The organism is Sinorhizobium terangae (assembly GCF_029714365.1).
Taxonomy (GTDB): Bacteria; Pseudomonadota; Alphaproteobacteria; order Rhizobiales; family Rhizobiaceae; genus Sinorhizobium; species Sinorhizobium terangae.
In genome coordinates this window covers 1,777,932-1,832,529 of the sequence record NZ_CP121660.1, presented here as the reverse complement: position 1 = coordinate 1,832,529, position 54,598 = coordinate 1,777,932, and the positions used below count along the sequence as shown (strand labels likewise).

Annotated in this window: 61 protein-coding genes and 1 pseudogene (2 of these 62 only partly in view); 32 read left to right on the top strand and 30 right to left on the bottom strand. The window is 62.1% G+C overall.

The genetic code is table 11. The features are described 5' to 3' along the window. Window positions 1-215, top strand: the 3' portion of a protein-coding gene (locus QA637_RS27255) for a DNA topoisomerase IB (RefSeq protein ID WP_283065878.1). The gene continues 835 nt to the left of window position 1, outside the view; the window shows 215 of its 1,050 coding nt (coding positions 836-1,050); its start codon lies off the left edge, out of view; its stop codon occupies window positions 213-215. A 66-nt stretch (window positions 216-281) separates the two neighbouring features. Here the strand turns inward: QA637_RS27255 and QA637_RS27250 are convergent, their stop codons facing one another. Continuing rightward, a complete protein-coding gene (locus QA637_RS27250; RefSeq protein WP_153440300.1) occupies window positions 282-974 on the bottom strand; it encodes a BON domain-containing protein in 693 nt (230 codons plus the stop codon). Between the two features lie 448 nt (window positions 975-1,422). Between QA637_RS27250 and QA637_RS27245 the strand changes: the two genes are divergently transcribed. The 6 genes from QA637_RS27245 to QA637_RS27220 all read left to right on the top strand — a co-directional run bounded on the left by QA637_RS27245 (window position 1,423) and on the right by QA637_RS27220 (window position 4,268). After that, entirely contained in the window at window positions 1,423-1,671 is a 249-nt protein-coding gene (locus QA637_RS27245) for a DUF2934 domain-containing protein (RefSeq protein ID WP_153440299.1), read from the top strand. 68 nt (window positions 1,672-1,739) lie between these two features. After that, a complete protein-coding gene (locus QA637_RS27240) occupies window positions 1,740-2,180 on the top strand; it encodes a CBS domain-containing protein (RefSeq protein ID WP_153440298.1) in 441 nt (146 codons plus the stop codon). Window positions 2,181-2,375: 195 nt separating this feature from the next. Beyond that, window positions 2,376-2,783, top strand: coding sequence for a hypothetical protein (locus QA637_RS27235; RefSeq protein ID WP_283065876.1), 408 nt, complete (start codon window positions 2,376-2,378; stop codon window positions 2,781-2,783). Window positions 2,784-2,930: 147 nt separating this feature from the next. After that, complete coding sequence (locus QA637_RS27230) at window positions 2,931-3,587, top strand: DUF6766 family protein (protein WP_283067365.1); 657 nt, start codon at window positions 2,931-2,933, stop codon at window positions 3,585-3,587. Between the two features lie 126 nt (window positions 3,588-3,713). Then, window positions 3,714-3,902: a DUF3008 family protein gene (locus tag QA637_RS27225; protein ID WP_153440430.1), complete on the top strand. Its 189-nt coding sequence runs from the start codon at window positions 3,714-3,716 to the stop codon at window positions 3,900-3,902. 21 nt (window positions 3,903-3,923) lie between these two features. Then, entirely contained in the window at window positions 3,924-4,268 is a 345-nt protein-coding gene (locus QA637_RS27220; RefSeq protein WP_283065874.1) for a hypothetical protein, read from the top strand. A 23-nt stretch (window positions 4,269-4,291) separates the two neighbouring features. On the opposite strand, the gene QA637_RS27215 is transcribed toward QA637_RS27220, so the two are convergent. After that, window positions 4,292-4,816 (bottom strand): sigma-70 family RNA polymerase sigma factor, encoded by a 525-nt coding sequence (locus QA637_RS27215; RefSeq protein ID WP_346283790.1) that lies wholly within the window; start codon window positions 4,814-4,816, stop codon window positions 4,292-4,294. 409 nt (window positions 4,817-5,225) lie between these two features. On the opposite strand from QA637_RS27215, the gene QA637_RS27210 reads away from it, so the two are divergent. From QA637_RS27210 to QA637_RS27190, 5 genes are all read left to right on the top strand, one after another. Then, window positions 5,226-5,564, top strand: coding sequence for a hypothetical protein (locus QA637_RS27210; RefSeq protein WP_153440294.1), 339 nt, complete (start codon window positions 5,226-5,228; stop codon window positions 5,562-5,564). A gap of 380 nt (window positions 5,565-5,944) precedes the next feature. After that, window positions 5,945-6,229: a DUF1236 domain-containing protein gene (locus tag QA637_RS27205; protein ID WP_153440293.1), complete on the top strand. Its 285-nt coding sequence runs from the start codon at window positions 5,945-5,947 to the stop codon at window positions 6,227-6,229. A 150-nt stretch (window positions 6,230-6,379) separates the two neighbouring features. Beyond that, window positions 6,380-6,655 (top strand): hypothetical protein, encoded by a 276-nt coding sequence (locus QA637_RS27200; protein ID WP_428843150.1) that lies wholly within the window; start codon window positions 6,380-6,382, stop codon window positions 6,653-6,655. A gap of 410 nt (window positions 6,656-7,065) precedes the next feature. Then, window positions 7,066-7,548 (top strand): CBS domain-containing protein, encoded by a 483-nt coding sequence (locus tag QA637_RS27195; RefSeq protein ID WP_283065871.1) that lies wholly within the window; start codon window positions 7,066-7,068, stop codon window positions 7,546-7,548. After that, a complete protein-coding gene (locus QA637_RS27190) occupies window positions 7,536-7,802 on the top strand; it encodes a DUF982 domain-containing protein (RefSeq protein ID WP_153440291.1) in 267 nt (88 codons plus the stop codon). The genes QA637_RS27195 and QA637_RS27190 overlap by 13 nt, the downstream gene beginning before the upstream one ends. 121 nt (window positions 7,803-7,923) lie before the next feature. Here QA637_RS27190 and QA637_RS27185 read toward each other — a convergent pair whose 3' ends face one another. Continuing rightward, window positions 7,924-8,781, bottom strand: coding sequence for an SDR family oxidoreductase (locus QA637_RS27185; protein WP_283065869.1), 858 nt, complete (start codon window positions 8,779-8,781; stop codon window positions 7,924-7,926). 370 nt (window positions 8,782-9,151) lie between these two features. On the opposite strand from QA637_RS27185, the gene QA637_RS27180 reads away from it, so the two are divergent. From QA637_RS27180 to QA637_RS27170, 3 genes are all read left to right on the top strand, one after another. After that, the gene (locus QA637_RS27180; RefSeq protein ID WP_184108470.1) at window positions 9,152-9,403 is read left to right on the top strand and encodes a hypothetical protein; all 252 of its coding nucleotides are present in this window, start codon (window positions 9,152-9,154) and stop codon (window positions 9,401-9,403) included. A gap of 8 nt (window positions 9,404-9,411) precedes the next feature. Continuing rightward, a complete protein-coding gene (locus QA637_RS27175; protein WP_283065866.1) occupies window positions 9,412-9,663 on the top strand; it encodes a hypothetical protein in 252 nt (83 codons plus the stop codon). Window positions 9,664-9,907: 244 nt separating this feature from the next. Further along, on the top strand, window positions 9,908-10,102 hold the full coding sequence (locus tag QA637_RS27170; protein WP_153440288.1) for a hypothetical protein: 195 nt from the start codon (window positions 9,908-9,910) through the stop codon (window positions 10,100-10,102). Window positions 10,103-10,104: 2 nt separating this feature from the next. Here the strand turns inward: QA637_RS27170 and QA637_RS27165 are convergent, their stop codons facing one another. From QA637_RS27165 to QA637_RS27135, 7 genes are all read right to left on the bottom strand, one after another. Then, window positions 10,105-10,887 carry an SDR family oxidoreductase gene (locus QA637_RS27165; RefSeq protein WP_283065865.1) on the bottom strand — a complete coding sequence of 261 codons (783 nt, stop codon included), beginning with the start codon at window positions 10,885-10,887 and terminating at the stop codon, window positions 10,105-10,107. A 3-nt stretch (window positions 10,888-10,890) separates the two neighbouring features. Beyond that, window positions 10,891-11,262 (bottom strand): hypothetical protein, encoded by a 372-nt coding sequence (locus QA637_RS27160; protein ID WP_153440286.1) that lies wholly within the window; start codon window positions 11,260-11,262, stop codon window positions 10,891-10,893. 100 nt (window positions 11,263-11,362) lie between these two features. Continuing rightward, complete coding sequence (locus tag QA637_RS27155; protein WP_153440427.1) at window positions 11,363-11,788, bottom strand: low affinity iron permease family protein; 426 nt, start codon at window positions 11,786-11,788, stop codon at window positions 11,363-11,365. 146 nt (window positions 11,789-11,934) lie between these two features. Next, a complete protein-coding gene (locus QA637_RS27150) occupies window positions 11,935-12,705 on the bottom strand; it encodes a sugar phosphate isomerase/epimerase family protein (protein ID WP_283065862.1) in 771 nt (256 codons plus the stop codon). After that, window positions 12,702-13,712 carry a hydroxyacid dehydrogenase gene (locus QA637_RS27145; RefSeq protein ID WP_283065860.1) on the bottom strand — a complete coding sequence of 337 codons (1,011 nt, stop codon included), beginning with the start codon at window positions 13,710-13,712 and terminating at the stop codon, window positions 12,702-12,704. The genes QA637_RS27150 and QA637_RS27145 overlap by 4 nt, the downstream gene beginning before the upstream one ends. After that, the gene (locus QA637_RS27140; protein WP_283065859.1) at window positions 13,709-15,562 is read right to left on the bottom strand and encodes a DUF2264 domain-containing protein; all 1,854 of its coding nucleotides are present in this window, start codon (window positions 15,560-15,562) and stop codon (window positions 13,709-13,711) included. The genes QA637_RS27145 and QA637_RS27140 overlap by 4 nt, the downstream gene beginning before the upstream one ends. Beyond that, window positions 15,559-16,584 (bottom strand): LacI family DNA-binding transcriptional regulator, encoded by a 1,026-nt coding sequence (locus QA637_RS27135; protein ID WP_283065857.1) that lies wholly within the window; start codon window positions 16,582-16,584, stop codon window positions 15,559-15,561. Before QA637_RS27135 ends, QA637_RS27140 begins: the two co-directional genes overlap by 4 nt. 147 nt (window positions 16,585-16,731) lie before the next feature. Here QA637_RS27135 and QA637_RS27130 point away from each other — a divergent pair, with 147 nt between their 5' ends. After that, the gene (locus QA637_RS27130) at window positions 16,732-18,018 is read left to right on the top strand and encodes an ABC transporter substrate-binding protein (RefSeq protein WP_283065855.1); all 1,287 of its coding nucleotides are present in this window, start codon (window positions 16,732-16,734) and stop codon (window positions 18,016-18,018) included. Between the two features lie 97 nt (window positions 18,019-18,115). Here the strand turns inward: QA637_RS27130 and QA637_RS27125 are convergent. Next, window positions 18,116-18,926, bottom strand: a pseudogene (locus tag QA637_RS27125) (NAD-dependent epimerase/dehydratase family protein). A gap of 15 nt (window positions 18,927-18,941) precedes the next feature. Then, window positions 18,942-20,666 carry an L-arabinonate dehydratase gene (araD, locus tag QA637_RS27120; protein ID WP_283065853.1) on the bottom strand — a complete coding sequence of 575 codons (1,725 nt, stop codon included), beginning with the start codon at window positions 20,664-20,666 and terminating at the stop codon, window positions 18,942-18,944. Window positions 20,667-20,743: 77 nt separating this feature from the next. Here araD and QA637_RS27115 point away from each other — a divergent pair, with 77 nt between their 5' ends. After that, complete coding sequence (locus QA637_RS27115) at window positions 20,744-21,466, top strand: FadR/GntR family transcriptional regulator (protein ID WP_283065852.1); 723 nt, start codon at window positions 20,744-20,746, stop codon at window positions 21,464-21,466. A 154-nt stretch (window positions 21,467-21,620) separates the two neighbouring features. On the opposite strand, the gene QA637_RS27110 is transcribed toward QA637_RS27115, so the two are convergent. After that, on the bottom strand, window positions 21,621-22,577 hold the full coding sequence (locus tag QA637_RS27110) for a dihydrodipicolinate synthase family protein (protein WP_153440278.1): 957 nt from the start codon (window positions 22,575-22,577) through the stop codon (window positions 21,621-21,623). A 165-nt stretch (window positions 22,578-22,742) separates the two neighbouring features. Between QA637_RS27110 and QA637_RS27105 the strand changes: the two genes are divergently transcribed. After that, window positions 22,743-23,627, top strand: coding sequence for an SMP-30/gluconolactonase/LRE family protein (locus QA637_RS27105; protein ID WP_283065850.1), 885 nt, complete (start codon window positions 22,743-22,745; stop codon window positions 23,625-23,627). Window positions 23,628-23,646: 19 nt separating this feature from the next. Here QA637_RS27105 and QA637_RS27100 read toward each other — a convergent pair whose 3' ends face one another. From QA637_RS27100 to QA637_RS27055, 10 genes are all read right to left on the bottom strand, one after another. Next, window positions 23,647-24,447, bottom strand: a complete 801-nt coding sequence (locus tag QA637_RS27100) for a class I SAM-dependent methyltransferase (protein ID WP_283065848.1) — start codon at window positions 24,445-24,447, stop codon at window positions 23,647-23,649. A gap of 103 nt (window positions 24,448-24,550) precedes the next feature. Further along, window positions 24,551-25,408, bottom strand: coding sequence for a sigma-70 family RNA polymerase sigma factor (locus QA637_RS27095; protein ID WP_283065846.1), 858 nt, complete (start codon window positions 25,406-25,408; stop codon window positions 24,551-24,553). Further along, on the bottom strand, window positions 25,408-25,878 hold the full coding sequence (locus tag QA637_RS27090) for a carboxymuconolactone decarboxylase family protein (protein WP_283065844.1): 471 nt from the start codon (window positions 25,876-25,878) through the stop codon (window positions 25,408-25,410). Before QA637_RS27090 ends, QA637_RS27095 begins: the two co-directional genes overlap by 1 nt. Before the next feature lie 178 nt (window positions 25,879-26,056). After that, window positions 26,057-26,737 carry a redoxin family protein gene (locus tag QA637_RS27085; protein ID WP_283065842.1) on the bottom strand — a complete coding sequence of 227 codons (681 nt, stop codon included), beginning with the start codon at window positions 26,735-26,737 and terminating at the stop codon, window positions 26,057-26,059. A 204-nt stretch (window positions 26,738-26,941) separates the two neighbouring features. Next, on the bottom strand, window positions 26,942-28,021 hold the full coding sequence (locus QA637_RS27080) for an ABC transporter ATP-binding protein (protein ID WP_283065841.1): 1,080 nt from the start codon (window positions 28,019-28,021) through the stop codon (window positions 26,942-26,944). A gap of 28 nt (window positions 28,022-28,049) precedes the next feature. Next, the gene (locus QA637_RS27075) at window positions 28,050-29,123 is read right to left on the bottom strand and encodes a Gfo/Idh/MocA family protein (RefSeq protein WP_283065839.1); all 1,074 of its coding nucleotides are present in this window, start codon (window positions 29,121-29,123) and stop codon (window positions 28,050-28,052) included. A 1-nt stretch (window position 29,124) separates the two neighbouring features. Continuing rightward, a complete protein-coding gene (locus tag QA637_RS27070; protein ID WP_283065837.1) occupies window positions 29,125-30,141 on the bottom strand; it encodes a Gfo/Idh/MocA family protein in 1,017 nt (338 codons plus the stop codon). A 22-nt stretch (window positions 30,142-30,163) separates the two neighbouring features. After that, the gene (locus QA637_RS27065; RefSeq protein ID WP_153440269.1) at window positions 30,164-31,051 is read right to left on the bottom strand and encodes a carbohydrate ABC transporter permease; all 888 of its coding nucleotides are present in this window, start codon (window positions 31,049-31,051) and stop codon (window positions 30,164-30,166) included. Next, a complete protein-coding gene (locus QA637_RS27060; protein ID WP_283065834.1) occupies window positions 31,044-32,000 on the bottom strand; it encodes a carbohydrate ABC transporter permease in 957 nt (318 codons plus the stop codon). The genes QA637_RS27065 and QA637_RS27060 overlap by 8 nt, the downstream gene beginning before the upstream one ends. A 4-nt stretch (window positions 32,001-32,004) precedes the next feature. Then, entirely contained in the window at window positions 32,005-33,291 is a 1,287-nt protein-coding gene (locus QA637_RS27055) for an ABC transporter substrate-binding protein (RefSeq protein ID WP_283065832.1), read from the bottom strand. Between the two features lie 212 nt (window positions 33,292-33,503). Between QA637_RS27055 and QA637_RS27050 the strand changes: the two genes are divergently transcribed. The 7 genes from QA637_RS27050 to QA637_RS27020 all read left to right on the top strand — a co-directional run bounded on the left by QA637_RS27050 (window position 33,504) and on the right by QA637_RS27020 (window position 40,755). After that, window positions 33,504-34,181, top strand: a complete 678-nt coding sequence (locus QA637_RS27050) for a TetR/AcrR family transcriptional regulator (protein WP_283065830.1) — start codon at window positions 33,504-33,506, stop codon at window positions 34,179-34,181. 122 nt (window positions 34,182-34,303) lie between these two features. Continuing rightward, a complete protein-coding gene (locus QA637_RS27045; protein ID WP_283065828.1) occupies window positions 34,304-35,452 on the top strand; it encodes a Gfo/Idh/MocA family protein in 1,149 nt (382 codons plus the stop codon). A gap of 3 nt (window positions 35,453-35,455) precedes the next feature. After that, window positions 35,456-36,619, top strand: a complete 1,164-nt coding sequence (locus QA637_RS27040) for a dihydrodipicolinate synthase family protein (RefSeq protein ID WP_283065826.1) — start codon at window positions 35,456-35,458, stop codon at window positions 36,617-36,619. A gap of 7 nt (window positions 36,620-36,626) precedes the next feature. Beyond that, window positions 36,627-38,045, top strand: coding sequence for an enolase C-terminal domain-like protein (locus tag QA637_RS27035; RefSeq protein WP_283065824.1), 1,419 nt, complete (start codon window positions 36,627-36,629; stop codon window positions 38,043-38,045). A gap of 44 nt (window positions 38,046-38,089) precedes the next feature. Continuing rightward, window positions 38,090-38,914: a sugar phosphate isomerase/epimerase family protein gene (locus tag QA637_RS27030; RefSeq protein WP_283065822.1), complete on the top strand. Its 825-nt coding sequence runs from the start codon at window positions 38,090-38,092 to the stop codon at window positions 38,912-38,914. Window positions 38,915-39,080: 166 nt separating this feature from the next. Then, window positions 39,081-40,388, top strand: a complete 1,308-nt coding sequence (locus QA637_RS27025; protein WP_283065820.1) for a Gfo/Idh/MocA family protein — start codon at window positions 39,081-39,083, stop codon at window positions 40,386-40,388. Between the two features lie 220 nt (window positions 40,389-40,608). Then, window positions 40,609-40,755, top strand: a complete 147-nt coding sequence (locus QA637_RS27020) for a DUF1127 domain-containing protein (protein ID WP_153440260.1) — start codon at window positions 40,609-40,611, stop codon at window positions 40,753-40,755. A 225-nt stretch (window positions 40,756-40,980) separates the two neighbouring features. Here QA637_RS27020 and QA637_RS27015 read toward each other — a convergent pair whose 3' ends face one another. The 4 genes from QA637_RS27015 to QA637_RS27000 form a co-directional block, all read right to left on the bottom strand. Continuing rightward, window positions 40,981-41,874, bottom strand: coding sequence for an aldose 1-epimerase (locus tag QA637_RS27015; RefSeq protein WP_153440259.1), 894 nt, complete (start codon window positions 41,872-41,874; stop codon window positions 40,981-40,983). 6 nt (window positions 41,875-41,880) lie between these two features. Continuing rightward, entirely contained in the window at window positions 41,881-42,831 is a 951-nt protein-coding gene (araH, locus tag QA637_RS27010) for an L-arabinose ABC transporter permease AraH (RefSeq protein ID WP_283065818.1), read from the bottom strand. A 2-nt stretch (window positions 42,832-42,833) separates the two neighbouring features. Further along, the gene (gene araG, locus QA637_RS27005) at window positions 42,834-44,360 is read right to left on the bottom strand and encodes an L-arabinose ABC transporter ATP-binding protein AraG (RefSeq protein WP_283065817.1); all 1,527 of its coding nucleotides are present in this window, start codon (window positions 44,358-44,360) and stop codon (window positions 42,834-42,836) included. 67 nt (window positions 44,361-44,427) lie between these two features. Continuing rightward, the gene (locus QA637_RS27000) at window positions 44,428-45,411 is read right to left on the bottom strand and encodes an arabinose ABC transporter substrate-binding protein (protein ID WP_153440256.1); all 984 of its coding nucleotides are present in this window, start codon (window positions 45,409-45,411) and stop codon (window positions 44,428-44,430) included. A 183-nt stretch (window positions 45,412-45,594) separates the two neighbouring features. Between QA637_RS27000 and QA637_RS26995 the strand changes: the two genes are divergently transcribed. From QA637_RS26995 to QA637_RS26985, 3 genes are read left to right on the top strand one after another with little or no spacing between them, the layout of a single operon-like run. After that, complete coding sequence (locus tag QA637_RS26995) at window positions 45,595-46,368, top strand: FadR/GntR family transcriptional regulator (RefSeq protein ID WP_153440255.1); 774 nt, start codon at window positions 45,595-45,597, stop codon at window positions 46,366-46,368. A 57-nt stretch (window positions 46,369-46,425) separates the two neighbouring features. Next, on the top strand, window positions 46,426-47,574 hold the full coding sequence (gene dgoD / locus QA637_RS26990; RefSeq protein WP_153440254.1) for a galactonate dehydratase: 1,149 nt from the start codon (window positions 46,426-46,428) through the stop codon (window positions 47,572-47,574). A 38-nt stretch (window positions 47,575-47,612) separates the two neighbouring features. Next, window positions 47,613-48,392, top strand: coding sequence for an SDR family oxidoreductase (locus tag QA637_RS26985; RefSeq protein ID WP_153440253.1), 780 nt, complete (start codon window positions 47,613-47,615; stop codon window positions 48,390-48,392). Between the two features lie 102 nt (window positions 48,393-48,494). On the opposite strand, the gene QA637_RS26980 is transcribed toward QA637_RS26985, so the two are convergent. Further along, window positions 48,495-48,785, bottom strand: coding sequence for a DUF982 domain-containing protein (locus QA637_RS26980; RefSeq protein ID WP_153440252.1), 291 nt, complete (start codon window positions 48,783-48,785; stop codon window positions 48,495-48,497). A gap of 247 nt (window positions 48,786-49,032) precedes the next feature. Continuing rightward, on the bottom strand, window positions 49,033-49,284 hold the full coding sequence (locus QA637_RS26975; protein WP_153440251.1) for a DUF982 domain-containing protein: 252 nt from the start codon (window positions 49,282-49,284) through the stop codon (window positions 49,033-49,035). A gap of 431 nt (window positions 49,285-49,715) precedes the next feature. Between QA637_RS26975 and QA637_RS26970 the strand changes: the two genes are divergently transcribed. From QA637_RS26970 to QA637_RS26960, 3 genes are all read left to right on the top strand, one after another. Beyond that, window positions 49,716-50,813, top strand: a complete 1,098-nt coding sequence (locus tag QA637_RS26970) for a DUF475 domain-containing protein (protein ID WP_283065814.1) — start codon at window positions 49,716-49,718, stop codon at window positions 50,811-50,813. Window positions 50,814-50,980: 167 nt separating this feature from the next. Then, window positions 50,981-51,424, top strand: coding sequence for a universal stress protein (locus QA637_RS26965; protein ID WP_153440249.1), 444 nt, complete (start codon window positions 50,981-50,983; stop codon window positions 51,422-51,424). Window positions 51,425-51,706: 282 nt separating this feature from the next. Beyond that, a complete protein-coding gene (locus tag QA637_RS26960) occupies window positions 51,707-52,042 on the top strand; it encodes a hypothetical protein (protein ID WP_283065812.1) in 336 nt (111 codons plus the stop codon). Window positions 52,043-52,084: 42 nt separating this feature from the next. On the opposite strand, the gene QA637_RS26955 is transcribed toward QA637_RS26960, so the two are convergent. Then, on the bottom strand, window positions 52,085-52,828 hold the full coding sequence (locus QA637_RS26955) for a YoaK family protein (protein WP_153440247.1): 744 nt from the start codon (window positions 52,826-52,828) through the stop codon (window positions 52,085-52,087). A gap of 414 nt (window positions 52,829-53,242) precedes the next feature. Between QA637_RS26955 and QA637_RS26950 the strand changes: the two genes are divergently transcribed. After that, window positions 53,243-54,598, top strand: the 5' portion of a protein-coding gene (locus QA637_RS26950) for a type I secretion system permease/ATPase (protein ID WP_283065810.1). It continues 414 nt past the right edge of the window; the window shows 1,356 of its 1,770 coding nt (coding positions 1-1,356); its start codon is at window positions 53,243-53,245; its stop codon lies off the right edge, out of view.

The following is a 54,598-nucleotide window of genomic DNA, read 5'->3' as shown; positions in this document are numbered from 1 at the left end:
CAGCCGCATCCGTTCTGCACAACACCCCGGCGATCGCGCGCACAAGCTATATCCATCCGGAGATCATTGCACTCGCTCGCGACACCTCCGTTTCGGCCAGAACGCTCGACGCGCGCGGCCGCGCGAACAAAGAATTGCGCGCCGAAGAGGCGCGCATGCTCAGTTTTCTGGTGCGCGCCGAACGAATGAGGCGTCGGAAGCTCTCCGAAGACTGAACGGCGAGTTCTGCGGCAAACTGGACCTCCGCAGAGCCATTTGGCCGTAATCAGTCTGCCGGTCGGCTAAGTTATCGTCCCTGTCGATGTCCCAGCCGACGGCTGCACCCGAATATTGTTTTGCACGTGCGTGACGCCCGAGACGTCGTCGGCGCAATCTTCAGCGCGGCGTTTGGCCCACTTCGAGTCGACGAAACCGCTGAGTTGCACCTCTCCATTCAAGACGGAGACCTCAATGTTGGAGGCATCAAGAGCGCCATCGTCGCTCAGCCGGTCGCTCACGTCCTCTTGGATACGGGTGTCAGGGCGGGTGTATCCCTTGGGGCCCTTGCCGCGATGCTGATCCATCTCGCGTCGCCGCTCCGCCTCCTCGTCGCCGAACCAGGAGGCGACTTCGTCGCTTGCTCGATCGATAAAACCGCGTTGCCGCCTGCCTTCCCACGGCGCCTCGTGGCTACGGTACGGGCGTTGACCGCGATAACCATAGCCGGAGCCGTAGTAGTCGCCGAATGCCCTTTCGCGATTCCACCGATCATAGTCTTCTTCCATACCGCGATAGCGGCCCGCGTAGCGCGTTTCGGGGTTCGGGAAATACATGGAATTTTCGTAGTCAGCGCCTCGCGGGGCCTCGCCAAAGCGTTCACGTGCACGCCGCCACTCCCGTTCGTAGTCATAGGGTGCGCCATAGCGATCCCGCTCGCTTTCGCGGAACCGGCTAAAATCTTCACGGGACCGGTCAGATTCCCTTTTTCTCGCCATTGGCTCCTCCTTGCATTCCATTCTTGTGTCAACGCCATTCCAACCGCCCAGCCGCGGATCGGTTCCGGCGGACGAAGGCCTGTCAGCCTGCGGCACGCACTGTGTCTGGAACATTCGTGGGCGAGCGGGATTTCAAATGGAACCCGGGAACGCGCAACGCACCACGCACTCGGGACCGTATTGCATTCAGGAGTGGAGAGAAAAATGCCGAACCCGCGCGAACCAGAGCCAAAACCGCCTACACCCAAGCCACCGCCACCCTGGGACCCCGAGCCGCCGATCGAAGAGCCGGATCCCGAGCGACTTCCGGATGAAGTGCCAGTCCCCAATCCGGACGAAAGTCCGGAGCCTCCCAGACACTTTTGACCGCGTTTCAGCCGGCGGAACAATTGAGCGGTCGCGCCGTTTGGATTTTGCCATCGAAGGAATTCATCGGTGAGGAAGGGACATGGACAACGACACGGAAGAGCTTATCCGGCGCAGAGCCTATGCGATCTGGGAGCAGGAAGGTCGCCCTGAAGGCCAGGATCGCAGGCACTGGGAGCAGGCATCACGAGAGATGCAGAGGGAAGAAAACCAGTCGAGGAGCGGCGAGAAGGAGGATCTCGAAACGGAAGGAACGACGCACGCAACTTCAACGCCGACGTCACCACCCTCCGAGAGCAAATCCCCAAAGGCCGGCTCGGCGGGGCAGTGAGACTTGTGAGAGCGGCTGGCGGATGCCGGTCGGTCACAGTTTCGCATCAAAAACTAAGGAGCAAGATCATGCACGTATCGGAAATCATGACCAGGGACGTTCACCTCGTCAGCCCGAACGACACCATCACTGACGTCGCAAGGCAAATGGCGGAAAACGACATCGGCTTCCTGCCGGTGGGAGACCACGACCGGCTGGTCGGCATGATAACGGACAGGGACATCGTCGTTCGCGGTGTCGCAGACGGCCTCGACCTTCAATCGAAGGTTGGTGACATCATGACGACCGATGTCAAGTACTGCTTCGAAGACGAAGAAGTGGATGAGGTCGCGCGCAATATGGGCGACGTCCAGGTTCGGCGCCTGCCCGTGGTCAACCGCGACAAGCGATTGGTCGGCATCGTATCGCTTGCCGACGCTGCCCGCGAGCAGCCCGCGACGGCCGGTACTGGCCTTAAGGGCGTCACTGTTCCCGGCGGATCCCACAACCAGGCCGGACGAAGCGGCTAAACGTACCCACTAGGCTCCGGCCGATCCTTGGGTATGGCGCAGGCGAGCGCGAGGCGGAACAAAAGTCCTGCCTCGCGCTTTTCTTGCAACAAAGGAGTCCCGGAGATGCCAGGGAAGCAATACGGCAGCGATAGCGGTGCAGTTCCGCGTCGCGCACAATCGGGCTCGCGTGAACAAGGTCATGCGGGCAGATCATTGAACACGGGAAGACCGCAAGAGGCATGGAAGGCGGCGGAAAAGGGCCTGCCCGAGGCGGAGGACAGGGCCCCGTCCGGCGGACACATTGCCGATGCCGGGGACGCCGCGGGATGGATGCCAAGCACGACCGATCAAGAGGCGACCCCGGCAGACCCGCCGAAGCCGCGCCCCCGTGATTACGGTGAGAACATACGCAGCTCGGTGAGGGATGTTTCTGGATCCGAGTCCGGTGGTGGCCACGTGATGCTTGGGGGTGACGCCGAGCAGAGCGATGATGGCACCGGGGGAAAGACGTGGAATCAGGCCCTCGGCGAAAACACGAATGCCGGAATGGCCCGCTTTTTCGGTGCGATCGCGCTCTTCATCTTGATTTCTGCGTCCCTGTTCTGGCTCATCGGTGGCTGATCGACACCATTACAGGAATGCCCTAGCCCTCTTGGTACAGGGAACCAGCATGATTTCAGCGTTTACGGCGCCTGAGGGCGCGAAGGGTGCGAGACCAAGCCACCCGATGGCGACTGGCCCATCACCCAAGGTGGAGTGAGTGAACTGATGTCGTTTCTGCGTAACAACGGATTGACGATCGCGCTGTGCGCACTGACCTCTGCGACCATCGCCGGCATGGTGGTCAGCGGCTTGTATGCTTACAACCACGATGCGGCCTTGCACGATGGCACGACACTAACCGTCGCCTCGTACATCTTGTCGGGTCATTTTCTCTCAGCTCTCTTCGAGAACTGGGAAAGCGAATTTCTGCAGATGTCCGCTTACGTTTGCCTCACGGCGTTCCTCTTTCAACGCGGCTCGGCAGAATCGAAGGACCCGGATGCCGGATCGAACGATGATGATCCGATCTGCAAAAAAAGTAATCCGGCGGCACCATGGCCGGTTCGGCGTGGTGGTGTGCTTAAGGCGCTCTATTCCTATTCGCTTGGCGTTGCCCTCGGCGGCCTCTTCGTGCTGTCCTTTGTACTGCACCTGCGCGCAAGCGCGGCCGCGGCAAATCTCAATGCTTCTGCCCATGGCGAAGCAGCTTCGGACCTCTGGAATCACCTTTTCAGTTCTGAATTCTGGTTCGAATGCTTCCAGAACTGGCAATCGGAATTTCTTTCCACTTTGGTCCTCGTGGTCCTTTCCATCTTTCTCCGCTTTCGCGGATCGCCGGAATCCAAGGGCGTCGCCGCTCCCACGTGGCAAACCGGCAAGTAGGAGGAGAGCGCCTCCCCACCGGTGGCGTCCGTTAGCCTTTCCACATAGGGAACATAATTGACTATCGCCGGTTCCGGGAGTGTCGGAATCGATGCGGCGCCATCTGTCGTCCGAAGGAGAAAAGAGATGCCTGCAAAATCGAAAGCACAGCAAAAGGCCGCAGGTGCCGCGCTTGCCGCCAAGCGAGGAGAACAGAAGAAGAGCGAACTCAAGGGTCCTTCGAGGAGCATGGAAAAATCCATGACCGAAAAGGAGCTTGAGGAAATGGCCTCGACAAAGCGCAAAGGCAAGAAGGAGCACGTGTCCAAGTCATAGGCTTTCAGTGGGCGGCTTCCTGTGGATGCCGTCCGCCTGGCCGACACGACCGTCGCGGCGCTGATGCCCGAACGTTTGGTAGTCTTCTCCGACGTCGGGCGCGTCCGCCGGCGCTCGCACTTTTCCTTGTCCCGTTCTGGCGATTTACATGAAGAACCCGGCGCAATACGTTATCGTGAGATCCTCGCCATGACGAAGGATAAACGGATGGAAGAAACCAAGGCACGCGCTGGGCCGGACGTCGACAAGGCCGTCGATGAGCGGATCGCCGCTCTCATGGACAAGATACAGAAGGAAGCCGTGCCGGAGCGGCTCCTGGAACTGGCTCGGCAACTGCAGGATGCGCTCAATGCACGCAAGCGCTGAGGGAATGCTCCTCCCCGCTGCGGCTAGTTCAAAGGATTTCCATGCATCTGGACTATTAATTCTTCGCGTGCGCGGCTGAGGCGGCTCTTGATGGTGCCGATAGCGCAATCGCAGATGTCGGCCGCTTCCTTGTAACTCATGCCGAAACCGGCGACGAGGACGAGAACCTCCCGATGCTCGGGGGTCAGTGACGCCAAAGCATCACGAAGTTCGCCATTCAGAACCGACCACTCCTGCGGAGGTGCCATGGGAATTGGCAGCTCGGCGCAATTGGTGTTTCCAGGGCTCTCGCGCGTCCGGATCTTGTACTGCGTCCGAAACGTGTTTCGCATGATGGTAAACAGCCAGGACTTCAGGCTGGTACCCGGTTCAAATTGACCGATGCTTCTTAGCGCCCGATACAGGGTTTCCTGCAGGAGGTCGTCCGCCTCGAAGGGTACCGAGGTGAAAGTCCGGGCAAACGCCCGCAGAGCAGGCATCAGGTCGACGACCTGCTCTTCTATGTGATGATGCGATTTGTGAAGCGCATGAATGCCGGTGGCAGGCATATCGAATACTGCCCTTTGCACGAACAGAAGATTGGTAATGTCGAACAATGCCTAGCTGGCCTTTTGGTTCCATCGACGATATTTGCTGAGCGAAGGGACGTCCCGTTACTAGGTCCGGGTGATCCCCCTGGAGAGGCGGCCCTTTTTCGACCGACGCTGCCGGATGGCGACTTGGCTCCCTTCGGTTTCAATGCGCGAAATGCGATTGCGCGTCGAGGCGCCGGTCACGCCGCGCGCAGCTCGCTAGCTGCCGCTAACCGGGCAAATGCCATCGCAAATCTCCAACCATCGCAATCTCTAAAATGCCTCGGTCTGATGCGATCCTTGAACATGGTTGGGGCCAGGCGCCTACTTTCTTTTCGTGAAGGTTGGCCGGAGGCAGGTGTTTGCCCGCCAAAGGAGGTACGCAATGAAAAAGCTTCCCAGAATGATCGCTTTGTCGCTGTTTGGGCTCGCGTCCGGGACGGCAATGCCGCTCATTCCCCTGAGTGGCGATAGCGGTTCGTCAAGCAATGCCTACGCAGACAACGCTGTGATTATCATACCAGGAACTGGAAGTGACGACAGCGGCCGCAGCGGCGGCAGCGGTGCGCAGGATAGCGTGGGTTCCGGCAGTGGTCCCGAGGATACCGGTAATGGCGGAACAGGCGGCGATGGTGCAGGCACCGGCGGCGGGGACAGTTCCGCCAGCAGCGGCGGTGAGGGCACCGGCACCGGTGGCGGCGCGTCGGGCGGTGGCGGCGATTGAGGGCGGCAAATCTGACCTGAACGACGTGCATAAAATCAATGAGCTAAAGCGCGTCGCATCAGTCCGGTTGAACGCGACGCGCTTTATGTAACCCCCGACTGGGGTCTGAAGAGGTTCTTCTTGTTGAAGGACCTCTTTTTTGTGCCGTTCGTCAAAACGTGATTCCGTCTGCAATCGGCCGTTGCGACGAAAGCGCACGTGCCGCTTTCGTGCGGACACCTTAGACCCGAGAGAGATCGAAGCCAGAGAGATCACAGCCTAGAGAGATCACAGCCAAGAGCCAAGCCAGGCCTGCGAGTGCCTGGGAACCAATTGCGTTACCGCTGGTTGGGTCTCTCAAGGAACTGGTTGTGGAGGTGTCTCAAGAAAGGAGCATATCAATGAAGAAATTTGCCATGACGATTGCGGCGCTGCTGACGGCTGTGGGTTCCTCGGCGATTGCCCAGGATACTGTCGTATTGCCCGGCGAAGTCAGAACCTATGTGCTCGAACAGAATACGCCATCCGTTCAATATGAGGGCGATATTGTCGTCGGCCAGCCGGTGCCTGACGTGGTGCAAGTCTACCCCATTCCGGAACAGCCTGATTTCGCCTACGCGGTCGTCAACGAAAAGCGGGTCATAGTGAACCCGAAGACGCATACGGTCGTGCAGGTTCTTGAATAGCTGCGCCACTGCATGGTTCCTTGAACCGAGATCGATTTAGGGACGAAATCATGCAGAAAATCAAAGTGCTACAGCGTCCTTTGCGCGTATGATTGGACGCCCGGCGCTGTAGTCCCGATGAATGTTCGGGGACGCAAGATGGGAAAACGCGTGGAAAGCACCGAATTTCGATTGGCTGCGCAGCGCGAAATTCTCGTGGCCGTTCTTTCCGCGCTTGCAAAAAATGACGACGCCTGGCGGGAGATCAACCGTATCCTGGAAGAAGAACTGATCGTGCAGGATCACGAGGAAGATCCGGGCATCGTTCCGTCCGAGGCCTTTGCCCGGCAGAACGCGGTGACGGCGGAAATCTCATCCATTCTTCAGGACGCAAGCGCACGTGCAGCCCGCGGCGCCAGCCCTGCCGCGCCCAAAAGCGATCGTTGAGATCGTTCAGAAATACGAAATAGCCTGCTGCACGGGGGAACCGCTCCCCTGCTGGTGCGTTAAGGAAGCATTGCGGCCTACAGCGCCGCGCGTCAACGCATGCGCAACGATCGCTGTAGAGCTTTGAGTTTCTGCCTGATTTTGTCCTTAAATCGGTTCCGATTTTAGGGGGATCATGCAGCATCCGGTGCATGTCCACACGAGCAGAAGGGAGCATATCGTGCGGCAAAGATCGAAGCAAAAGCGACCGAGATTCCTTCGGCCGCCTGAAAATCCGAGTCTCAAAAAGACGCAGCGAAACACGTGGCAGCCCCAGGTGATTGTTCCATACCGCGTCGATCTTACACTCAAGAAACCGCTAGATGAGGAAGTCAGGGTGCCTGCATCCATCAATGGCAGGAGTCTCGTCAATGGCCGCCCATGAGGACAGATCGATACGCGTCCGGGACGTGATGTCCAAACAGGTCTTTACAGTTTCACCCAGCGATACGGCGCAATCGGTTGCGCGACTGATGGAGGAGGCAGAGGTGGGCGCGTTGCCGGTCGAGGCTCCGGGCGTCGGAACGATCCTCGGGATCGTCACGGAACGCGACATCCTCGCTTCGGTGGTCGCGCAGGGACTATCGACATCGACGGCTGTGTTCGAATTCATGACGGTTTCAGCCGAGTACTGCGAGGAGGAAGACAGCATCCTGCTGGCCGCGCAAAAGATGCATGAGTTCAAGATACGCCGCCTCGTCGTCCTTGACGAAAAAAAGCATGCGGCCGGCATCATTTCCCTGGCCGACATCACGCGCGCCAGCCCGGAACTCGGGGGGCTCGTGTTGGAGGGAATGAGCCGTCAGGAGCCCCAATCCCATGCGCTTGAAGGAGCCTCGATATGCCAAGCCTGATGCAGGATCGCCTGTGGAGCGAGGTGGTCATCCTGGAGGCGCCAAGGCGGGTGCTGCGGGTGCAGAGCACGCGCGACGCCTTTCTATGTCTCAAGAACCACTGGCCGCTCGCCGATGGAAAGGCAAAAAGCGAAGCATTGGCTGCATGCGATCGCGTGATCGAGGGAAATGACGAACCCGACGCCGCGCGTTCCGCCTTCATCAAGGCGGCCGAGGAAGCGCAATTCCGCGTCAACAGCTGGACCGGTGCCTGATTGGCGCGAGCGTTCCGGCGAGGCAGGGCCTGCGGGCCGATAGCATAGGCGACCGGATCATGTCGGATCGCCGGGCCGTCGCGGCTGCTTCCAGCTTATTTCACGCTTCTCTCATCCGTTGTCAGAGGAACGGCTTGCCTCCGGTCACGGCGACCGTCGCGCCCGATACGTAGCTCGACATCGGGTCCGCCAGCATGACAAAGGTCGAAGCCAGTTCCACCGGCTGGCCCGGACGCTTCATAGGCACCTGCTTGCCGAAATCGACGACGGAATCCTCCGGGAGGGTCGAGGGGATCAATGGCGTCCAGATCGGGCCCGGAGCCACGACATTCGCCCGGATTCCGCGGTCAGCCAATAGCTGCGCAAGGCCGGCCGTGAAGTTATGGATTGCACCCTTCGTGGCGGCATAGGCGAGCAGGGTCGGGTTGGGACTGTCGGCATTGATGGAAGCGGTGTTGATGATGGCACTGCCTTCACGCATATGCGGCACCGCTGCCTTGGTCAGATAGAAGATGGCATGAATGTTGACCCGGAAGGTCAATTCCCATTCCTCGTCCGTTATGTCCTCGATCGCCCGGAAGGACGCCTGGTGAGCCGCATTGTTGACGAGAATGTCTATGCCGCCAAGCTCTTCGATGGCCGTGTCGACGATCCGCCGGCAGTGATCGGGGGACTGGATGTCTCCCGCCACGAGTACGGCCTTGCGCCCGGCTTCCTCGACGAGCGCCTTCGTCGCGCGGGCATCCTCGTGCTCGCTGAGGTAGGCGATGAGGACGTCAGCGCCCTCTCTGGCGTAGGCGATCGCCACAGCCCGGCCGATGCCGCTATCGCCCCCGGTTATGATCGCCTTCTTTCCTTCCAGCCGGCCCGAACCCTTATAGGAATTCTCACCGTGATCCGGCATTGGCTCCATTCGTTCCGTCGTTCCGGGCATGGCTTGAGGCTGCCGCGCAAAGGGAGGGCGAGGGAAGGTATCCATTTCCAAAAACTCCGTGTTGGATCAGGCAGCCGTTCGCAGAGTCCGTCGCGTATCGACTACAGTGCCGCGCGTCGTTGTGGACGTGCGAAGGTCGCTGAATCATGCAGCAGACGTAACCCGAGCCACACATGCTTTGTTCCGGAGGTATTTCGTCGAACGTGCCGATTTGAGCAGAACATGCCCGGGCGGCGTTTCCTCGTTTTCGGGATAGGCGTAACGAAACCACGCGCCATGGCGGCAACGCTCTCCGCGCCGATCCACGAGGGCACCTTCCTGCCCTGGGGATGACTCAGGGTTGTTGGAAAGGATTTCGGTCGGAACTTCTCATCCGGCATGGCGTTGACTCACCAGCAACGCTCAGGAGGAAGAGGTGAAAACGACGGAAAAGCAGCGCAAGGACGCCAAGGGCGCCCAGCGCGGCGCGGCCGGACAGAGACCGGCCGAGAAGGATAGCGACCTGCATCCGCGCTCGAAAACGCAACCTGTCGAGCCGGACGATCTGCCAAACCATCGCGCGATGCGCGAGGCCGCGCGGCAAAAGCGGGACGACTATCTCGTGGAGTCCGATCTCGAGGATGCGGATCAACGCTATCCGACGCCGGGCATGAAAGACCAGGAATGAGGAGCGGAATGATGGCACTGAAAACGCCGAGAGCCGGCTTCACCGGCAAACCAGCAGAACCCGATCTGAAAACGAAAACACAGGATGTTGCGCGCTACGTCCGCGACGAGGCGGCGGTGGTTGCCGGGACGGCCCGCGATCATCCGGCGGCGCTGAGCGGCACTGTGCTCATGGTCGCCGCCCTGGCGTTCGTCGCCGGGTATGTCATGGGCGGCACGCCGGCCACTCCCGCGCGCAGCCAGAGGTTCTGGTCGCTTTGATATAGCGCCGCGCGAGCTTTTCTCAGGCCGATCGGGAACAAATCGCCGCCCATCCAGTTTATGTGTCGGACCGCGTGGAACAAGTCCCCTCTCCGCAAGCCCCTACGGATCCGCGCGTTCCCAAACAACAGTGCAGATCGGGCTCCACCAATCGGTGGGGCCCTTTTCTTGGGCGCGATACTCGAAAGTCAGGAACGATTTTCCCCCGCTCAGGTTTTTCCATTGAACATTCTGGAGAGCAATGATGAAAAAGCCAAAATCAGGTGCACCCGGCACGACAGAACAATCGCCGCGCTGGGAAGGACCGGAGGAGACGAGGCCGCGGGGTTACCTTCCCGCCAAGGATGATCCCAAGCGGGGCAGGGATGCGGCTGGGGAAAATCTGAAAGATCCGCACCGCGGCAAGCTGTCGGACGCGGGTAAGACCAAGGGCGACTAGCTTTACCTGAGCAGGCCCTGACCACCGTCTATCCAGATGGGGCTGCCAGTGACGTGTCGCGCGTCATCCGAAACCAGGAATCGAATCACCTCCGCAACGTCTTCGCTGCGGCCGGGTTTGCCGCCGGTGATCGGGATTTGGCCGTCCGGCCATTCTACCGGTATTGCGGTTTCGTCCGCATTGCGCAGGTTGGTGTTCTCGTCGATCCGCGTCTCGATCTCTCCCGGGCACACGGCATTCACCCGAATGCGGTGCCTGGCCAATTCAAGGGCGAGTTGCTGGACCATCGCCACCTGCGCCGCCTTGGTAGCGGCGTATGCGGTTGCTCCAGGTGTGGTGAAGGTCCTGGTGCCGTTTATCGACGATACGATGACAATTGCACCGCCGCCGTTTTGCTTGAGATAGGGAACCGTCGTGTGCAGCGTCAGAAACGTCCCGCGCAGATTGACGGCAATGGTCTTGTCCCATTCAGACGGCTTCAAGTCGTCGATCGGCGCCCAGACGCCGTTGATGCCGGCATTGGCGACGACGACATCGAGATGCTCGAATTCACGGACGAGTGTCTTCACCGCGTTTCGCATCGCAAGCTCATCCGCGACATCGGCTTCGAGCACCAATGCTTGGCCCCCGGCAGCACCGATCGCCGAGGCGCAATCTTCGAGCTCCGCGCGGGTGCGACCGAGCAGGCCGACCTTCACTCGGTCGGCGACAAGAGCAAGGGCGGTGGCGCGGCCGATGCCGGATCCCGCTCCAGTGACCAGGGCGACGGACGACCGATCCGCCATGGCCTAATGCTTCTTCCTATGGTCGCTGGCGATGGTTGAACCCGTGACGGAAACGGGGTCACTGGCAGGAAAGGTATCTTCCAGGCCCTGGTCGAGCTGGCGCTCCATCTCGGCCGCGTCCTTGGCTGCCCTTGCGGTCCGTGCAGCCTTCACGTTACGCTCTACGTCGGCATCGCTGCTGTCCGGCGCATCGGCGTGTGCAAGCTCCAGCATAACCGCCTTGGCCCGTTCGACGGCGTTTAGCCGGTTAATGCTCCGCGATGCGTCGTTGCGCATCGAAACGGAAACGATCTCTCCACCTTCACCGACGAATTCGACCGTGAAACCTGATCGGCCGCCCTGTTCGGGGATGACCTGTGTTCCAACGAGATGCATGCGTGACCTCCTGGCAACTTGGGTTTGTTACGCAAACGGGCCTCAGTGGCGTTTGGTTCCAGCGACGCCACGGCTGTGCTTACGATCGCCGCCGTTGTCGTTATGCTTTTCCTGTGGGCTGGCGCTCGACTGCGCGCGACACCTTCTCGTGCAGGGCGCGATCGTCCTCGTTTTGACCGTGCTCCTTGAGGATCTCGGTAATGCGCTTCAGTTCTGCCTCTTCGAGCTCCTCGATGCCGATATATTCGTTCTCTGCCGAGCTCGTCAGGATGAGCTCGTCAAGCTTCGCCTGGACCGCTTTGGCGTCGCGGTTCTGGGAGTTTTGCAGCACGAAAACCATGAGGAATGTCACGATCGTGGTACCGGTGTTGACGACCAGCTGCCACGCTTCGGAAAAACCGAACAGCGGCCCGGTGATGCCCCAGACGACGATCGTGGCGACGGCCAATGCAAAGGTAACGGGACGCCCGGAATATTCCGCAACAGCGGTCGAGAATTTGGTGAACGCATTGATCTTTTTGGACATTCGAGATACCCCGGCGGTCATTCGATTCCGATAACACTCCAGCGCGGGAAAGAGTTCCACGAGCCCGACCCCATGTGGCGGAACGAGGCGCCGAGCCTGCGAGTCGTGTCAGGAAAGCAGCTTCCGCGCCGTTGCCTCGGATGCCCTTACCTTTTCAGGAATTGCCTGAGCGTTGCGACGTCTTCGAAGAACGCCGCCGGGTCGTCGTTTGCCACGAATTCCAGCATGGCGTATCGCCGCCCGGTCCAGCGCGACGGGGGCATGGCGGCAAGAACCGTCCGCCAGTAATCGGACGCCGATTTCAGGGGGAGGCGCTTGCGATGGGCATCCCAGGCGAAGACATGAAGATGCGAGACATGCTGGCCGATTTGAGCGATCTCGGCCAGAGCTTCTGCAAGAGGGAGCCCCGGCCGTGGCTGCCAATAGAGATAGACATTGTCGTGCGCAATCGCATCGATCAGGCGCCGCGCCGAATCCGTCTCATCCGTCAAGGATTGTGGGTGATATTCCAGCGACACGGTGACCCCATGCCGCGCGGCTTCCGCACCCATGTCGCGAATTGCAGCCGCTGCAGCGAGTCGCTCACTGGCGCTGTAGTCCTTGGAATCGCGCTGCCGCGTACCGGGCCAGATACGGATATTCGAGGCTCCAAGCGCAAGCGCACAGTCGAGGGCACGCCGGAACGCGGCAAGGTCATCGGTGGGCGGCGCGACGTAGGAACCATAAGACGTCGCCAGGCCCGCCTCTTCCGAGAGGCGCCCGACGTCCCGGGCGACCGGCCCGTTCCCCGGAGGGACATGGGCGTCGCCCGCCCATTCGATCGCCGCAAGCCCGGCTTCCGCCGCCAGCTCGACGATCCTGCTTGCGGGAAGGCTGCGGAACGTGACCGTGCAGAGCCCGGGTTCGAAGGTGCTCATGCCATGCGCTCCAGATCGGCCTTGCGAATCTCGTAACGCAGCGGCCTGCCTTCGATGAACCGTGCGATCTCATCGGCTGCCATCTCGCCGAGGCGCGTCCGTTCAAGACCGACAGCGCCGGCAATGTGCGGGGTCAGGAACACGTTCGGGAGGTCATAGAAGGGAGAGCCTCTTTCCGGCACCTCGGGATGGGTGACGTCGATGACGGCATTGATCGTGCCGGTCTTCAGCTTGTCGATCAGCGCGGCTTCGTTGACGAGCGCACCGCGCGCCGTGTTGATCAGCGTCGCGCCGTCCTTCATCAGAGACAGGCGCCGCGCGTCGATCATGTGCTCGGTCTCGGGTAGCGATGGCGCGTGCAGCGACACGATGTCCGCACGTGCCATCAGGGTATCGAGATCGACCTTTTCGGCATGGAGGGCGGACGCCGAATCCTGCCCGACGAGCGGGTCATAGAGCAGCACCTGATAGTCGAACGGACGAAGAAGCTCGATCACCCGCCTGCCGATCCGTGACGCGCCGACAATCCCGATCGTGCGGCGATAGTTTCCAATCGGCTGCCCCTGAAGGAGATAAGTGCGGGTGCGGTCACGGTCGGTGACGTAGAGGTCGCGGAACTGGAACACCTGCTTGCCGGCAAAAATAATCGCCGCAAGTGTGAACTCGGCGACCGGCACGGCATTGGCTTCGGCCGCATGGCTGACGGCCACGCCTGCGTCGAAGACGCATTCGTCAATCACGCCCTTGATTGTCCCGGCCGCGTGCACGACGAGGCGAAGGCGCGGTGCCGCTGCGAGCGCCGCTCTGTCGAACAGGGGCGCACCCCAGCCGGTGACCAGGATTTCCGTTTCAGCCAGCAGCCGCTTTGCCCGGCCATCGCCGAACTCCGTCATCGGCCGTTGATCGAGAACACGCCCGAGACTGTCGAACTTGAGCAGAAGCTCCGGTGTGAGGACGTACCGCGTCCTTTCGGGCTGCATCGCAAAGGCAATTGGTGGGCGCGTCATGGCATTCGTCCGGGCGCGTCCATCGCGCTCACGCTCTCGCCCTGCTTCGCGAGGGCACGCAGCGCGTCAATGTCCGGGGCGGCCGGCGGCCTCGTCCAATCACCCGACACGGCGGAGGTGTGGCGAACGGCCAATACGGCACAGCGCAGAATGGTCTCGCCGGCCGGTATGGTGGCGCGCAGTTGTGGCACCAGCGTCTTTGCGAAGATCAGGTTCGTATTGGGCGGAGCCTTCTGAGCGAGGCCCTCGCGCGCAACGGACGAGCCGAGATCGCGGATCCCGCTGAAATCCTCGGCACCAATCGCATGGGCCGAACCGGATGCTGCCAACAGCGTGTCGGCCTCGAAGTCGCGTCTGGCGATCGCGAAGCCGCCTTCGGCTGTCTCGAGCTCCCTCGGTGTCGTGATCCGATGCACCCGCACATGCCAGGGCGCCGACGGCAGCAGCCATGTTTCGACGACGACGTCCGGCCAGAGCGACCATTTCGCGTAGAGTACATTGCCGGCGAGGCGGGCCTCGTCATTGCTCTCGCGCACCCGGTAGTGAATGCCGTCGTCGCTGAAGGCCAGCATGGAATCGAAGGCACCGCCGGCAAAAGCCCGTTCGTCGCTCTCGACGCTGAAGCCGTAGCGTGTCGAATAGGCGAACTTCGCGTATTTCTCCGAACCGAACCGCATCTGCCGGTTTTCCTGACCGGAGGAAAGTGCGACCACGTCCCCTTTGCAAGGCATCATCACCATGCCCGGATGACGAAGCGGGACCGTCTTGTCGAGCGGCGCCGGAGGTGCTTCGGGACTTGTCCAGAACGGGTGGTCTTCGCCGACCGCGAGCGGCAGGAAGGCCTTGAACGCCCAATAGGGCGAGCCCGCCGAATTGTAGCTTTCCGACATCAGGAGGTTCGGATAGCCGTAGCCGATCGACAGCACGCCGTCGCGGTGGGTCATCGGCTTGTCAGCCCACCATCTGAGGTGGCGCAGGCAAAGGCCCTTGATCTCACCCCAGGGCAGCGCCTCGAGATCGGCAAAGGCGAGCGCCGACCAGAAGCCCGCGCAGGCGAAACGGTAGGTGAGGCTGCGGCCGAAGGGAAGCGTCGCGCCGTCCTGTGCGAACCAGTGGCGAAAGTCCTGCGCAAAGGCGAGGGCCCGCTCGCGGTAGCGCTTGGCATAGTCGTCGTCGACGAGCCGCGAATAGATCAGGCCGTAGAAGTGCATGGCAAAGGGGATGTAATGGTCGATACGCCGGACGTTGCCGTCGCGATACCAGCCATCCGCAATGTAGAAACCTTCAAGTTCGGTGAGATATTGCTCGGTCAGGCTCCGGTCGTATTCGACGCCGAGACGATCGAGGGCGACGTCGACGAAGATGCGGAAGAATTTCCAGTTGTTGTCGGCATAGTCAAACTGCCGGGCGTGGATGAGATAGGCGATGAGGTTGTCTTTCGCCCGCGAGTTCAGCGGATCCCAGATTTTTTCCGGCACCAGGGCAAGCGCGAAGCCGAGCGCGGCGAGCTCGACCATGCGCTGGTCGCGACCGTTGACGGCGCCCCAGTATTCGGGATGGTTCGGGTCGGTGCCGTTGGCGATCCCGTCCGCATAACGGTCCCAGTGCGCGAAATGGCCGCCGCCGGCGCCGAAAGGCGCGAGCCCCCAAAGGGGCCTTGCCAAACCCTCGAGATCGGCGGCGGCGCGGTCGAAGTGGGCAGCGGCCGCGTCGAGGCGAACGCGGGCGTTTCCTTCCGAAAAATATGGCAGCAGCGGATTGAAGAGGTCGGTCAGGGCGCGCTGCATGTCATTGCGCGTTGCCAGCGGATTGGAGCCAAGCGGATTGGCACTGGCAGGATCATAGGTCATGAGCGCTGTCCTTCGTCTAGCGTGCCGCCACGGACCGGGATGACGGAATGGGACACATGCCGGGCGGGGGCTTCCGGGTGACGGAAGCGGAAATGCATCATGCCGACAGCCTCGCGGCCGAGGGCTAAGCGATCGACGCGCATCGTCGCCAGACGTGGGCTTGACATCTCGGCGCACGGCAGGTCGTCGAAGCCGACGATGGCAAAATCCTTGGGCACCCTGAGGCCGAGCTCGGTCACCGCTTCAAGCACGCCGACGGCGACAAAGTCGTTCATGCAGAAGGCAGCCGAGAAACCGGGGTCCTGCTTGAGTGAGGCGAGTGTCGCCGCATGCGCCTCGACGCTCGCATTGGTCTCGAACGGTAGGCGGATAACACGCGCATCGCCTCCGACCGAAGCGACTGCCGTTTCGAAACCGCGTATGCGCTCGCGGATGGTCTGGCGATGCGATCCGGTCAGGTGGAGGATGCGGCGGTGGCCGGCATCGATGAGCCGCTGCGTTGCGGCATAGGCGCCGAAGAAGTTCGACGGCGAGACGCCGTCGAAGCGCAGGTGAGGGTCGGTACCGTTGACGAGGATCACGGGCGTGCGGCTTTCGATCAGCCATTCGCTGAGTGCTTGACCGGGATCGATGCCGACCAGGAACAGCCCGTGCGCGCCGACGGAGTTCATCAGATCCCGGACAGTCTCGGGCGTCGCCTTCGCCTCGCTGACGAGGCGGATGTCAAAGGGAATGCCCTTGAGGGCCGCCTCTGAACGCAAGCCCTCGACAATACCCTCGTAGAAAATGCTCAACACCCCGGTGACGCCATTGCTCGCGATCAGCGCCAAGGTCCCGGGGTTCGTCTTCGGGCCAGCCTTCAGGGGATAGCCGAGGTCGCTCGCAACCTTGAGAATCTGTCGGCGGACGTCTTCGCTGATGCCGGGTTCGTTCGCGAGAACGCGCGAGACGGTGGAAACCGAAACTCCGGCGCGGGCGGCGATGTCGGATTGGCGGAATCGTTTTGCGGGCGTGTCACTCATATCGCAAATATTACGCAAATTATGCAAATTTGCAAGACGGAAAACAATTTCTTGCACGATTTTGATTTTTGCATAATGCTGTTGCGGAACTTTGGTCCGCCGGACGCTGGAGGAGAGCGCGAGGCAGATAACGAGAGGAGGACTCGCATGCTGATCAATCGACGCACATTCATGCTCGGCGCAGCCGGCGCGACTGCTGGCATTGCGCTTGGCCCCGGCGGCCTCCGGCCGACCTTTGCGGCAGAAGACGTCAATCTGCGCGCCATGTGGTGGGGCTCCAATGATCGCTCGAAGCGGACATTGAGCGTTGCCAAGCTCTTCCAGGAGAAGAACCCCGGCATCACCGTTGTCGGCGAGAGCCTGAGTGGCGACGGTTACTGGACAAAGCTCGCGACACAGATGGCCGGTCGCTCCATCGCCGACATTTTCCAGCTCGAGCCCAACACGATTTCGGACTACTCGAAGCGCGGCGCCTGCCTCGCCCTCGATCCGTTCCTCGCTTCGGTGCTGGACGTGAAAGGCTTTGGCGAGGATGTGCTGAAGCTGACCACCGTGGACGGCAAGCTTTGGGGTATTGGCCTCGGCCTCAACTCCTTTGCACTGTTTTACGATGCCGACGCCTTCGCAAAGGCAGGCATTACCCCTCCCGGGCTTGACACCGCCTGGTCGGAATACGCCGACATCGCTGTCGAGATGGCGAAGGCCACCGGCAAGGGCGGCGGGCCGTATGCTGCTCGTTACACCTATGTCTTCGACGCCTGGCTCAGGCAACGCGGCAGCAGCCTTTTCAACGAAAGCGGATTGGGCTTCGGCGTCGAAGAGGCGAAGGACTGGTATGCCTACTGGGAGGATCTGCGCAAGCGGGGCGGCACTGTGGGAGCCGACATCCAGACCCTTGACCAGAATACCATCGACACCAACTGCCTGGCGCTCGGCTATTCGGCGATCGGCATGGCCTATTCGAACCAGATGATCGGCTACCAGCTCATCATGAAGAGCAAGCTTGGCATCGGCATGCTGCCGCGGGGCGAGAAGGGCGGCCCTTCCGGCCACTACTATCGTCCCGCTCTGATCTGGAGCGTCGGCGCCACCACGGAGCATGGCGAAGAAGCCGCCAGGTTCATCAGCTTCTTCGTCAACGACGTCGAAGCCGGCAAGATCCTCGGGGTCGAACGCGGCGTGCCGATGTCACCGAAAGTTCGCGAAGCGATACTGCCACAGCTTAACCCGACGGAAGCCGAAACGGTCAAATACATCAACGCGCTGAAGAACCAGGTCGGCAGCTATCCACCCCCTGCACCGCTCGGAGCGACGGAGTTCGACCATCGGGTATTTCGCCCGATTGCCGACGAGCTCGCCTTCGACCGCCTATCAATCGCGGATGCTGCGACACGTCTCGTCGAGGAGGGGAAAGCGACCGTCCGCGCCGGCTGAGCGCATGCTTATTGGATCGTTGCGCTCAGCGCCGGAGTCCACCTGCGAGTTGGTTGCCGTGGTACCCCCCTCTGCCCTGCCGGGCAGAGGGGGGTGTTTACGCAGTCCGATCTGCCTCTAATCGCCGGCACGCCTTGACCGTCGCGAGGCGACCGCCCTGGTACATGCCGCGATCCGCGGGTCCGGGCTCGTGTCGCTCGATTGCCTCGCGGAAACGCTCGCTGCTGTCCACCGGTTGCCAGCCGAGGAAATCGGCGTGCGTGTTCGACCACCAGGCATCCCGGTTCGCCGAGGCGCCGTAGAGCACCAGGTAGCCGATGGTCTGGAGCCTCGAGCAGCCTGCGCACCAGCGACAGGAAATCGCGCGGGCTGAGCCAGGTGGAAAGCATGCGCCGGTTCTTCGGCTCCGGGAAGCAACTGCCTATTCTGAGACAAGCCGTCTCCAGGCCGAATTTGTCGAAGTAAAGCCGGGCAAGATCCTCGCCGAAGCACTTGCTGACGCCGTACAGGCTGTCCGGCCGACGGGGAGCCATGTGGTCAAGCGTCTCGCCGATGCGGTGGAATCCGGTCACATGATTGGTGCTTGCGAAGATGATGCGGCTGACGCCCGCCTTTCGTGCCCCCTCGTACAGATTGTAGGTGCCGAGGATGTTGGCCTGAGGCAGCCCGTCGAAATCGGCTTCGACGGGGATCGCGCCAAGGTGCAGGATCGCATCGCAGCCACGCGCAAGTTCCTCGACGGCCTGCCGGTCAGCGAGGTCGCACCGGACCACTTCCTCGCCATCCTCGGCCGGGCCAAGATCGGCGATATCCGATAGCCGCAGAACCTTCGCACTGCCTTTCAAGCCGTGCCGGACATGGCGGCCGAGCGCACCGCCCGCTCCCGTCACCAACAGTCGCGTCGTCATCCGGTTCACCTGTCCTCAATGGATTTCCGGTTCGGGCAGCTTATGGGGCGATTGCAGGAAGGTGAAGTCGCAGCCTTCGGGGGCCTGCTGGATATGCTCGGCATGCATCTTCAGAAAGCCTCTCGAATAATCGCGCTCCGGCGGTCGCCATTCGGAAAGCCGGTGCTCGATTTCCGCCGAGCCGACCTCCAGCGTGAGCGTCCGACAGGCGACGTCGAGGGCGATGATGTCGCCATCGCGGACGGCTGCCAGCGGCCCGCCGACGTAAGCTTCAGGCGCGACGTGCAGGATGCAGGCGCCGTAGCTGGTACCGCTCATGCGAGCGTCCGAGATGCGCACCATATCGCGCACGCCCTGTTTCAGAAGCTTCTTCGGGATGGGCAGCATTCCCCATTCCGGCATGCCCGGCCCGCCGACGGGACCGGCATTGCGCAGGATCAGGACCGTGTCGGCGGTGACGTCGAGATCCTCGTCGTTCACCGCCTCCATCATTGTCTCGTAATCGTCGAAGACGAGCGCCGGCCCGCGATGCTTGAGAAGGGCGGGGTCAGCCGCCGCAGGCTTCATGACGCAACCCTGCGGCGCGAGATTTCCTTTCAGGATCGCCGTGCCGCCGCGCGCGGCAACAGGATTGTCGAGCGGCCGGATCACGTCCGGCAAATGAACCTCGACCTCGCGGATGGCTTCACCGATGCTGCCGACGACATTGCGCTCTTCGAGATGCAGCAAGGGCTTGAGCTGCTTCCACAGCGCCGGCAGCCCGCCGGCATAATAGAAGTCCTCCATCAGGAATTCGCCGGTCGGACGGATATTGCAGAGGACCGGGACCTTTTCCGACATGCGATCGAAATCATCCAAGTTCAGCTTGACGCCGCATCGCCGCGCCATGGCAATCAGATGAATCATCGCATTGGTCGAGCCGGCCATCGCCATATGCACAGTCAATGCGTTTTCAAACGCCTTGACCGTCAGGATGTCCGAAGGTTTCAGATCCTCGAAGGTCATCTCGACGATGCGCGCGCCGGAAAGCGCCGCAATCCGCGAATGGCCGGCATCGGCGGCCGGGATGCCCGAGGCGCCGGGCAGTGAGAGACCAAGCGTGTCGGCAAGCGCCGTCATCGTCGAAGCGGTGCCCATGGTCATGCAGGTGCCGAAGGAACGGGCGATGCCTCGCTCCATCACGCCCCATTCGTGCTCGGTGATGCGCCCCGCCTCCTTTTCCGCCCAGTATTTCCAGACATCGGAGCCCGAACCGAGAGCCTGGCCGCGATAGTTGCCGCGCAGCATCGGCCCAGCCGGCACGAAGATCGTTGGAAGGTCGACCTGGATCGCGCCCATGATCGTCGCCGGCGTGGTCTTGTCGCAGCCGGCAAGCAGCACGACGCCGTCGACCGGATGCGACCGGATGAGTTCCTCCACCTCCATCGCAAGGAAGTTGCGGTAGAGCATGGTCGTCGGCTTCACGTAGGTTTCCGCGAGCGACATCGCCGGCAGCTCGATCGGGAAGCCGCCCGCCTGCCACACGCCGCGTTTCACCTCCTCGGCCCGGGTGCGCAGATGCGCGTGGCACGGATTGATGTCGCTCCAGGTGTTGATGATCGCGATCACCGGCTTGCCGGCGATTTCCGCATTGTCATAACCCATCTGGTAAAGCCGGGACCTGTGGCCGAAGGAGCGCAGGTCCCTGACGCCGAACCAGCGAAAGCTTCGAAATTCTTCCGGTTTCTTGCGTCCGGTCATCGGTCACCTCCTTTGCATTCCCGGGCAGGTCGGCTAGATTGCACCTGTTCAGAAAAATGACAGGTGAAGGCGGACCCTTGGACGACGTGATGTTGAAACTGAAACCGGCGCGGCGGGAGCGGCTCGCCGATGTTCTCTACGGCCAGATCCTCGAGCAGATCGCGAGCGGCCAGATGGCCGAGGGGGCGAAATTGCCGTCGGAAGCCCGGATCTGCCGCGACTTCCAGGTTTCCAGGCCGGTCGTTCGCGAGGCGCTGATGCGGCTGCAGGCGGATGGCCTGGTGGTTTCGCGGCAGGGCATCGGCACCTTCGTCAAGTCGCGCCCTTCCAACAAGCTGACCGATTTTGCAGCCTCGGCTGAGATCGCCAGCTATCTCAGGGCCTTCGAGCCGCGGCTGGCACTCGAAACCGAGTGTGCGGGACTGGCCGCGATGCGCCGGACCAGGGCCCAACTCAACCAGATCGGTGAGGCGCTCGCGGCGCTCGAGGGCGCCTTTGCCCGCGGCGAGACGGGCTGGGAGGAGGATTTCGCCTTCCATCTTGCCGTTGCCGCGGCAGCGGGCAATGAGCTTTTCCCGCGCCTCCTGGAAGAGCTTGGCGATATTCTGCGCGGCTCGATGCGCATGGCGCTCAGCCTGACACGGCAAGGCTCGGAGGACCGGCGGCGCCGCGTTCTCGAGGAGCACCGCAAGATATTCACGGCGATTTCCGGCCAGAACCGCGAGCTCGCGCGGCTCTACATGCGCTACCACCTGACGGAATCCAGGGCGCGCATCACCGGATCCCACGGGGATCTCTAGGGCGATACGCCGTCTGATCAAGTCGTTACTGCGGTCGGCGGGGGGTATCGACACCAATGTCTTCGCTTTTCGCCACTGCAGGCTGTTCGGATCCCGCTCCAGGGACAGTTGCCGAAGAGCGCGGCGCCTTACTCGCGCCATCTCCGGTACCATGTCAGGCGCTCGCCGAAAGTGGCCGGGCCCCGCGGGCCGCGGCTTCGCTCTTCGCCTTGAGCGCGCGCGCTGCCGCGGCGATGGCATCGAGCCGTTCGGCGCCGTCGAGATTCGACAGGAATTCCCCGATCGGACCGGTATCGCAGATACCGGCGAGTCTCACCGCTTCGTGCAGGACGCGGATCGGCGAATGGGCGTCGCGCAGATCCTCAAGCGGAAGGAAGCTTTCGCGAAGCGTCCTTGCGGCAGCGAACTCACCGGATTGGCACGCCTTCAGGATCGCGGTCGAGAGGTGCGGAGCGATGCATACCGACCCGGAGGTGAAGGCGGTGAGCCCCATTTCGACGTGATCGATCGCCGGACGCTCGCCGATACCGCTGACGATCCGCTCGCCCGAGCCGACGGCATCGAGGATGGCGGAAAGATAGGCATCGTTTTTGGGTTCGGGCCGCACGACGGCGTACTTCAAGGCAGCGATCGCGCCATCGCGGAAGAGACGCGCGACATCGCCGGCATTAAGGAAACCGTCATTCTTGACATAGGCGATCAACGGCCGGCCGGCGGCATCCGCCAGCTTGGCGAATCCCGAGACCAGGCCCGCCGAAGTCGTCGGGAAGGTGAGGGGGAGCACCATGGCGGTCGGAAAATTTCGCCCCCGCAGGATCGTCGCCTGGTCCATCGCCTTGCCGAAGTCGGCGCCAATCGAGGGGATCATCCAGCCGTCCGGCGGGGCAATGTCCTCGAGCATATCGAGAAGGCTGCCGAATCCCGTCACGCCGAAATTGTAGAGATTGGCGTTGCCGCCATAGAGATAGGTGGTTACCCCGCCCGAGAGCAGCCAATCGACTTGTCTGCGATTTTCCGTCGTGCTCGGCTCGCCATTCGCCTGACGGGCCAGCGGCGGCACGGAAAGGACCGAAGACCTGAGGGCGCCGACATCAACGGGGGTTGTTTTCATGGAAATCTCCTTGCCAGGTTTCCTGTATTTTTAATTTACAAGTTGAGCAAGGGCAATAGCAATGTTAGAGAAAACATCAGCTGATAATGCTCGAAAAACTGTGGCCTGCGAGAGACGCCCGTTCCCTCGGCCAATCCGACAACCTGTCAGACGATGGTTCCAGACATGTCTTTCGACTTGACATTTGACTGCGTGCTGGATTTGCGCTGCACGGTGGCTGAGAGCCCGGTCTACGACGACCGTCGAAACTGCCTGTTTTTCGTCGATATCGGCAAGGGCGCCCTCCATCGTGCAGATCTTACCGGGGCGGGCCACATCGCATGGACCTTCGACCACGGGGCCTGCTGCGTCGGGCTTGCCCACTCCGGAAGGCTCGTGTTCGCGCAACGGGATCGCGTGGTTCTGTTCGACCCCGAAAGCGGCGCTATCGTCAGGCAGATCGCCTCGATCCAAGCGGAAAGGCCGGACACACGCCTGAACGACGGCAAGGTTGGGCCCGACGGAGCGTTCTGGGTGGGGACGATGCATGAGGCGGCCAAACGGCAGCCGGTCGCTTCGCTATACCGCGTTATACCGGACGGCACGGTGGAGCGTAGGGTCGGCGAGATCATCTGTTCCAATGGTCTCGCCTGGAGCGCGGACGGCTCGGTTCTCTTTCATTCGGATTCGCGCGGGCCCTGGATCGACCGTTGGCAATTCGACCCCGCGACGGGTGCGATTTCCGAACGGCGCAGGCTCGCCGTTCTCGACGAGGCAAGCGGCCGTCCCGATGGAGCGGCAACCGACGTCGCGGGCAATTACTGGAGCGCCGGCGTTTCGGCCGGCGTCCTCAACTGCTTCTCAAGCGAAGGCGAGTTGATCAGGACGCATCGCTTCCCGGTGCCGGCACCTACGATGCCCTGCTTCGCCGGACCGGATCGCAAGACGCTGCTCGTCACGTCCCTGCGTCACGCCGATTCGTCTGAGGACAGTCGGGCCGGCGGCATTTTCGCTGCCCGAAGCCCGGTCGCGGGCGTCGCCGTGCACCGCTTCGATGACCGCCGGCTTTGAGGTCTCTTTGGCCGCAAGTTCAGGGAACGATGCCGCGGCAGGCCCAGGCAACGTTCGCAAACGACCTCGGACCATCCGGCCGGCCGGCCTCGTAGGCGTCGCGCAGGGCGGCATCGGTGCGTGCCCGTTCTGTGGGCCCGAGCGCCGCTACATATTTACCGAGCGGTCCTTCGCCTGCGGCAATCGGCGCCCAGTAGTCGTCGAAGTTCTGGTAGTCCATGCGGATCATGAGCTGGGTTTCCGAAACGTCGACGAGACCCTGCTCCACAAAAGTCCTTTTCATTTCGCCCGGCTGCATCATCGGCTGAAAGCAATAGCGCGCGCGGAGCTGGCGACCGCCTTCGCCGAGTGCCGCCACCGTGTCGACCATCATCCGCATGCCGGGCATGCCGCCGAGATGGTCCCACACAGCCGCCGCGACGACGCCGCCCGGCCGCACGACGCGGCGCATCTCGGCGACCGCCTTGTCGGCGTCGGGCACGAAATGGAGCACGAGCAGCGCCAGGGCGCGGTCGAAGGTCCCATCTGCGAAGGGCAGGGCGCAGGCATCCGCCTGCTGGATCTTTATACGCGGATCGGTGTTGCGCCGGCTCGCCTCCGCGACGAAGACCGGCGAATAGTCGATCGCTGCGATCTGTGCGAGATCCGCGGTCCTTGCGAGCGCAAAAGTGAGGCTGCCGGTGCCGCAGCCGACGTCGACAATCTTTTCGCCGTCGGCAAGCCCGGAGAACTCGATAAATAGCGGCGCAAGTCGCTGACTCCAGCGTCCCATAAGCTGTTCGTAGCCGGCCGCGTCATGGACATTGAAGCTGGAGGTCATCGAAGTCTCCATAGGTTGCGCGCATGGTAGACCTCGACCTGCCGTTTGCCAAGCGCGAGCAGACAGCGTCAATGCAGCAGTTCGCGTCCGATTCGCGACTTGCCTAGTGCAAGTGTTTCAGCTTGTCGGGGTTCCGCACGACATAGATCGCGGTAACCTTTCCGTCTTCGATATCGAGTGCAGTCGTCTGAAGTTCGCCATCGCCTTCCAGCGTGACGAAACCGGGCAGTCCGTTGATGAAGCCGGCATGCACGAGTTTCGAGCCGTGCTTCTGAAACAGGACCGCCAAACTCTGGTGAACCTTCATCACGGCATCGAATCCGAAGATCGGCTTCATCGCTGCCGGACGCTTGCCGCCGCCGTCGGCATGGACGCTGACGTCGGCCGCCAACATCGCACCGAGCGCCTTCATGTCGCCGCTGCGCGAGGCCGTGAAGAAGGCTTCAGCGATCTCGAGGCTTTTCTGTTTCTCGATCTGGAAGCGAGGCCGCGCCTCGCGGACATGGGTGCGCGCGCGGCTGGCGAGCTGGCGACAGGCAGCCGGGTCGCGCTGGATGGTCGCCGCGACTTCCTCGAATCCCAGCCCAAAAACGTCGTGCAGCAGGAAGGCCGCCCGTTCGAGTGGAGATAGGCGTTCCAGGGCAAGCATCAGGGGCAGAGTGACGTCTTCCTCCTGCTCCTCTTCCACGACCGGGTCGGGAAGCCAGGGACCGATATAGGTCTCGCGCTGGCGTCTTGCCGACTTGAGCTGATCAAGGCAGAGCCGCGTCACCGTACGGCGCAAGAACGCCTCGGGCTCGCGCACCGCCGAGCGATCGGCCCCCATCCAGCGGATGAAGGCCTCCTGCACCATATCTTCCGCGTCGGCGACGGAGCCGAGCATGCGATAGGCGACGCGCATGAGCCTCGGACGCAGCGGATCGAATTCCGCCGCTGCGTCCTCGTGACGGGTGTCCGTCATCAGGCGGCCGCCTCGGCGGCGGCCCTGGCCGCGGCCGGATCGGCCCAAAGGCTGAAGCCAACCGCAAGGCGGTTCCACCCGTTGATGACATTGATCATGAGCGTGAGCTTCACCTGCTCCTCCTCGGTAAACTGAGCCTTCAGGGCGTCATAGGCGCTTTCGTGCGTATGACCCTCTGACAACCGCGTCAGTGCCTCGGTCCAGCCTAGCGCGGCGCGCTCGCGATCGGAATAGCAGGGGGCTTCACGCCAGGCCGACAGCAGGTAGATACGCTGCTCCGTCTCGCCTTTTGCCCGCGCTTCCACCGTATGCATGTTGATGCAGTTGGCGCAGCCGTTGATCTGCGAGGCGCGGATCTTCACCAGTTCGATGAGGCTCGGCTCCAGGCTCGCGGTGACGGCAACCGTCGTGCCCATCCAGTTCTTCATCAGCGACGGCGCAGCGGCGAACGGGTCGAGTTTGGGAGTCATGGTTCAGTTTCCTTCTGTTGGTTCCGACACCATGACGAGACAGGATCTGCGAGTGTGACATGAGGACAGAAATTTCTTATCGGTGCGTGCTTTTCCGCAGGCAGGCGGACTTCGGCCGACGCGCTTGAGTACCCCTGTGGAATCACTGCCGGAGTAGTTACTGACCCCGTTTTCGCTGTTAAGGGACGACTTCGGAAGCTGCCGACATCAACTCTTCGGGATTGAGCGCCCGGCACATATTCTGGCCTTCGTCTTCAACTTCCGTAAAGCTCCAGCGCACGACACCTTCTCGATCGAGCAGGAAATGACCGACGAGCTGCATGTGCCCGGGAATCCTCACCTTCTGATCGGCGTCTGTAATTTCGTACCCATCCCTCGTGTTAAGAAGGTCGCCTGCTGCGTCCGGATTCATCGGTTCAGGCAACTCCCCGGGCCGATCGACCCGCATTGTCGTGACCACATCCATTCCGACCTTGTATGGCCAGTCGGTCTCATTTTCCGTGAACTCGAGGAGAGGTAAGCCGAAGGCGCGGTGTGAAGCTCGCTCCGGATCGGATGCAGCAAGAAGGCCGGGTATCGGATGATAACGGAAATAGAGTCGCGCGCGTTCGACCGGGGTGTTTACCACCGCTAGAGAGTTCACGCCTTTCTCACGCAGTGCCGGGTTGAGCTGTGCCATCGCGGCGACATGGCGCCGGCAGAATGGACAGAGCAGGCCTCGAAACAAACCGATCAACAACGGGCTGCGGCCGCGAAAATCATCAAGTGCAATCGTTCCGTCGCGCGAGATCGCATCCAGCACGATGTTTGGCGCCCGGTCGCCCGGTTGCAACGGATGGTCGGTATAGGGCGCAGACATGGGCAACCTCCTTCCCCGGGGCAGTCGAGAAAAGGTAGCACTGCAAGTGCTTCGAGGTCGAGCTGGCGTCCCAGGGCGAAATGGCGTTCGGCCTTACAGCCAGGGTATACCCCCATAGCATGGCCCCACATTGGCCCATGAGCAAGCGGTAAACGGCGGAGCGACCCCATCGGTTACGTTCCATCCGCGCAGGCGGTGCCGCGCTTAGATCGCCTTGCCGTCGGCGCCGAAGACGTGGCAGCGCGAAGGATCGAAGTGAACGGCGAGATTGGTGCCGCGCTCCACCTTCTGCTGGCCCTCGAGCGCGACCGTGACGTGCTGACTGTCAGGGGTGATGCCGTAGAGCATGGTTTCGCCGCCGAGGTTTTCAACCAGCTCGACATTGATCGGGGCGAGCGCGATGCCATCTTCGTGTGCGGAAAGATGTTCCGGCCGGATGCCGAAGGTCACGTCCTGTCCCGGCGCTGCGCCATCCAAGACACGCGGCAGGCGGATCGTGCCGCCGCAAACCTGGATCGCGGTTTCCGCTTCGCCGACGGCAGCGATGCGCGCCTTGAGGAAGTTCATTTTCGGGCTGCCGATGAACCCGGCGACGAAGCGGTTGACGGGGTTGTTGTAGAGATCGAGCGGTGCTCCCACCTGCTCGATCCGTCCGGAGTTCAGGACGACGATCTTGTCGGCCATGGTCATGGCCTCCACCTGATCGTGGGTCACGTAGATCATCGTGTTGCCGAGATCACGATGAAGCCGCGAGATTTCGACGCGCATCTGCACGCGGAGTTCCGCATCGAGGTTGGAAAGCGGTTCGTCGAAGAGGAAGATGCGCGGTTCGCGCACGATCGCCCGGCCGATCGCGACGCGCTGGCGTTGGCCGCCGGAGAGCGCCTTCGGCTTGCGGTCGAGCAGCTTCTCGATCTGCAGGATCTCGGCGGCGCGACGCACTTTCGGCTCGATCTCCGTTTTTCTGTAGCCTGCCGTCTCAAGGCCGAAGGCGAGATTCTTGTAGACCGACATATGCGGATAGAGCGCATAGGACTGAAACACCATGGCGATACCGCGCTTGGCCGGCGCCACCTCGTTCATCCGGTCGTTGTCGAGCATCAGCGTGCCGCCGGTAATCTCTTCCAGACCGGCGATCATGCGCAGCAGGGTCGACTTGCCGCAACCGGAGGGGCCGACGAAGACGGCGAACTCGCCGGGATCGATGGTCAGGTCGATGCCGTGGATCACATCGAGCGCGCCATAACGCTTCTCGACCTTCTGAAGAACGACGCTGGTTGCCATTTCGAATTCCTCCCTGCGGCCTCTGCCGTTACCGCGTATTCGCGCGCCAATTGGCATATTTCGGACTCTCCGGTCCGATCGGAAGCGTTATCTCGCGACCTGTGTCGGCGGACTGATAGATCGCCGTCACCAGTTCCAATGCCTGCCGTGCATCCCTGGTGGTGACGGGGAGCGGTCCGTCGCCGCTGAGAAAGGCGTGGAAATGGGCCATTTGCGTGGTGAAACGCGGCGAGACGGGACGCCAGTCGCCGATCACTTCGTCGATCTCAGCCTGCACGATCTCGTTGGCAGCAATGATCTTCCAGGGATCCTTTCCGGGAGCATAGGGCTCGTGGCTGCTTTCGAGGGTGACATTCTCGAAGTGCAGGCGAAGACGGCTGATCTGCTCTAGCGAGCCGAGCGTGCAGGAGAGCGAAACGAAGGCGCCGTTCTCCATCAGCAGGCTTGCCGAGGCGCAGTCCTCGACCTCGATATCGTTGACACGCGTTGCGACGCGCCCGAACACTCGTGCGACGGGGCCGAGGAGGTGAAGCATCATGTCGTGCAGGTGCAGGGCGTGGGTCACAAGCACGCCGCCAAGCTCCGTCTCCCATTTCCCGCGCCAGGGAACGGAGTAATATTCCGGCGTGCGCAGCCAGAATGTTTCGACCGAGCCCACATAGGGTTTGCCGGCAATGCCGGCCTCGATGATGCGCTTCGCCTTCTCGATGCCGTCGCCGTAGCGATACTGGAAGATCGGCATCAGCACGCCCTTGGCCTCTTTCTCCGCCTCCATGATCCGGTCGACGCCCTTGAGCGAACCGGTGAGCGGCTTCTCGCAGATCACGTGTTTGCCGGACGCCAGTGCGTCGAGGACCTGTTCGAGGTGAATCCCGGGCGGGGTGCAGATATCGATGATATCGATGCTGTCGTCGGCAAGCAGTTCCTTGAACGAGGTCGTGCGCTTCTCGATGCCGAACTCGTTGCCGACTTCGTTCAGCCGTTCCACGTTGAGGTCGCAGAGCGCGGTCACCCGGAACTTGTCCGGATGCGGCAGATAGCCTTCGATGATGTGCGACCGCCCGATCCCGCAGCCGATGATGGCAACTGTCTTTACGCTCATATCAGTTCTTTTCCTGGTTACGTTCGGCGATCGCTTGCGCTGAAAGGGCAAGCTCCATGGCATTGAAGCAGCGTTGCTGCGGCATGGCGGTTTCGGTTCTGTCGCGGATGTCGGCGAGGAGCTGACGGCCGAAAGGAAGGTCGACGTCCGAGCAGTCGATGTGCTCGACGCCGCTGCGATCGGCAAGAAACAGGTGGTTGCCTCCTGCGCGCCCGGCGAGATCGACCGTCTTGCGCACCTCGATCGTGCCGGTCGTGCCCACGATGAAAAGTCGGCCGTCGCCCCAGGTCGGCATGCCGTCCGGGGTGAGCCAGTTGACATGGATCATTCCGGTGGCCCGGTCCGTCGAAAGATGGATGTTGCCCGTGTCCTGCAGTTCCGGGCTCTCGGGAACGCTCCGGTTGTCGACGCTCGCCGAGAGAATGGTGGCATGGGCGGCGCCGGCGAAGAAGAGGAACTGCTCGCACTGGTGCGAAGCGATGTCGGTCAAGATGCCGCCGTAATCCGAGCGGCGGAAGAACCAGCCGGGGCGGCTTTCCTTGCGCAGCCGATGCGGCCCGAGGCCGACCATGTGCACGACCTCGCCGATGGCACCGGCGGCGACCAGTTCGCCGGCTTTAACCGTCGCCGGGCTCTCGAAATGCTCGGAAAAGAGGATCGAGAAGATGCGCCCCGTTTCGGCCTGGACCCGGCGCACCCTGGCGAGCTGGTCGAGACTCGTCATCCCCGGCTTGTCAACGAGCACGTCCTTGCCGTGGCGCATGGCGCGGATCGCCACCTCCGCCCGCTCGGCAGAGACCGAAGCCGAGGTGACAAGGCCGATGCTCTCGTCCTCGAGGATCCGGTCGAGTGTCGCGATACGCGGCACATCCTTGTACGTGGCCAAGAACTCCGCGGCCAATGCGTCGTCCGGTTCGTGGAAGCCGACGAGGCGGGCGCCGGCTCTCAAAAGGCAATTGACCTGGCCGTAGATGTGGTTGTGGTTGAGCCCGACCGCGGCAAAACGCAATTCGTCCATTGGTAAACTCCAGCTTTCTTGATCAGCGCTTCATGCCAGTGGTGGCGATGCCTTCGATCAGAAGGCGCTGGAAGAACAGGAAGAAGAAGAACACCGGCACGAGCGACAGCGTCGACATGGCGAAGAGTCCGCCCCAGTCGGAGGTGCTGCTTGAGTCGACGAAGGTCCTGAGGCCCAGCTGGATAGTGTAGGTGTTCATGTCGTTGAGGTAGATCAGCGGTCCGAAGAAATCGTCCCAGGTCCAGATGAAGGAGAAGATCGCGGCGGTTGCCAGCACCGGCAGGGAGAGCGGCAGCATGATCTTCCAGTAGATGCGCCAGGGGCCGCAGCCGTCCATCATTGCCGCCTCGTCGAGTTCGCGCGGGATGCCGCGGAAGAACTGGACCATCAGGAAGATGAAGAAGGCGTCGCTCGCCAGGAATTTCGGCACCACGAGCGGCAGGAAGGTATTCACCCAGCCGAGATTGAGGAAGAGCACATATTGGGGGATGAGCGTCACGTGATAGGGGATCATCAGCGTCCCCAGCATGATCGCGAACCAGAAATTGCGCCCGGCGAAGCGAAGCCGCGCGAAGGCGTAGGCCGCGAGCGAACAGGCGACGACATTGCCGATCACCGTCAGCACGGACACGACGAGTGAGTTCCAGAAGAAGCGGCCGAAGCTGACGTCGAGGCCGAACCAGCCGCGCAAATAGGAAGCGAAATCGATCGACGACGGCCAGAGCGAGGTCGAGGCGAAGATCTCGTCCTCCGGCCTTACCGATGCGGAAATCATCCACAAGAGCGGATAGAGCATCGCGATCGACGCGGCGACCAGGCCGCCGTGGACGAGAACCGATCCCAAGGGGCCGCGGCGGCCGAGCGGTACCGATGGTGGGGCGGTTACGGAGCTCATGGTCGCATCAGTCATCGTAGTGCACCCAGTAGCGAGAGGTGAGGAACGAAAAGGCAGTGAAGAGCGCGATGATCAGCACCAGGATCCAGGCGAGCGCCGAGGCATAGCCCATGCGGAAATTGCCGAAGGCTTCCTGATAGAGATAGAGCGTATAGAAGAGCGTCGAGTTGATCGGTCCGCCGGTGCCGCCGGAAATGATGAAGGCCGGGGTGAAGGCCTTGAAGGCATCGATCGTCTGCACCACCGCATTAAAGAAGATGACCGGGGTCAAAAGCGGCAGCGTGATCTTGTAGAACTGCCGGAACTTCGATGCGCCGTCGAGGCTCGCAGCCTCATACATGTCGGTCGGAATCTGGCGAAGGCCGGCAAGGAAGATGATCATCGGCGAGCCGAACTGCCAGACGCTCAGCACGACGAGGGTCCAGATCGAATAATTCGGATGCGAGATCCAGCTCGGGCCCTCAATGCCGAACTGGCCAAGCAGGCTGTTGATGAGGCCGTCGCCGGCAAAGAGCTGGCGCCAGAGCACGGCGATCGCGACGCTGCCTCCGAGCAGCGACGGCAAATAGAAGATCGCGCGATAGACGGTCAGTCCCCGGACGCCGCGATTGAGAAGGATGGCGACGAGCAGCGCGAAGGCGAGCTTGAAGGGAACCGAAAGCACGACATAGAGGAAAGTCACATGGATCGCGGCAGCGAATTTCGGATCGGCGGTCGCGATGCGCACGTAGTTGGCGGTCCCGACCCATTCCGGCGCGCGGATAAGGTCGAAACTGGTGAAGGAGAGATAGAGCGAGGCGACCGCAGGCCCGAGCGTCAGGCCGAAGAAGCCGATGAGCCACGGCAACAGGAACATGTAGCCGGCTCCGTGCTTCGCCCAGATGGAGGCCCATCGGCCCTGTGCGGCGGGGCGCCCGTTGGCGCCCGCACCGACGACGACAGCGCTATCCTGCACGGCCGCCATCCCCTTAGCCTCGCGACAGGATCTGTGTGACCTCGTCTACCAGCGTCTCGCCGCCCTGTTTGGCGTCGAGCTGGCCGAAGGCTACCTGCTCGGCGACCCTGCGCAGGGCCAGCTCCGCCTCGCCGGCGCCGGACGGCGGCGGTGGCGGCAGATCGCCGGCGAGCGCGCCGAGCCCGGAGACATATTCGAGCGCTGCCCGCCCGAGGTCATCGAGCGATGGTGCGAGCGCGTCGCGCACGGACGCCGATTCCGGCACACCCCGTTCGACGCCGAGGACCTTGGCCGCGTCCGGATCCTTGACGAAGAAGTTGACATATTTCGCGCCGAGTTCCGGATCGCTGCTCTTGGCCGACACCGAGAAGAACATCGATGGCTTGCGGTAATGGCCGCCCTTGGCATCCTTGCCGATCAGCGCATGGCTCCTCAGCACGATCTTGTCTTTGTTGATCGCCTGATAGCCGACGAGCTGGTTGGAATGGGCATAGGACGTCGCCGCCTTTCCGAGCGACAAAGGACTCGTCTCGATATTGAACTGGTCGAGCGCCTGTATATCCGCCGGCACGCAGGCCTTGTCGTCGCGCATCTTCTGCCACATGGCAAACCATTCGGCCCCGTCATTCGCGTCATAGGCGATCTTGCCGTCCGCGGTGAAGAGGGCCTTGCCGCGCTGGCGCAGCCAGTTTTCGAGGAGCGGCTCCACGCCGCTGCCGTCCGAAAGGCCGTAATAGCCCTTGCGCTTGCCGGCCTTGGTGATCTCGATACCCATGCGAGCGAGCTCGTCCCAGGTGGTGGCTGGCGTCGGCAGGTCGACGCCGGCTTCCTCGAAGGCGACCGTGTTGACCATCATCGCCGTCGAATTGGCGCCGAGACTGATGCCGTAGAGCTTGCCGTCGACGCTGCCGCCCTTGATCTGCACCTGGTCGAAATCCTCGACCTTGAGCACCGAGCCGAGATAGCTGTCGAGCGGCGCAAGCGCGCCGCGTCGGGCATATTCGACGATGTAGCGGTAATCCATCTGGATGACGTCGGGCGCGTTGCCCCCTGCGACCTGGGTCGCAAGGCGCGGCCAGTAGTCGCTCCAGCCGAGGAATTCGCCGTTGATGGAAACCCCCGGATTGGCTGCCTTGAAAAGCTCGCTGACCTTGTTGGTGCGGTCGGCTCGGGTCTGCGATCCCCACCATAGCAAGCGCAGCCGCGCCTCCTCGGAAAAGGCGCGCGGCGCGAAGGCCGCATATGAAAGAAGTGCTGCTCCTCCTGCAAGCACACTGCGTCTGCTGATGCGATGCGTCATTTGTTCCTCCTCCCTCGGGAGCGCCTCCACAACGCTCCGTGTCATCGTCGTCTTGTTGAGTCCTCTTGCATTAAATAACTAATTGGTTACAAACTAGGGGCAAGCAAAGATCGTGTCAAGCAGTTGTGTGAAATGCTGTCATTGTCTTGTAAATTATCTTTACGATTTCGCATCGAATGCCGCCGAAGGCAAGAGGTGCCGGAGGTGATGTGATGGAGAAGGGGCAGGCGGGCGCGAGAGGAAGGAATGGAAGCGGCGAGCGTGCCGAGCGCTCCGCGCAGCGCGATCCCGAGCGGACACGTGCCTCCATCCTCGCGGCCGCCACCAAGGAGTTCGCGGAGAACGGCATGGGCGGCGCGCGCGTCGATGCCATCGCCGAACGCGCCGGCATCAACAAGCGCATGCTCTATCATTATTTCGGCGACAAGGAGCAGCTCTATCTCGCGGTCCTGGAAGAGGCCTATATCGGCATAAGAACGGCGGAAAAATCGATCAATCTCAGTTACTTGGAGCCGGAGCAGGGCATCGCAGAGCTGGCGATGTTCACATGGAGATACTTCCTTGAGCATCCGGAGTTCCTGAGCTTGCTTGGCACCGAGAACCTTCATCGCGCCCGCTGGCTGCGTCAATCGACCCGGCTCAAGGAGCTGCATTCGCAACTCATGGGCAAGCTTTCCGACCTGCTCGAGCGAGGCAGGGCAAAGGGCCTCTTCCGGGAGGATGTCGACCCGTTGCACCTCTATCTGACGATGGCCGCACTCGGCTATTTCTACCTCTCGAACCAGTACACGCTCTCAACGATCTTCGGCCGTGATCTCGCGGAAAGAGACAATCTCGAGGGCTGGGAGCGCCACATCGTTCATGTGACTTTGGCTTCGATCAGGCGCTGAATCTTCGACATGTCGTTTTTTTTGTTGACAGGTACGCTTTTTGTCTGCCACAAAGTAACTGTTTAGTTACTGGCTTGGGAGGGCTGGTCCGCTCCCACGAGGCCCGGCAGGGAGGAGACCGCATGCCACGTTTGGGGATCATATTGCACGGCGTCACGGGCCGGATGGGCTACAACCAGCACCTGGTGCGCTCGATACTGGCCATTCGCGATCAGGGCGGGATCACGCTCAGGTCCGGCGAACGGCTGGAGATCGACCCGATCATCGTCGGCCGCAACCGCGATAAGATGGAGCAACTGGCGAAACGTCATAACATCGCTCGCTGGTCGACCGATCTCGATGCCGCGCTTGCCGATCCGAACGACCAGATCTTTTTCGATGCCGGTACGACGCTGATGCGCGCCGAGCTCATAGGCAGGGCGCTCGACGCCGGCAAGCATGTCTATTGTGAGAAGCCGATTTCCGACGATCTCAGGACGGCAGTGAAGCTGGCGCGAAAGGCGCGCGCTTCCGGCCTCAAGCACGGTGTCGTCCAGGACAAGCTGTTCCTGCCCGGGCTTCGCAAGCTGGCTCTCCTTAGGGACTCCGGCTTCTTCGGAAAGATCCTCTCGGTGCGTGGCGAATTCGGTTACTGGGTCTTTGAAGGCGATTGGGGTGTGCCTGCCCAGCGTCCCTCATGGAATTACCGCAAGGGCGACGGCGGCGGCATCATTCTCGATATGCTCTGCCACTGGCGCTACGTGCTGGACAACCTCTTCGGCGAAGTGCGCGCCGTCTCCTGCCTCGGCGCCACCCACATTCCAAGCCGCGTCGACGAGCAGGGTCGGGCCTATGACTGCGATACGGACGATGCGGCCTATGCGACCTTCGAGCTCGACGGCGGCATCATTGCGCAGATCAATTCCTCCTGGACCGTGCGGGTGCGCCGCGACGATCTCGTGACCTTCCAGGTCGACGGCACGCACGGCTCGGCCGTTGCCGGGCTGACGAAATGCTGGACCCAACACCGCGTCAACACACCAAAGCCGGTCTGGAACCCGGATCAGCCGCAGACCATCGATTTCTACAAGACCTGGGACGAGGTGCCGGACACGCAGGTCTTCGACAACGGCTTCAAGGCGCAGTGGGAAATGTTCCTGCGCCATGTTGCCGACGACAGCCCCTGGCCCTACGGACTGGAGGCCGGCGCCAAGGGCGTGCAGCTTGCCGAGCTGGGGCTGAAATCCTGGGCCGAGCGCCGCTGGCTCGATGTCCCGGCATTGGAGTTCTGAGCCATGGTCAGCATCGATCTCCCCCGGGAAGGCCGGCTCGCCCGTTACGAACTGACGGGCCGGCCGGTCCCGCTCAAGCAGCGCGAGGCGGCAGCGTTTTCCAGAGTTGCCTTTGCGGCGGCGCACGTCGTCGCCGACCCGCTCGCGGACAATGATCCGTGGCTGACGCCGGCGATCGATTGGGAGCGCACGCTCGCCTTCCGCCACCGGCTCTGGGATCTGGGCCTTGGCGTCGCCGAAGCGATGGACACGGCGCAGCGCGGCATGGGCCTCGGTTGGCCGGAAGCGCGCGAGCTCATCCGCCGTGCGCTTGCCGAGGCGCGCGGGCGCTCCGGCGCGCTGATCGCCTGCGGTGCCGGCACAGATCACCTGGCGCCAGGCCCCGATGTCTCGATCGACGATATTCTCAAGGCCTATGAGAGCCAGATCGAAGCGATCGAAGCGGAAGGTGGGCGGATCATCCTGATGGCGAGCCGGGCGCTCGCGGCAGCGGCGAAAGGGCCGGAAGACTATATCCGCGTCTACGATCGCATCCTTTCGCAGGTGAAGGACCCGGTGATCATCCATTGGCTCGGCGAGATGTTCGACCCGGCACTCGAAGGCTATTGGGGCAACGGCGACCACATGGAGGCGATGAAGACCTCACTTGCGGTCATCGAGGCGCATGCCGAGAAGGTCGACGGGATCAAGATATCGCTCCTCTCTAAGGAAAAAGAAATCGCAATGCGGCGCCGGATTCCGAAAGGCGTGCGCATGTATACCGGCGACGACTTCAACTATGCCGAACTCATCGCCGGCGATGAAAGAGGATACTCCGACGCGCTGCTCGGCATCTTCGATGCGATCGCGCCGGTGGCGTCGGCGGCCCTTGAGGCGCTCGGCGAGGGGCGGAACGGGGAGTTCTTTGAGCTGCTCGAGCCGACTGTGCCGCTGTCGCGCCATATCTTCAAGGCACCGACGCGCTTCTACAAGACCGGCGTCGTCTTTCTCGCCTATCTGAACGGCCTGCAGGATCATTTCGTGATGATCGGCGGACAACAGAGCGCGCGCTCGCTTGCCCATATCGCCGAACTCTTCCGTCTGGCGGACAGGGCCGGCGCCCTTGCCGATCCGGAACTGGCGGTCTCGCGCATGCGGCGTGCTCTTGCCGTCCACGGCATCGACTGAGGCCGCCATGACCGAGGCTCCCATCGTCAGGCTCATAGAGGCGGACATCTTCGAGCGGCAAGTTGGCTTCCGCTTTCCCTTCCGGTTCGGGGCGGCGCGCGTCGAGAGCGCGCCGCAGGCCTTCGTCCGGGTGAAGATCGCGGACGAAGGCGGCCAGGAGGCGACCGGCTGGTCGGCCGAGATGATGATGCCGAAATGGTTCGACAAGAATCCCGCCCTTTCGCCGGATGACAACATTGCGCAACTTCGCGCGTCGCTGCATCTGGCGATCGAAGGCTTGCGGGCGACGGGGGCGGCGACGCCCTTCGGGCTGCATGCCCGCGCTGAGGCCGATCATCACCGGGCGGCTGCGGGCCGAGGCCTCCCGCCGCTCGTGGCGTCTTACGGGCTGGCGCTCATCGATCGTGCCATCATCGATGCGCTGTGCCGAATGAAAGGCGTGAGCGCCGCCGACGCCGTCCGGCACGGTCTGCTCGGCATCGCCGATGCCACCGCACCGGATCTTGCGGGCTTCGATTTCGCTGGCTTTTTCGCGAGGCTGGAGCCTTCGCCGCGGCTTGCCGTACGCCATACGATCGGGCTCGCCGATGCGCTGACGGCCGCCGAGCTCGCGCCGGACCAGCGGCTCGAGGACGGCCTGCCGCAGACGCTTGAAGAGGTGATTGCCGCCTACGGTCACCGTTATTTCAAGATCAAGGTTTCCGGACGCCCCACCGAAGACCTCGAGCGCCTGATAGCCATCGCCGCAGTGCTCGATGGCATGACTGACGGCTATCGCGCGACGCTCGATGGCAACGAACAGTTCGAAAGCGCCGATGCGGCGGCCGACCTTCTCGATCGCCTGCAGAAGGAGCCGCGCCTCGCGCGGCTGCGCCGGTCCATTCTCTTCTTCGAACAGCCGATCGCGCGTGCTGAGGCGCTGTCGAAATCGGTCGCGAGTCTCGCGCAGCGCATGGCGCTCGAAATCGACGAGTCCGACGGCGATGTCGGCGCCTTTCCGCGCGCCCGCGAACTCGGCTATGCCGGCATCTCCTCGAAATCCTGCAAGGGTTTCTACCGGGCTCTGATCAACCGCGCGCGCGTCGAGAAATGGAACCGCGAGACGGGTGCTTCCCACTATTTCATGTCCGCCGAGGACCTGACGACACAATCGGGCCTGGCGCTCCAGCAGGACCTCGTTCTGGCGGCGCTTGTCGGCGCCGGCCATGTCGAACGCAACGGCCACCACTATGTTGACGGCATGGCGCAGGCCCCGGCGGGCGAGCAGGCGTCCTATCTGGCCGCGCATGGCGATCTTTACGACGGGGCATCCGGGCGGGCGCGGCTCGCCATCAAGGGGGGCGAGCTCACTTTTGAAACTGCCTTGAGAGCGATCGGCCTTGGCTCATCAGTCGAGCCGGACTGGACGTCGATGACGGCGAGCTAGTGCATCTCGCCCAATGCACAAAACGAATGTGGGAGGAGGACAACATGCAGGTCGAGGGGCTTTCCATCAATCTCGCGACGATCCGCGAGCAATGCGGCTTTGCGGAGGCCGTGGACCTCTGCCTGAAACACGGCATCACGGCGATCGCTCCCTGGCGGGATCAGGTGGCGGCGGTCGGGCTCGATGAGGCGGTCCGCATCGTCAAGTCCAACGGGCTGAAGCTCACCGGCCTCTGCCGTGGCGGTTTCTTCCCGGCGGCAGACGCAGCGGGCCGCGAGAAGGCCATCGACGACAACAGGCGCGCGATCGACGAGGCGGCGGCGCTCGGTGCCGATTGCCTGGTTCTGGTCGTCGGCGGTCTGCCGGGAGGCTCGAAGAATATCGATGCCGCCCGCCGGATGGTCGAGGACGGCATTGCCACGGTGCTGCGGCATGCGCGCGCTGCCAGCGTGCCGCTTGCGATCGAGCCCCTGCATCCGATGTATGCCGCCGACCGGGCCTGCGTGAACACGCTCGGCCAGGCGCTCGACATGTGCGAGGCGCTCGGCCCCGGCGTCGGCGTCGCGATCGACGTCTATCATGTCTGGTGGGACCCTGATCTCGCCAACCAGATCGCGCGGGCGGGTGAAATGAAGGCGATCCTCGCCCATCACATCTGCGATTGGCTGGTCCCGACCAAGGACATGCTGACGGATCGCGGCATGATGGGCGATGGCGTCATCGATTTGAAGGGAATCCGGCGCCGGATCGAGGCAGCGGGCTTCTATGGGGCGCAGGAGGTCGAAATCTTCTCGGCCGAGAACTGGTGGAAGCGGCCGGCCGAGGAGGTGATCGCAATTTGCGTGGAGCGCTATCGAAGCTGCTGTTGAGATGGGTTGCTCGATCATGGTTCTTACAAGTGGTTGACAAGAGCGGGTGGGAAATACCTTGACGCTCGCGGATTTCAGCCACTAGCATGTATGGTGAGTTTACATGTTGTAATAGTCATTGCCGCCGGTCGCGCGGCTTCACTCCAGACAGGATTGCGTGAGGAAGATGGATAACAAACGTCGTTTTGCGCTGGTCGGAACCGGCAACCGCGGCACCACGATGTGGGGCAAGGATCTGCTCGCCGGTTGGCGCGGCCAGGTGGATCTCATCGCCATAGCCGACACGAATGCGCTCAGAGCCGAACGCGCCCGCACGATGATTGCCACCAATGCGCCCATCTACGGCAATGTCGACATGATGCTTGCCGAAGCGCGGCCCGATCTCGTGATCGTCTGCACACCGGATAGCACCCATGACGATATCGTCGTCCGCGCGCTTGAGGCCGGCGCCGATGTCATCACCGAAAAGCCGATGTCAACCACCGTCGAAAAGATCCGCCGCATTCTGGACGCCGAGAAGCGCACCGGTCGGCGGGTGGACGTCTCCTTCAACTACCGCTTTGCGCCGACTGCGGCGCGCATCAAGGAACTGTTGAATTCGGGCGAAATCGGCCGGGTGACTTCCGTCGACTTTCATTGGTACCTCGATACCAGACACGGCGCCGACTATTTTCGCCGCTGGCACGCTTATACGGAAAAGTCCGGCAGCCTATTCGTGCACAAGGCGACCCATCATTTCGATCTGTTGAACTGGTATCTCGACAGTGATCCGGATGCCGTCACGGCCTTCGCCGACCTGCAGATGTACGGGCGCAAGGGTCCCTTCCGCGCGCCGCGCTGCAAGCTCTGTCCCCATAAGAATGAATGCGACTTCTACCTGGATCTGGAAGCCGATCCGTTCCTCGACGCGCTCTACGAGGACCCCTCCGAGATCGACGGCTATTTCCGCGACGGCTGCGTCTTCCGCGAGGACATCGATATTCCCGACACGATGGTCGCGAACATACGCTACCGCAACAATGTCCACGTCTCCTATTCGCTGAACACCTTCCAGCCGATCGAGGGGCACCACGTCGCCTTCAATGGAACGAAGGGCAGAATCGAACTTCGACAGCACGAGGACCAGCCATGGGAGATGCCGGAGGAAGACGTCATTCTGCTTGTCCGCAATTTCCCGAAAGGGCGCCCGGGAGTCGAGCGCATCGCCGTGCCCCATTCTTCCGGTGGCCACTACGGTGGCGACGACCGCCTGCGGAACATGCTTTTCAAGCCGGGCGCGACGGACCCGTTGGGGCAGCGGGCAGGCGCGCGCGCCGGGGCGATGTCGGTCCTCTGCGGCATCGCGGCACTCCAGAGCTCGCGCACGGGCAAGCTGGTCCGGCTTGCCGATCTGATGCCCGAGCTTTTCGAGGACGAGATCGGCTCCGTTCCCCGGTCGGCGGCGCAAATCTCCGCCTCTGCCGGTCGGCGGTGAGTGGTCGGCCCCTCATAGCCGCAAGGCTAGTCTGAATTCCCGCCCTCCACGCGCCGGAGGGCTTACCATGACCGCCCGCATCCATGCATTTGACGCATGGGTGCGCTGACATATGAGCGCTGCAATCCCCCGAAGTTCGGCACTATATGTTGCGCATCGAAGCAACGAGGCGCCACGGACTGGCAGCCAGGCTTCGAAAGCCCATGAAAGGGGGATCAAAATGAACGTAGCACGCTCTTTTAACAACTGGCGCAAGTACCGTCAGACGGTCACCGAACTGGGCCGTATGTCGACCCGTGAACTCGATGATCTCGGCATCGCCCGTGCCGACATCCATCGCGTCGCCCGCGCCGCTGTCGGCCGCTAAAGGCTCGATCGACGAGTACGCCACGTCAGAACTGACGTAGGTCTGTTCAAGCGCCTGCACCTCCCAGCGGGCGCTTTTTCTTTGCGCCTACAGCGCCGCGCGTCCAATCGGACGCGCAAACGTCGCTGTAGCACTTTGAATTGCTGCATGATTTTGTCCTTAATCGATTCCGATTTAAGGAATCATGCAGTAAGCGTCGAGAACCGGCCGTTCGCTCCTGACTTATTAAAAGCCTGGGCTCAATGGCGCCAGACGGAACCTGATCGTGCCTGCAAGGCTCTTACCGGGCTTCAACGCAACGAGGCCGCCGGCTTCGTTCGGCATGTTGTGAGCATTGGGCAGATGCGTCATCGGCTCGAAACAGAAGAAGTCCGCATCCGCACCCGGTGAGTAGATCATGAAGCACTCGAACGAACCCTCGGCCTCAAGCCTTAAGGCAAGCTGACGTTCGGGCCATTCGATTGCAGCCTCTCCGTCCCAGCCGTCATAGGCATTGTTCATCCAGCGAGCGGGGAGCCTGTTGCCCTCGGCGAAATCGACCATTCGGAGAATCGCGCCGGGAGCGTCGGGCAGATGTCCAGCCCTCTCACCCCAGATGCGTTTCGCCCTCGCTCTGAGCCGGGTCCCGGCCGTGCGTGGAAAGTAGGGATGATGCCCCAATCCAAAGGGTAACAGACGAGTCGACGTGTTCGTGACGGCCAGGGAGAGAAGCAGCGTGCTGCCTTCCAGCCGCACATCCTGCACGGCCTCGTAGGCATAGGGGCTTCCCGCCCGCTCGGCGTGCACATAGGAAAGGGTCGCCCGTTCCCCGCTGTGCGACTTCAGCTCCCACTCGCTGAGCCATCCATCCCCATGCAGGCAGAATGGATCGCCCGATGTATTCGGCTCGAGGGTGAAGCGCTCCCCCTCGAAGGTGAAGCTGTTGCCTTCGATCCTGTTGCCGAAGGGGACGAGCGGGAAGCTCGCTTCGGCGCCGAAGCGCTGCGTCGCGATCCCGGCGGTCGCAGTCGGCTTCAGGAACGGGATGCCGCGCCAGGTGGCAGCGAGGAGCGAGCCGCCGAAACGGCTCAGTTCGACCGAGAGCTCGTTGTTCTTAAGGTGCAGGACATCGTTTGACATTGCCGGTCAGACGCGCTGTCGGCCCGCGACCGAGCGCAGATTGTCGAGCAGCACCGCCAGCAACAGGATCAGGCCGCGCACCACGTACTGATAAAAGGCCTGGATGTTGAGCAGGTTCATGACATTCTCGGCGATGCCCATGATCAAAACGCCGACGATGACGCCAGTCATCGCCGCGCGGCCGCCGGCAAGCGATACGCCGCCGAGCACGCAGGCCGAGATGACCGAAAGCTCGAGTCCCGTCGCGGCATTGGGCTGACCGGAGGTGATGCGCGAGGCAAGCAGCACGCCTGCGACGGCGCAGACGATGCCTTGCAGCGCGAAGATCCAGACGCGCATGCGGGCGACGTCGACGCCCGCAAGACGCGAAGCCTCCGGATTGCCGCCGATCGCCAGCGTGTTCTTGCCGAAGACGGTTCGGTTCAACACAAAGCCGAAGACGATGAAGAACAGGCCCATCACCCAGATCGGTGTCGGGACGCCGAGAAAGCGCGACAACGCGAGCTGATAAAAGCCGGGATCGTTGATGCCGACGGCGCGACCATCCGAGGCGATCAGCGCGAAACCGCGGACGATCTGCATGGTCGCAAGCGTTGTGATCAGCGCATTGATGCGGAAACGAGCGATGACGACGCCGTTGATGGTGCCGACGACCGCGCCGCAAATGACGGCAGCCAGCAGCCCGAGCAGGATCGAGCCCGAGGCGTTCGAGGCCATGACCGCCACCATGCCGGAAAATGCCACCGTCGAGCCGACTGAAAGGTCGAAATCGCGCGAGGCGAGGCAGAACATCATCGTGCAGGCGATAATGCCGATCGTGACGACCGACTGCAGCAGGCCGAGCATATTGCGCTCGCTCAAGAAATTCGGAACCGTCATCGACACGATGACGAAGGCGACTGCGAAGATGACGACGAGGCCCTGTTCGCCGAGAAGAATTTTTTTCAGATGGGTCATCGTCACCATACCTGCGTGAGGGGAAGCTCTTTGCTGTTCTTGATGTCGGGAAGGGCTGCCGCGAGGATCCGCCGCTCATCGAATTCCACACGCGGCATGTCGGCCGCCAGCCGACCCTCGCACATCACGATGATACGGTCCGCGATGCCCATCACCTCCGGTAGCTCGCTGGAGATGACGACGATCGCCATGCCCTGCTCGGCAAGCCCGTAAAGGATTTCGTAGATCTCGGATTTCGCGCCGACGTCGATGCCGCGCGTCGGCTCGTCGACGATGAGAACCTTGATGCCTTCCTCCGACAGCCAGCGCCCGAGGATGACCTTCTGCTGGTTGCCGCCCGAGAGGTTGACGATGTCCTGACGGCGGGACGGTGTTCGCACGCGAAGCCTGGCGATGAATTTGTCGGCGAGTTCGCTTTCCTTCTTCGGATTGATGATGCCGAGGCGAGAAAAGTGGCGGCGCGAGGAGATCGTCATGTTCTCTTCGATCGACCGGCCCTGAACGATGCCATCGAACTTGCGGTCCTCCGGGCAGAGGACGATGCCGGCCCGGATCGACTTCGGCGGGCTGTCTGCCGGCACGATTGCGCCGTCGACCGACACGTCGCCCTGGCTGCGCGCATCGGCTCCATAGATGAGCCGCGCCATCTCGCTGCGGCCGGCACCAATCAGGCCGAAGAAGCCGACGATCTCGCCGCGCCTGACGGAGAAGCTCAACGGGATCTTCAGTTTTGGCCCTGCAATACTTTCGACCCGCAGCCGTTCGGCGCCGAAGCTGCGCCCCCGCCAGCCCCAGATATTTGCGATCTCGCGCCCGACCATCTCGGAAATGATCTGGTCGCGCGTAACCCTGGAAATCTCCTGATGATGGGCGGCGAGCTTGCCGTCGCGCAGCACCGTGAGGCTGTCGCAAAGCCGGAAGATCTCGTCGAGGCGATGCGAGACGTAGAGAATGACGGTGCCGTTCGCGCGCAGGCGATCGATGAGAGCAAAGAGGATTTCGCTCTCGCGCGAGGACAGCGAGGAGGTCGGCTCGTCGAGAGCGATCACGCGCGCGTCAAGCATCACCGCCTTGGCGATCTCGACCATCTGGCGCTCGCCGATCGAAAGCGACGCAACCTTGGCGGCTGGGTCGACATCGATGCCGATCTCGGCCAGCTTTTCAGAGACGACGCCGACGAGTTTGCGGCGGTCGATCACACCGCCTTTGCCGGGGAAATGGCCGAGCCAAAGGTTTTCGGCAACCGTCAGCTCCGGCACGAGCTGCAGTTCCTGGTGAATGACGATGACGCCGGCATGGAAGGCGTCGCGCACGGAGCGATACTGCTGAACCTCGCCATCGATGCGGATCTCGCCCTCATCGGCCGATTGATCGCCGGACAGAACGCGGATCAGCGTCGACTTGCCGGCGCCGTTCTCGCCCATGAGCCCGTGAACGGCGCCCTTGCGGACAGCAAAGGAGACATTCGATAGCGCCTGGACGCCGGGGTAGCCTTTCGAAATCGACCGGAATTCGAGGAAATCTTGCATGCGCTGCTCCGAAGAGAATTGCCCGGCGGATGAAGGCCGCCGGGCTCGATGTCGTCGTCAGAGACGATTACTCGATACCGAGTTCCTTGCGGACGGCTTCGTAGTTGTCGCGGAGCGCCAGCTGGCCGGCGGTCAGGATCAGCTTCTCCGGCTCTTTGTCGTTGGCAATCCAGTCGTACATGTTGAGCGCGGTTTCGTAGCCGTGCCGCTTCGGCGAGATGATGACGGTGCCGAAGAAGCCGGTCGCAGCCGGCTTCTTGAATTCGTTGATCGCCGACTCCGCGCCGCCGATACCGACGCCGATCACGCTGTCGGCGGCAATACCCACGCTTTCGGTTGCGCGCACGGCGCCGAGTACCGCTTCGTCATTGAGACCGACAGCGACCCATTTCTTGATGCCGGCGTTCTTGTTGAGCACGATCGTCGAGGCGTTGAGGGCGGCTTCGGTATCGGTCTTTGCCTGCGGCGCGTCGAAGATGTTGGCTTCAGGGAAGCCGTTGGCCTTGAGAACGGAAAGGGCGCCTTCGACGCGGTCGACCGCGGTCGGCAACTGGTCGTAGGAGACACGGATCGCGCCAACCTCCTTCATGTCCCAGCCGCGCTTCTTGATCTCGTCCACGATCGCCTGGCCGACGGCCTCGCCGATCTTGGTGGCCGAAATCCCCATGTGCGGAACGTCTTCGATCGGGGTGCCGTCGGCGTTGACCAGGCGGTCGTCGACAGTCATCAGCTTGAGATCGTTGGCGGCAGCCTTCGCGACGATGCCCGGGCCGAGCTTGACGTCAGGCGTGCAGACGATGAAGCCCTGTGCGCCCTGGGCCCCGAGATTGTCGATGGCCGACTGAACCTTCTCGCCGTCTTCTGCACCAATCTTGACCAGCGTGAAGCCTTTTTCCTTGGCGGCGGCGTCCGCGAATTTCCATTCGTCCTGGAACCACGGCTCCTCGGGCTGTTTGACGATGAAGCCGATCTTGACGTCGGCGGCCAATGCCGAAGTGGCGGCGAATACGGCGACGGTACCAGCCAGAATGGCTGCCTTGATGAAGCGCATGATGTGTCTCCCTGGTGAACTGCCTCCTGCAGTTGGCATTTGTGTATGATGAATCATCATATTCGTCAATTGCCTTTGTATGATGAATGAGATAGTGATGTATGACTATAAACGCGTGCTTCGGCGCGCTGTCGCCGGCTGCGGCGATCTGCGCTATGGAGCATCGATTTGATCAGCGTGAGGATGGCGATGGCAGCGGAAGGGCAGGAGCACCAGGGTATTGTGGCAGAACGGCTGCAACGCCGTCCGCGCGTCCAGAAGAACATCACGCGCGCCATTGCCTCCGACATCTGCGCCGAGATCTTTCCTGTCGGCACGTTCCTGCCTCGCGAAAACGATCTGTGCGAGCGCTATGGCGTCAGCCGCACCGTGATCCGCGAATCGCTGAAGATCCTCGAATCGAAAGGCATGGTGCGCGGCCGCTCCCGCGTCGGCACGGTCGTCTGCAACAAGGAAGAGTGGAACATTCTCGATTCGCAAGTTCTTGAATGGATCGGCGAGCGCATCTTCGAATTCGATCTGCTGAACTGCATCCTGGAGGCGCGCCGGGCGATCGAGCCAGCGGCGGCCGAATTCGCCGCCGAGCGCGCGACGGTACAGGAAATCGCCGATCTCGAACGCGCCTGGCGGGGCATGCGTGACGGCGAGCGCGACGTCGCGGGCTTCACCGAGGCCGACGTCGCGTTTCACACCTGCCTTCTGAAGGCGAGCCACAACCAGGTCTTCCTGCAACTCGTCGGCATCATCCAGACGGCGCTCAAGTTCGCGCTGCACGCTTCGAACGAGGCCGCCGAACGCCGGGACGAGGCGATCGACATACATGGCGAACTCGTGGAGGCGTTGCGCATGCGCGACAAGGTGGGCGCGCGCGACTGCTCGATGCGCATGCTGGATCTTGCGGCGCGCGATCTCGCCGCGGCCGTCAAACGGCACCGATCCTCAGGCGCCGCCCCCTGAACAACCCCTGAAACGGGCAGCCCGCCCGTTTGCCTTTCCTCCAATGGACATCACGTCATGAAGATTACCAAGCTCACCACCCATATTGTTCCGCCGCGCTGGCTGTTCCTCAAGATCGAAACCGACGAGGGCATTGTCGGCTGGGGCGAGCCGGTGGTTGAAGGCCGCGCGCTGACCGTCGAGGCGGCGGTGCACGAACTCGCCGACTATCTTGTCGGCAAGGATCCGTTCCTGATCGAGGACCACTGGAACGTGATGTATCGCGGTGGCTTCTATCGCGGCGGCGCGTTGCACATGAGCGCTCTTGCCGGCATCGATCAGGCGCTATGGGACATCAAGGGCAAGGCTCTCGGCCAGCCGATCCACCAGTTGCTCGGCGGCCAATGCCGCGACAGGATCAAGGTCTATTCCTGGATCGGCGGCGATCGGCCGAGCGACGTTGCGCGCAATGCCAGGGACGTCGTCGCCCGCGGCTTCAAGGCGATCAAGCTCAACGGCTGCGAAGAACTGCAGATCGTCGACAGCAACGAGAAGATCGACAAGGCCGTTTCGACCATCGGCACCATCCGCGACGCGATCGGCCCGCATGTCGGCATCGGCGTCGACTTCCATGGTCGCGTGCATCGGCCGATGGCCAAGGTGCTAGCCAAGGAACTCGAGCAGTTCAAGCTGATGTTCATCGAGGAGCCGGTGCTGTCGGAAAACCGGGAAGCGCTGAAGGAGATCGCCAATCATTCGTCGACACCGATTGCGCTGGGCGAGCGCCTCTATTCCCGCTGGGACTTCAAGTCTGTCCTGGCCGATGGCTATGTCGACATCATCCAGCCGGATCTTTCGCATGCGGGCGGCATCACCGAGTGCCGCAAGATCGCGGCGATGGCGGAAGCCTATGACGTGGCGCTCGCGCCGCATTGCCCGCTGGGGCCGATCGCGCTTGCTGCCTGCCTTCAGGTCGATGCCGTCAGCTACAACGCCTTCATCCAGGAGCAGAGCCTCGGCATCCATTACAATGCTGGCAACGACATCCTCGATTACATCTCCAACAAGGAGGTGTTCCGCTACCAGGATGGCTTCGTGTCGATCCCGCAGGGGCCCGGCCTCGGTGTCGAGGTCGACGAGGCCTATGTCATCGAGCGTGCGCGTGAAGGCCATCGCTGGCGCAATCCGGTCTGGCGCCACGAGGATGGCAGCGTCGCCGAATGGTGACGCGACAACGGCCAGATCGACAGGAAGGAGGAACGATCATGGGCAACCGGCTCGCTGGCAAACGCATCGTCATAACGGGCGCCGCCCAGGGTATTGGCCTTGCCATGGCCGAGGTCTTCCAGGGCGAGGGTGCCAGCCTGTTCCTGATCGATCGTGATGGGCCGCTCCTGGAAAGGGAGGCAACAAGGCTCCAGGCCGAGGGCGGCACGGTCTCATCGGCGGTCGCCGATATTACCGATGCCGATGCGATCGCCGCCGCGTTTGCCAGGGCGGAGAAAACCATCGGTCGCCCCAACGCGCTGGTCAACAATGCCGGCGTCAACGTGTTCGCGGAACCGCTGGCGACGGGCGAGGAGGACTGGCAGCGCTGCTTCGACGTAAACTTGAAAGGCGCCTGGAATTGCTGCAAGGCCGCGCTCCCGGGCATGATCGAGGCGGGCGGTGGGGTCATCCTCAACATCGCCTCGACGCATGCCTTCACCATCATCCCGCAAACCTTCCCCTATCCCGTTGCCAAGCACGCACTGATCGGCATGACGAAGTCGCTTGGGATCGAATATGCATCGAAGGGAATCCGCGTGAACGCTCTGGCTCCGGGCTACGTGCGGACCCGGAAGGTGATCGACTACTGGAACAGCTTCCCCGATCCGGCAGCGGCCGAAGCGGAAACGATGAAGCTGCATCCGGGCGGCCGCATCGCCACGGCCGAAGAAATTGCCCGCGCCGCCCTGTTCATGATTTCCGACGAGTGCACCTTCATGAATGCCACCTGCCTGACGGTGGATGGCGGCCTCAGCGTCCTGCATCACCCGGCCTGATTGGTCCCCCCTCGCGTTGCAGCAGGGTAAGCCGCTCACGATCCAGGCGGCCCAGTTCAGGGGATTTGCACCGTCTCATTGGGCGAGCCGATGGGAGCGCATTCATTCCAAGGGCCGGTATTCACTGCTTCCGTCCTCCGGCGCCTGACCTGCGAGGATCGTCAGAAAGGCCTCCCGCGAGGCGCAAATGAAGGCCGCGCGTGCTTCGCTTGGGCTTTTCTGGCGTTTAAGTGCCGCCTCGCAGGTGCGCACCGCATAGCTGTAATAGGCGCCGCCTCGAACGGGCCACTCGCTCTGCAGACACTTCATTGCGTCGAGCGGACCGATGACCGTGCGACATTTCCCGTCCAGCATGCTGATACTGACCGGCGCCTTCCACGGAATTTCGTACATCGCTTTCCTTTCCTGCCCCGAGCGGGGCATAGGCGCGGGGTGAGGAACGAGCGTATGGGTTTCCGCGCATCCCGCGTGCTGGAAATGGTTTGGCCCGTCGGGGCCGAATGCCTTTGGACCGGCTGCTGCCGGACTACGCCGAACGACTTTTAATAACTTGTGGCATCATGTTTTCCGAGGGGTCGAATCCGACTTTCGGGCTGACGCTCTTGTGTGACGGAGCCACAGGCTTCCGGGTGGCGAAGGCCTATTGGCTCCGGATGGACAGGTGCGCCTCTTCGGCTGCCTTGATAAATGCTCTTCGGGCTTTCTCGGTCTTGACCTTGCCCTCAAGCGCCTGCAGGCAGACGCGTTTTGCGGCGGCAAGGGCGCGCCCGTCCTGATGGGGCCACCGCAGCATCAGACACTCGACGGCCTCGCGCGTGCTCTTCACGTCGCGATATTTGCCTGCGTTGCCGAGTTCCAACTGGACGCTCTTGTCCCACCAGAAGCTGTGCATGGCATTGCCTCACAGGATTGTTATTGCTGGAATTCAAACCCGTTCGAGCCGCCTTTGGTTCCATTCAGACTTCGGAACGGCGCGAATATTGTCGCGTACTCAAGAACTGCGTGCACGCCTTGTTACGGGGCGGCACAGCGCGCGCCGGCTGTGCGTCCACCCTTGACGAGACGTTTCGCATCGCTAAGTAAAAAGGCGTCCCGCCTTTTAGACATCGAACCGCGGGATGAACTTTGGTGCCGGGCCCCTCTGGCGAGAGTTTTACGGCGCTCTCGTGATGTCGGTACCGCCAGCAAATGAGCCGGCGGATTAGCTACCATGAAAACCCAACTCATGCCCAACGCATGTGCCTCTTCGGCTGTGCGCTTTTTCCTTACTGAGGATCTCTCGTTCGTAGTCGCCGAGGCACATCGTGCCGGGGAGGATCGCCCATGATCCAGCCCCGTTCGCACACGACCGCACTCGGTTATTTCAGGTGGGCCTTCATCGTGACGGCCCTCGGTCTGCTGCTTGGCGTCTGGCTCGGATGGCAGTCGACCGGTACATTCAGCGGCACGATGACCGTCTTCTTCATCTGTGCGGTGCTCGCTGTGCTCGAAATTTCGCTCTCCTTCGACAACGCCATCGTCAACGCCAACAAGCTCAAGGACATGACGCCGGTCTGGCAGCATCGGTTTCTGACCTGGGGCATCATCATTGCCGTGTTCGGCATGCGTATCGTCTTTCCGCTGCTGATCGTCGTGATCGCCGCCAATATCGGGCCGATCGACGCGGTCATCCTTGCGGCAATCCGCCCCGAAGAATACGCCCGCATCATGAACGACGCGCATCTGCCGATCGCCGCCTTTGGCGGCACGTTCCTGATGATGGTCGGTCTCACCTACTTCTTCGACCAGGAGAAGGATGTGCACTGGATCGCCTGGCTGGAGCGCAAGATGGCGCGCTTCGCGACGATCAAGGGAATCGAAATTGCTCTCGTCCTGAGCGTCATCCTGGCGTTCTCGACCTTGCTCGAAACCGAGCACGTGCACACCTTCGTCTATGCCAGCATCTATGGCCTGCTCACCTTCCTCATCGTCGAGGTCGTCGGTGGTCTGCTCGATGCTTCGCAGCAGACGATGAGCGCGGCGGCGAAGGGCGGTTTCGGTGCATTCCTCTACCTGGAAGTGCTCGATGCCAGCTTCTCGTTCGACGGCGTCATCGGTGCCTTCGCCTTGACGCAGAACCTGTTCATCATCGCGATTGGTCTCGGCATTGGCGCCATGTATGTCCGCTCGATGACCATCATGCTCGTCGAGAAGGGCACGCTCAACGAATATCGCTATCTGGAGCACGGCGCCTTCTATGCGATCCTGATCCTGTCGGTGGTGATGTATTTCCAGACGCTGTTCCACATTCCCGAGGTCATTACCGGTCTCGGCGGCGCCGGCCTCATCGGCCTGTCGCTCTGGTCGTCGATCCGTCACAACCGGCGCAAGGCGGAGGCCGGTGAGGATGAGCCCGACGCGCGGTTTCGCGTCGAGGCCTGAGAGCGAGGCCAAGCGTTAGAACAGAGACGGCCCGGCGGGATTTCCGCCGGGCCGTCTTGCTGTGGCCTGATGCTATTTGAACGAGCGATGCTTACACCATTGATCTGGGTCAATGTGACTGGCGGAGGTGCGGTTAGCTTGAATTGCGAAGTCAACGGGAGGTTTTCATGTTCCGCAACATTCTCATTCCCACCGATGGTTCGCCGCTTGCCACACTCGCCTTGGACGCCGGTATCGCCTTTGCAAAGGAGGCCGGAGCGAAGATCGCGGTGTTGACCGTGACGGAGCCGTTCCACCTCTTTTCGACCGACACGGAACAACTCGCCAGCACGAGGGAAGATTATGAAGCGCTGGCCCGTCAGCACGCCGGGGAAATACTTGCTGCCGCCGTGGTGAAATCTGAGCGTGCCGGCGTGCCGTGCGAAACGGATCACGCCCGCAGCCACGAGGTCTATCGTGCGATCATCAAGAAAGCGGACGATATCGGCGCCGATCTCATCATCATGGCGTCGCACGGCCGTGGCGGCGTCGGCGCCCTGGTGCTCGGCAGCGTCGCCGCGAAGGTGCTGACCCATTCGACGATCCCCGTGCTCATCTACAGGAAAAAGTAGCGAGCGAGCGGTCAAGGCGACACGATTTTCTCCAGCTTTCCAGCAGGTTTTCGGCCCGGCGTGTCACCACGCCGGGATTTTTTTGTCCGCTGCCGGAAAAGCGTCAAAGTTTCGCGTGATGGAGTGCGGGCCCGGAGGACGGCTGCGGGGGTACCGATCCGTCCGACCTGCTGCATGTTTAAGGATAAAAACATGCAGCAACTCAAAGTGCTACGGCGTCCTTTGCGCATCTGACAAGACGCGCGGCGCTGTAGGTCGGCAGTCATGACACGGCGGGGAGGGATGTCCTTGAGCGTCAATCCAAATGATCTTGCGCTTCTTGCAGTGATGCGGCGCTATTTCCTGGTGAAAGACGAAGTCAATGCCCTGAAGGCCCGTCTGGAGGCCGCGCGCAAGGACGTTGCTGAGGACATCAGCCGGTTCTACGACCCGCGCACGAATGCGACCCACGCCGAGGACATTCTGGCGTGGCACAAGCTGAGGAAGGAGATGGATGAATTGATGAGCCTTGCCGCGACCTGGGGCAGGGGCGGCAACATCGAAAGCCAGCAGCTTGCGTTGGAAGCGGCTACGGCCAAGGTCGTCCCATTTCCGGATTTCCAATTGTCCTTGGATTGAAGTGCCCCTTTGCACGATGCGCGGCGCAGCGGGGCGATCACCTCATCGGTTCAAGGCAGACCGGACGTCCTCGATCACGGGGAGCGCGGCGATGAGCATCAAGGGAGCGGCGAGAAAAAGCGCCGCAGAAATGCCCAGTTTGTTGAAGAGAAGGGCGCCGCAAACGCCGCCAACCAGAAAAAGGCCGATCAAGGACGTGAGAAGGCGCAACTTCCGGCGATCGGCGCGGACATGCAGCCTGGAGTTCTTGGCGCTGTCGCGGTTCCAGTAGATCAGCTTGCCGATCTCGATGCCCGTGTCGGTCACTAGGCCGGTCACATGGGTCGTGCGGATTCTTGCGCCGGAGAGCTTCGTGATGATGGCGTTCTGCAGCCCCATGATGAAGCAGAGAAGCATGATCGTCGCCGAAACGGCGACACGTTCGCTGAGGTGGTCCCCGGTTATTGCGAAGCAGATAAGCAGAACTGCCTCGAACAGCAGCGGAAGCGCATATTCCGCCTGCAGATCCAGCCGCCGGCCCCAGTTGATGAGGATGGCGGAGGTGGCGGCGCCGGCAACGAACGAAAAGAGCGCGGAAAGGCCGACTACAACCAATGCAATATTACCGAGGACGATGTTGTCCGCGATCGCCGAGACGATGCCCGACATATGCGACGTATATTGATGTACAGCCATGAAGCCACCGGCATTGGCAGCCCCGGCGACGAATGTCAGATAAAAAGCGAGATGGTGGTCGGTCGCCTCGTTGCGTTCCTTTGCGGTCAGGTTGCGGAGATAGTATTTCATGTTCGGTCGATGGTTCCGAAAAGTGTCGGATTGGCAGATGGGACGTGCGATTCATCCGATAGCACAGGATCGGTGCCGCTGTCCGTCCAACCTCGCATTTGGTATGATGTTATCAGCGTGCATGCGCAACGGGGACATGCCGAGGAGTGCACTGCGTGCGGAAAAAAGGAAGGGGCGTTTTGTCGGCGATGCCAGGTTGTATCTGTCAGGGCCAGGGAACGGCCTTCTGGTGGCTGGGTGCGCGTGATTGCGGTGGAGCGGCGCGGACAAACACGCCCGGCTCGACAGCAGTCAATATTTAAGCTTTCGAAGGGATTATTGTTTCCCGGGGAACAACTTTACATTGCTGGCTCTGGATAGATCGGGCAGCAAAATTTAAGCGGCCCCGATGGGCCGGCGCGGAGATTTCAGTCAGTGCCTAATTCAAAAGCATCATCAAATCGAACGAGCATCGATCCCGCGGAAGCGTTGCGCGACTGTCGCGCGGCCTTCATCGGCGTTGGTATCGCCAGTGCGCTCGTCAACGTCCTCTATCTCACCGGGTCGTTCTTCATGCTTGAAGTCTACGACCGGGTTCTTCCGAGCAGAAGCATTCCCTCGCTGATCGCACTCTCGTTCCTGGCGTTGCTGCTCTACGGCTTCCAGGGCGCGTTCGAGCTGATCCGCGGCCGCATGCTTGTGCGCATCGCCGGCGCCCTCGACGAAAACATGAGCGGGCGGATCTATCGGGCGCTGGTCAAGGCACCGTTGAAGCTGAAGATCCAAGGCGATGGTCTGCAGGCATTGCGTGATTTCGACCAGGTTCGGTCCTACCTCTCGGGCGCCGGTCCGGCCGCCCTTTTCGACCTGCCGTGGCTGCCCTTCTATATCGCCATCTGCTTTCTCTTTCATCCCGTCATCGGCTTCATAGCGATCGGCGGAGGGCTGATCCTCACGCTTCTGACCTATCTCACCAATAGCGGCACCCAGGCGCCGGCCAAGAAAGCGGCGGAGGCAGGAGGCCTGCGCAATGCCTTCGCCCAGGCGTCGCAGCGCAATGCCGAGGTCGTTCAGGCCATGGGCATGGCCGGGCGGCTCACCGACCTCTGGGAGCGGCGCAACGAGGAGTTCCGCCTGGAGAACCGTCGCACCTCCGATATCGGCAACGGTTACGGCGCGGTTTCCAAGGTCTTCCGCATGGCGTTGCAGTCGGGTGTGCTGGCGGCGGGCGCAGTTCTCGTGATCAAGGGCCAGGCCTCGCCCGGCATCATCATCGCCGGCTCCATCCTGACCGCCCGCGCTCTTGCGCCCGTGGAACTCGCCATCGGCAACTGGCGTGGTCTCGTCGCCGCGAGGCAGAGCTGGCAACGGCTGAGGGAACTGCTCAAGGCGCTGCCGGAGGCCGTGGCACCGCTGGCACTGCCGGCCCCGCGCGACCGCCTGAGCGTCGAGGGGCTGGCGAGCGGACCGCCGGCGGCCCAGCGGTTGATCTTCACCGATATCAGTTTCACCGTTCGTGCCGGCAGCGCGCTCGGGGTCATCGGTCCGAGCGCTTCGGGCAAGTCGTCGCTCGCCCGTGCCATCCTTGGCGTTTGGCCGGCCTATCGCGGTTCCGTGCGCCTTGACGGCGCGGCTCTCGACCAGTGGGACAGCGATGCTCTCGGCAAGCACATCGGCTACCTGCCGCAGGACGTGGAGCTATTCGCGGGAACGGTTGCGCAGAATATCAGCCGCTTCGCCGACGATGCGACGCCCGAGGCGATCGTCGCGGCTGCCGCGGCGGCGCGCGTC

Excerpts from the sequence above, each read along its gene's own strand:
- QA637_RS26985 (WP_153440253.1), top strand. The coding sequence starts at position 47,613 with ATGGGCAACCGGCTCGCTGGCAAACGCATCGTCATAACGGGCGCCGCC.
- QA637_RS27155 (WP_153440427.1), bottom strand. The coding sequence starts at position 11,788 with ATGTCCAAAAAGATCAATGCGTTCACCAAATTCTCGACCGCTGTTGCG.
- QA637_RS27195 (WP_283065871.1), top strand. The coding sequence starts at position 7,066 with ATGGCCGCCCATGAGGACAGATCGATACGCGTCCGGGACGTGATGTCC.
- QA637_RS27095 (WP_283065846.1), bottom strand. The coding sequence starts at position 25,408 with ATGACGGACACCCGTCACGAGGACGCAGCGGCGGAATTCGATCCGCTG.
- QA637_RS27085 (WP_283065842.1), bottom strand. The coding sequence starts at position 26,737 with ATGTCTGCGCCCTATACCGACCATCCGTTGCAACCGGGCGACCGGGCG.
- QA637_RS27020 (WP_153440260.1), top strand. The coding sequence starts at position 40,609 with ATGAACGTAGCACGCTCTTTTAACAACTGGCGCAAGTACCGTCAGACG.
- QA637_RS27100 (WP_283065848.1), bottom strand. The coding sequence starts at position 24,447 with ATGACCTCCAGCTTCAATGTCCATGACGCGGCCGGCTACGAACAGCTT.
- QA637_RS27070 (WP_283065837.1), bottom strand. The coding sequence starts at position 30,141 with ATGGACGAATTGCGTTTTGCCGCGGTCGGGCTCAACCACAACCACATC.
- QA637_RS27045 (WP_283065828.1), top strand. The coding sequence starts at position 34,304 with ATGCCACGTTTGGGGATCATATTGCACGGCGTCACGGGCCGGATGGGC.
- QA637_RS27050 (WP_283065830.1), top strand. The coding sequence starts at position 33,504 with ATGGAGAAGGGGCAGGCGGGCGCGAGAGGAAGGAATGGAAGCGGCGAG.
- QA637_RS27150 (WP_283065862.1), bottom strand. The coding sequence starts at position 12,705 with ATGAGCACCTTCGAACCCGGGCTCTGCACGGTCACGTTCCGCAGCCTT.
- QA637_RS27025 (WP_283065820.1), top strand. The coding sequence starts at position 39,081 with ATGGATAACAAACGTCGTTTTGCGCTGGTCGGAACCGGCAACCGCGGC.
- araD (WP_283065853.1), bottom strand. The coding sequence starts at position 20,666 with ATGACCGGACGCAAGAAACCGGAAGAATTTCGAAGCTTTCGCTGGTTC.
- QA637_RS27245 (WP_153440299.1), top strand. The coding sequence starts at position 1,423 with ATGGACAACGACACGGAAGAGCTTATCCGGCGCAGAGCCTATGCGATC.
- QA637_RS27165 (WP_283065865.1), bottom strand. The coding sequence starts at position 10,887 with ATGGCGGATCGGTCGTCCGTCGCCCTGGTCACTGGAGCGGGATCCGGC.
- QA637_RS26965 (WP_153440249.1), top strand. The coding sequence starts at position 50,981 with ATGTTCCGCAACATTCTCATTCCCACCGATGGTTCGCCGCTTGCCACA.
- QA637_RS27035 (WP_283065824.1), top strand. The coding sequence starts at position 36,627 with ATGACCGAGGCTCCCATCGTCAGGCTCATAGAGGCGGACATCTTCGAG.
- QA637_RS27030 (WP_283065822.1), top strand. The coding sequence starts at position 38,090 with ATGCAGGTCGAGGGGCTTTCCATCAATCTCGCGACGATCCGCGAGCAA.
- QA637_RS27190 (WP_153440291.1), top strand. The coding sequence starts at position 7,536 with ATGCCAAGCCTGATGCAGGATCGCCTGTGGAGCGAGGTGGTCATCCTG.
- QA637_RS26995 (WP_153440255.1), top strand. The coding sequence starts at position 45,595 with ATGGCGATGGCAGCGGAAGGGCAGGAGCACCAGGGTATTGTGGCAGAA.
- QA637_RS27205 (WP_153440293.1), top strand. The coding sequence starts at position 5,945 with ATGAAGAAATTTGCCATGACGATTGCGGCGCTGCTGACGGCTGTGGGT.
- QA637_RS27055 (WP_283065832.1), bottom strand. The coding sequence starts at position 33,291 with ATGACGCATCGCATCAGCAGACGCAGTGTGCTTGCAGGAGGAGCAGCA.
- QA637_RS27090 (WP_283065844.1), bottom strand. The coding sequence starts at position 25,878 with ATGACTCCCAAACTCGACCCGTTCGCCGCTGCGCCGTCGCTGATGAAG.
- QA637_RS27160 (WP_153440286.1), bottom strand. The coding sequence starts at position 11,262 with ATGCATCTCGTTGGAACACAGGTCATCCCCGAACAGGGCGGCCGATCA.
- QA637_RS27000 (WP_153440256.1), bottom strand. The coding sequence starts at position 45,411 with ATGCGCTTCATCAAGGCAGCCATTCTGGCTGGTACCGTCGCCGTATTC.
- QA637_RS27065 (WP_153440269.1), bottom strand. The coding sequence starts at position 31,051 with ATGACTGATGCGACCATGAGCTCCGTAACCGCCCCACCATCGGTACCG.
- QA637_RS27170 (WP_153440288.1), top strand. The coding sequence starts at position 9,908 with ATGAAAAAGCCAAAATCAGGTGCACCCGGCACGACAGAACAATCGCCG.
- QA637_RS27015 (WP_153440259.1), bottom strand. The coding sequence starts at position 41,874 with ATGTCAAACGATGTCCTGCACCTTAAGAACAACGAGCTCTCGGTCGAA.
- araG (WP_283065817.1), bottom strand. The coding sequence starts at position 44,360 with ATGCAAGATTTCCTCGAATTCCGGTCGATTTCGAAAGGCTACCCCGGC.
- QA637_RS27135 (WP_283065857.1), bottom strand. The coding sequence starts at position 16,584 with ATGAGTGACACGCCCGCAAAACGATTCCGCCAATCCGACATCGCCGCC.
- QA637_RS27185 (WP_283065869.1), bottom strand. The coding sequence starts at position 8,781 with ATGGATACCTTCCCTCGCCCTCCCTTTGCGCGGCAGCCTCAAGCCATG.
- QA637_RS27175 (WP_283065866.1), top strand. The coding sequence starts at position 9,412 with ATGATGGCACTGAAAACGCCGAGAGCCGGCTTCACCGGCAAACCAGCA.
- QA637_RS26980 (WP_153440252.1), bottom strand. The coding sequence starts at position 48,785 with ATGTACGAAATTCCGTGGAAGGCGCCGGTCAGTATCAGCATGCTGGAC.
- QA637_RS27210 (WP_153440294.1), top strand. The coding sequence starts at position 5,226 with ATGAAAAAGCTTCCCAGAATGATCGCTTTGTCGCTGTTTGGGCTCGCG.
- QA637_RS27225 (WP_153440430.1), top strand. The coding sequence starts at position 3,714 with ATGCCTGCAAAATCGAAAGCACAGCAAAAGGCCGCAGGTGCCGCGCTT.
- QA637_RS27240 (WP_153440298.1), top strand. The coding sequence starts at position 1,740 with ATGCACGTATCGGAAATCATGACCAGGGACGTTCACCTCGTCAGCCCG.
- araH (WP_283065818.1), bottom strand. The coding sequence starts at position 42,831 with ATGACCCATCTGAAAAAAATTCTTCTCGGCGAACAGGGCCTCGTCGTC.
- QA637_RS27075 (WP_283065839.1), bottom strand. The coding sequence starts at position 29,123 with ATGAGCGTAAAGACAGTTGCCATCATCGGCTGCGGGATCGGGCGGTCG.
- QA637_RS27230 (WP_283067365.1), top strand. The coding sequence starts at position 2,931 with ATGTCGTTTCTGCGTAACAACGGATTGACGATCGCGCTGTGCGCACTG.
- QA637_RS26970 (WP_283065814.1), top strand. The coding sequence starts at position 49,716 with ATGATCCAGCCCCGTTCGCACACGACCGCACTCGGTTATTTCAGGTGG.
- QA637_RS27215 (WP_346283790.1), bottom strand. The coding sequence starts at position 4,816 with ATGCCTGCCACCGGCATTCATGCGCTTCACAAATCGCATCATCACATA.
- QA637_RS26960 (WP_283065812.1), top strand. The coding sequence starts at position 51,707 with ATGTCCTTGAGCGTCAATCCAAATGATCTTGCGCTTCTTGCAGTGATG.
- QA637_RS27145 (WP_283065860.1), bottom strand. The coding sequence starts at position 13,712 with ATGACGCGCCCACCAATTGCCTTTGCGATGCAGCCCGAAAGGACGCGG.
- QA637_RS27080 (WP_283065841.1), bottom strand. The coding sequence starts at position 28,021 with ATGGCAACCAGCGTCGTTCTTCAGAAGGTCGAGAAGCGTTATGGCGCG.
- QA637_RS26975 (WP_153440251.1), bottom strand. The coding sequence starts at position 49,284 with ATGCACAGCTTCTGGTGGGACAAGAGCGTCCAGTTGGAACTCGGCAAC.
- QA637_RS27110 (WP_153440278.1), bottom strand. The coding sequence starts at position 22,577 with ATGAAAACAACCCCCGTTGATGTCGGCGCCCTCAGGTCTTCGGTCCTT.
- QA637_RS27105 (WP_283065850.1), top strand. The coding sequence starts at position 22,743 with ATGTCTTTCGACTTGACATTTGACTGCGTGCTGGATTTGCGCTGCACG.
- QA637_RS27130 (WP_283065855.1), top strand. The coding sequence starts at position 16,732 with ATGCTGATCAATCGACGCACATTCATGCTCGGCGCAGCCGGCGCGACT.
- QA637_RS26955 (WP_153440247.1), bottom strand. The coding sequence starts at position 52,828 with ATGAAATACTATCTCCGCAACCTGACCGCAAAGGAACGCAACGAGGCG.
- QA637_RS27140 (WP_283065859.1), bottom strand. The coding sequence starts at position 15,562 with ATGACCTATGATCCTGCCAGTGCCAATCCGCTTGGCTCCAATCCGCTG.
- QA637_RS27060 (WP_283065834.1), bottom strand. The coding sequence starts at position 32,000 with ATGGCGGCCGTGCAGGATAGCGCTGTCGTCGTCGGTGCGGGCGCCAAC.
- QA637_RS27040 (WP_283065826.1), top strand. The coding sequence starts at position 35,456 with ATGGTCAGCATCGATCTCCCCCGGGAAGGCCGGCTCGCCCGTTACGAA.
- dgoD (WP_153440254.1), top strand. The coding sequence starts at position 46,426 with ATGAAGATTACCAAGCTCACCACCCATATTGTTCCGCCGCGCTGGCTG.
- QA637_RS27250 (WP_153440300.1), bottom strand. The coding sequence starts at position 974 with ATGGCGAGAAAAAGGGAATCTGACCGGTCCCGTGAAGATTTTAGCCGG.